This is a genomic window from Pseudarthrobacter sp. NCCP-2145 (genome assembly GCF_023708005.1).
Taxonomy (GTDB): Bacteria; Actinomycetota; Actinomycetes; order Actinomycetales; family Micrococcaceae; genus Arthrobacter; species Arthrobacter oxydans.
The window spans coordinates 1-56,783 of the sequence record NZ_BRCG01000020.1 but is presented as its reverse complement, the minus strand read 5'-3'; the positions used below and the strand labels follow the sequence as shown (position 1 = coordinate 56,783).

Here is a 56,783-nt window from a genome sequence, read left to right as displayed (position 1 = left end):
CAGCACGGCAATCAGTGCCAGGGCAAGCATGGCGAAGCACAGCACCACGAAGGGTGCCCGGCGCTTCCGGGGCACGGTGCGCACCACAGACAGCGGAGTGCGGGCCCTCCGTCCGTCACCGGAAGTGCGGGCGGGAAGATTCCTGCCGGCTGCCGAGCTGCCTGAAACGGCGGGAAAGTTCTTGACGGCAGCGGTGCTCATGCAGCTCTCCTGGCTCTGATTCGTTCCGCCGCGCGCAGTCTTGCAGAGGCAGCACGCGGGTTTTCGGCGATTTCGACGGCGGTGGGCACCTCGGTGCCCTTGGTGAGGGTTTTCAGTTCGGCCTTGTGTTCTTCCAGCTCCACCGGGAATCCGAGCGGAGCCGAGGATTTGGAACGTGCCTGCAGGACGCTCTTGACGATTTTGTCCTCCAGGGAGTGGTAGGACATGACGACAATCCGCCCGCCCATCGCCAGGGAGTCGACCGCAGCAGGAACAGCACGCTCCAGGACGTCGAGTTCTTCGTTGACCTCGATCCGGAGAGCCTGGAACGTCCGCTTGGCAGGGTGGCCGCCGGATTTCGCTGCGGATGCCGGCACCACCGAGCGGATCTGTTCCACAAGTTCTCCGGTTGTTGCGAAGGGCTTGGTGGCCCGCGCTGCAACGATCCTGTTCGCGATTCGGCCCGCGAACTTTTCCTCGCCCCACTTGCGGATGATCCTGACGAGTTCCTCTTCGGAGTAGTTGTTCACAACATCCGCCGCCGTCTGGCCGCGGCTGGTGTCCATCCGCATGTCCAGCGGGGCGTCGAAGGAGTAGGCGAAGCCGCGTTCGCGTTCATCGAGCTGGAGCGAGGAGACGCCGAGGTCCATCAGGATCCCGTGGACCTCGGAAACGCCGAGGTCAGCCAGGACGTCCCGGATCTCGTCATAGACGGCGTGCACCAGGTCCGTGCGTGCGGCGAACGGGGCCAGCCGCTCGCCGGCGAGGGCCAGGGCTTCTTCATCACGGTCGATGCCGATGAGGTGTACGTCGGGAAAACGCTGAAGCATGGCCTCGGAGTGGCCGCCCATGCCCAGGGTCGCGTCAACGGCCACCGGGGTTTCTCCGCGCAGCCTGGCAGCCTCGAATCCAGGTGCCAACAAATTGATGCACCGGTCCCGAAGGACCGGCACATGGCGTTCGGACGTGGGCTTCGGGTGTTCGTTCATGCCTCGTCCTTTCTCGCCGTAGGGTGTTGCCTTTGGTGCTTCTGGGATCAGATCCCCATCCGCGCCTATCGTCCGCCAGCCTGGCTCCGGGGAAGTGAGCCAGGATGGCCAGCCGATGGGCGGCTGGAGATCTCATCCAAGAAACTGCCTGCTGCCCCCGGTCAGAGAATGCCCGGAATGGGGTCATCAGTTTCAGAGAAGGCCGTCTCCTTCTCCGCGAGGTATTCAGTCCAGGCCTGGGCGTCCCAAATCTCGGCGCGGGAACCGGCGCCGATCACGGCAAGCTCCCTGCCGAGGCCTGCGTACTCCCGGAGCGCCGGTGGAATGGTTACGCGCCCCTGCTTGTCAGGTACCTCGTCCGAGGCTCCAGAGAGAAAGACGCGGATGTAGTCCCGCGCCTGTTTCGAGGAGATTGGCGCCTCCCGCATTTGCTCGTGGACCCGCGCAAATTCCTTCTCGCTGAAGACGTAGATGCAACGTTCCTGGCCCCTTGTGAGCACCAGCCCGCTGGCAAGTTCCTCGCGGAACTTGGCGGGGAGGATAATCCGTCCCTTTTCATCCAGACGCGGCGAGTGAGTGCCAAGAAACACTGGCCCACCGCCTGTCCGATGTCAGGAACTGCACATCCCCTATGTTGCAACTACCCTCTTATGCCCTCCACATTACTCCACTTTCCCCCACAGTCAACGCAAACAGGGCTTCCTGGCCTCCACTTTCTGGGAAAAGCAGGCTGAATTGGCGCGGATTTCGCCCCGGTGGCGGAAAGTGGAGGGAAATGTGTCACCGGGCGGTTCCCGGCCAGGAAGGAGGGCACGGACAAGGGACCCTATCCAGTGGCCTTCCGGCCGGGTCCGGGCGAAGGAGGAACATATCGGCCACTGCCGGCTTAAACGCCAAGAGACCCGCCCAAAGGCGGGTCTCTTCGCGTTTATCCCCCTAGGGGGGAGGGAAGTGGAGTTGCCGTCGCGGGCAGCACCTGGAGGTTTAGGGTTCTCCCCTGCGCCTTTCGTCCCAGCGCTCCTCGAGGCTGCTCATGAAGGAGTTCTTCGGCCTGCCGGGCTTTCGGCCGGCGGCCTTGGATCCCGGCTTCGCTCCCGCACTGCTGCGCATGGTGGCGAAGTAGACGCCGCCGCCCATGACTATGAAGCCCAGTACTCCGACGAAGATATTTTGGAGAGTGACGCCCACGAGCAACAGGAAGACGCCAGCCAAGGCGCAGAGGACGCCAATCACCACATGCCTCGTGGACCATGAACGCCCTGGGTCTGACCCCATGGAATTTGCGAACTTCGGGTCGTCCTCGTGAAGCTGCTTCTCCAGCTGCTCAAGCAGCTTCTGTTCGTGCTCCGACAGCGGCATCACGACCTCCTTTTGTAGGCCAACGTCCGGGCTGATCCCAGCCACTACTTCTGCACCGTTAACGGCTGTTGTGCCTAAGAGGTTCCCGCCCTGCCCACAATGGCAAAAGTCGGTAACCAGGCACGCCGTCGCAGGAGCGGGAGCATGTCCAAGAGGGTCCGGCAGTAAGTCCAGTCACTCAAAAACTATGTACATCTAAGGATAGTTTGTTGAGGGCTGTTCTGAAAGACGGCAATGACTTATCCGGGACCTCCCGGCTGCCGCAACCGGCGTGTTATCCAGGGCCGGCTCCTGGCTCCATCAGGCGGGCCGGAAGGACGGATTTGCTGCCGAACTTGCGCGCCACTTCGTCGAGGACCTGTTCGGCCGCACGCCAGTTCTCGTCCCGCCGGTCGATGCTCAGCTGCAGCGAGGTGCGGGCCGCTTCCTCCAGTTGTTCGGCCCTGACGCCCACGAGCCGCACCGTCATGGTCCTGTCCCCCACCGATTCCAGCAACTGGAGCGCCACGGCATAGATCAGCTGGGCACTGTCCACCGGCGTCTGGACCGTCCGGCTGCGGGTGATGGTGGAGAAATCGGCGAAGCGCAACTTCAGGGCAATGGTCCGGGCCACCATCCCGGAACTCCGCAGGCGTGAGGCCGTCCGGTGGGAGAGCCGCAGGAGTTCACGGTGGAGCAGTGCGTCGTCACCCGTGTCGACGGCAAAGGTCTCTTCCGCACCGATGCTCTTCTCAAGCCGGATTGGAGTCACCGCACGGTGGTCAATGCCCCACGACAGCTGGTGGACATGCTCCCCCGTAGCACCCAGCATCCTCTTGAGGGTGGACACCGGCGTTGCCGCCACGTCCGCAACCGTCCTGATGCCCATCCTTGCCAGGACATCCGCGGTCTTGGCACCCACGCCCCACAGCGCACCAACCGGCAGGCTGTGGAGGTAAGGCACCGTTTCGTCCGGACCGATCAGGAGCAGTCCATCCGGCTTGCAGCGGGTTGACGCGATCTTGGCCACGAACTTGGATTCCGCGATCCCTACGGACGCAGTAATGCCCAGTTCCGAAGCTACTCTGCGCCGGATCATTTCCCCGATGCCCCGCGGCGCCCCCAGGCGGCGTATGGCGCCCGTGACGTCGAGGAACGCTTCGTCGACGCTGAGTGGTTCCACGAGTTCGGTGACGGACCCAAAAATGGCCATCAGCTGGGCGGACACCTCGTAGTACAGCTTGTGGCGCGGTTCGATGATGACCGCCTGCGGGCACATCCTGGACGCCACGGCCATCGGCATGGCAGATTTCACGCCGAATGCACGGGCTTCGTAGGAGGCAGAGAGGACCACGGAGCGGTCCGCGGGGAAGCCAACAATGACAGGCCTGCCGCGGAGCTCAGGGCGCGTCCGCAGCTCGACAGAGACGTAGAAGGCATCCATGTCCACGTGCATGATGCACTTGCGCCGCTGTCCCGGAAGCACCGCTCCGGGTGGCTGGTTCATACCTTCGGGCCCCACGGCTGCAATCCTAGCTCTTTTGTACTGACTAAACTGGAGGCTGAATCCGGCATCAACACCAGGAGGAAAGTCCCTGTGACGGTCTTTGGAAACCTCAAGCCAGCGGGCGCTGCAGTCCTAGCTGCCGGCGCAGCCATGGCACTTGCAGCCTGCAGTCCAACCCCGTCAGCAAGCCCGGACCCTTCCGCCTCCGCATCGGCGCCGGCAACTGCCGCCTCCACCGTCACGGCTTCCCCCAGCCCTTCCGCTTCGCCCAATACCTCCGCCACGGTAGGGGCGCTGGTGGACGGCTTCCCCCAGCAACTCCTTCCCCTCATGCCGGGCGCCACAGTGGTATCGAGCAGTTTCGACAAAGCGTCGGCCCCCGCCACTGCCGCCCTGGTGGGCACGGTGGCGGCCCCCACCGCCGCAGTCCTCGATTTCTACGTCAAGGCGCTGGAAGGCCAGGGCTTCAAGGCCGTGCCCGGCGAAGCCGTGGGGGCCGTGGCTTCCAGGGACTTTCTCCGGGGGGACAGCGAGACCGTCAATGTCTCGGTCGTTGAAGCAGCCGGAGTTTCCACCTTTACCATCGGCGCCAACGTGCCAGCTGAGTCAGCCAAGTGACGGCGGCCGAGCAGCTCAGGCATGAACAGGCCGACTTCGTGGCGGCGGTGGCCGGCGAACTGACGGGGTTCCTGGCCTCGCGCCAATCAGTCATGTCCGCCATTTCGCCGGACATTGATCCGATCATGGGGTCAATCTCCAACCTTGTCACCGGCGGCAAGCGCCTGCGCGCGCTGATGTGCTACTGGGGCTGGCGGGGTGCCGGTGGAGAACCTGCGGCCCAGCAGGTAGTGACGGCAGGCGCAGCCCTTGAGTTGTTCCAGGCCGCCGCGCTGATCCACGACGACATCATCGACCGGTCTGACACCAGGCGGGGCGGACCGAGTGTCCACCGGCGGTTCAGCGACCTGCACGGCTCACAGGGCTGGGCGCTGGACAGCGAACGCTTCGGCCAGGCAGCTGCCATTCTGGCGGGAGACCTGTGCCTCTCCTTCAGCGAGGAAGCCTTCACGGACATCGGCGAGCGGGCCGCAGCGGGCAGCAGGGCAAGGCTGATCTTCAACCTCATGCGGGCCGAAGTGATGGCGGGCCAGTACCTGGACATCCTGGAAGAGGTTGCCGGGCCCGCCAGGGACCGCGCAGGCGCTGTCTCGCGGGCCCAGTCCATCATCCGCTTCAAGTCCGCCAAGTACTCCACAGAACATCCGCTGGCGCTGGGAGGCGCACTCGCTGGGGCCTCGGATGACCTGCTCCGCGGATACTCGGCGTTTGCGCTGCCTCTGGGGGAAGCGTTCCAGCTCCGGGACGACGTGCTCGGTGTCTTCGGCGATCCGCTGACAACCGGCAAGCCGGCCGGCGACGACCTGCGGGAAGGTAAACGCACTGTGCTGGTCGCCCTGGCCATGGACCAGGCAACGGCTGAAGAGGCGGCCTTCATCGACTCCAGGCTCGGAAGCCCGGACCTCTCGGAGGAAGACGTCGACGAGCTCCGGCGGATTATCGAGGAGTCCGGGGCGCTGGCGGCCACCGAGGTCCTCATCAGTGAATTCGGCGCCGCGGCCTTCGAGGCCCTGGAGGCACTTCCCCTGGTCGAATTGCCCAAGACTGCCCTTCGCCGGCTGGCTGAAGCGACTGTCAGCCGGGCCTCCTAGCGGTCCAGTGCGTCCAGGCGAAGCGCCGGGCCGGGAACTACCAGGCGAGGGTCTGTGCCCTGCGCCGTATTTCTGTTTTCCGGCCCTCACGAAGAGCGTCGATGGGCCGTCCTCGCAGTGACTCATCCGGGGTAAAGAGCCAGACGATCAGGTCCTCGTCCGAATACCCTGCGTCAGACAGGACAACGATGGTTCCCTTGAGGCTGTCCACCACCTGGCCGTCCTGGATAAACCCTGCAGGCACCGACCTGATTTTCCGCTCACCAACCCGCAGCGCCGCCAGCGCACGTTCATCAAGCAGGCTGTGCACCTTGGTGATGGAAACATCCAATAAACGGGCGACGTCGGGCAGGGGCAACCAGTCGCCCACAAGGTTTTCTACATTACTCACGGATCAAGGTTGCCACGGCGTGCGCCCTGGCGCCTAGTTGATGCACTCCGGGGAACCCATTGACGTGCGGACACTCCCAAAATTCTTCCTTGCAGCTGTTCCCGGAATTCTTGTGCTAATCCCCAATCCGTGAGAGATTCTCATTGACCACATTTGTAACAGTATCAACAGCAGTAACAGTAGTATCGGAATCAGCGGCATCCCCGCCCGCGCCCGCAGTTGAGAAGAGGATTCTTTCCATGACGATGTCCCGCTCGCACAAGCAGCCCCCCAAGCCGAGCCTGCCTATGCTCGCCGCAACGACGGCAGCGCTGCCAGCGGTCGTATTGTCATCCTTGGCGCTGGCCCAGCCAGCAGCTGCAGAGCAGCCGGTCCGCGCCATTCCGGGGACGCTTGCAGCGGCCATGAAAGCCCAGGCCGCGACGGCCACAGCGGCAGTCATCCCCGCGGCGTCGGTGTCGACGGCGATCCCCTCAGCCTTCAGGCCGGCACAGCCGCAGGCCCCGGCGGAGTACACGATTGCCCGCGGCGACACCATCAGCGCCATTGCAGGCAAATTCGGGCTCAACACGGCCGAGGTCCTGAAGCTGAACAACCTGCAGGCGAACACGATCATCTACCCCGGCCAGAAGATCAAGCTTTCCGGTTCGGCCGCTGCACCGGCAGCGCCCTCCGCCGCGCCCGCTCCTGCCGCACCTGCCGCCGCCCCCGCGGGCGGGGCCACGTACACGGTCAAACCGGGTGACACGCTGGGTGCCATCGCGGCCCGCCACAACGTGGGCCTGGCGGATGTGTTCTCGTGGAACAACCTCAACATGCGCTCGGTTATCTACCCCGGGCAGAAGATCAAGGTGGGCGCCGGTGACGGGGCTCCCGCGCCCGCCGCGGCTCCTGCCTCAAGCGGGCTGGCCTCAACATCGGCTCCCGCTGCGCCTGCGGCCCCGGCCTCCGGCTCCTACACCGTTAAAGCCGGAGACACGCTCTCCGCGATCGCGTCCCGGCACGGCGTCAAGCTTTCCGAGCTGCTGTCCGCCAACCGCCTGGGCATGACCAGTGTCATTTACCCGGGCAACAAGCTGGCCATCCCCGGCGCCAACGGGCAGCCGGCCGCTCCGCAGCCGGCTGCCTCGGTAACGCCTCTGGTCCCAAGCTCATTCCTGGGCTTCAGCTACCCTGCTGCAGTGGTCAGCTCGGCCAACGAGAACAAGGCGTTGCTGAACGCCTCCCCAGTGCCCTCCCGAGCTGAAATGCGGAACATCGTGGCAGATACCGCGCGCAGGATGGGAGTGGAACCCTCCCTGGCCCTCGCCTTCGCGCACCAGGAATCAGGGTTCGACCAGCGGGCAGTTTCCCCGGCCAACGCCATCGGAACCATGCAGGTCATCCCCACTTCCGGCCAGTGGGCTTCGGATCTGGTGGGACGCAAGCTGAACCTGCTGGACCCTTACGACAATGCCACGGCCGGGGTGGCAATCATCCGCCAGCTCCTGGCCACCAGCAAGGACAGGGACACGGCCATCGCCGGCTACTACCAGGGCCAGTACTCCGTGAGCAAGTACGGCATGTACGACGACACCAAGGCCTATGTGGCGGCCATCAAGGCACACCAGAAAAACTTCGGCTGAGCTGCTGCTGCCGCCCGCACACTGTGGGGCAGTGAATTTTGAACGGGTCCGGACCGGTAAAGGTTCGGGCCCGTTCCGTTGCGGGGATTAGGATCGTAGGGTGCAGGAACACGTGTCAGACCCTCTTGTAGGAACGCTGGTGGACAACCGGTACGCCGTACGGTCAAAGCTCGCGCGCGGCGGCATGTCCACGGTTTACCTTGCCACGGACCAACGGCTGGAACGGGACGTGGCGCTGAAGGTGCTGCACCCCCACCTCTCCTCTGACGACAACTTCCTGGGCCGGCTCGGCCGGGAGGCAAAGGCGGCTGCAAGGTTGTCCCATCCCCACGTGGTGGGGGTCCTCGACCAGGGGAACGACGGCCGCACGGCCTACCTGGTCATGGAATACATCAAAGGCCACACCCTCCGTGACCTGATTAACGAGAAAGGCGCATTGCCGCCCCGTCTGGCACTGGCACTGATCGACCCGGTTGTTGAAGGGCTCGGTGCCGCGCATGCCGCCGGCTTCATCCACCGTGACGTCAAGCCTGAAAACGTGCTGATCTCGGACGACGGACGGATCAAGATCGGGGATTTCGGCCTGGCCCGCGCTGTCACCACCTCTACCAGCACCGGTGCCCTGATCGGCACGGTCGCCTACCTCTCCCCTGAACTTGTCCTGGGCAGGCCGGCTGACGCGCGCAGCGACATCTACTCCCTGGGCATCATGCTGTACGAAATGCTCACCGGACAGCAGCCGTTCGACGGCGAGGTCCCCATCCAGGTGGCGTACCAGCACGTCAACGGGACGGTCGGACCGCCTTCGGCCCTGGTCCCGGGCCTGGCCGCGGAAGTGGACGAACTCGTGCAGTGGTGCACCGCCAACGACCCCGAGAACCGTCCGGTGGACGGCAACGCCCTGCTCCAGGAACTGCGGCACATCCGGACCAACCTCACAGATGCTGAACTGGACCTTCGTCCGCCGGCGGCTGCTGCGGGGGGCACCGTGACCGCGCCGCAGCAGGTTGCCCCGCTGCGGATTCATTCCCCGCCCGGGGGTCCTCCGCCATCCCGTGAACCTGACAACACCGGGCTCGTCCAGCATCCCACCGAGGTCATCGGCCGCACTAGCAATCCCACAACGGTGATGCCGTACGGACAGCCGGCCGGACCCGCCTACCAGCCGACGCCGGGCCAGTCCCGTTCTGCCATGCAGCCTTCAGGTCCGGCACCTGGTGCTGCCAGGCGGACACTGTCACCACCTGACGACGACCAGGAGTGGGCTCCCCCTCCTCCGGTGCTGGGCAAACGTGCCCAGCGCAAAGCGGACAGGGAGGATGAGAAGGCACGGGCCCGTGCCGCAGCCACCCCCGCACGGACCCTTCGGGAAGGGAATCCCCGGCGCCGTGGCGTCCTGTGGGTGATAGTGCTGGTGGTGGCCGCCCTCCTGGCGACAGGCGCGGGCTGGTTTTTCGGTATGGGCCCCGGCGCAGCCGCGTCCATTCCTTCCGTCGCCAACAAGACCGTGGCGCAGGCGCAGCAGCTGCTCAGCGAGGCCGGGTTCCGGTCCACCACCAGGGACGTCTTCGACGACGAGGTGCCGTCCGGCCTGGTGGTGGGCAGCAAGCCGGCCGAGGGCACGGAAATCCGCAAGTTCCAGCCAGTGTCCCTCTTTGTTTCCAAGGGCCCCCAGCTTTTTCCGCTGCCAGTGCTGGCCGGCGGCACCCTGGACGAAGCCAAGAACGGCCTCAATGCGGCCGAGATGGTACTGGGTCCCGTGACGGAGCAGTTCGATGAGCAGGCGCCCGCGGGTACAGTCCTGTCCCAGGACCCCGCTGCGGGTACGGAGGTCCGGCGCGGCACGCCCGTCGGCCTGGTGGTTTCCAAGGGGCCCGAGCCCATCCCGGTGCCGCTGGTGGTGGGCCAGGACGAGGACGATGCCGTTGATGCCATCACGGCAGCCGGACTCCAGGCGGATGTGGCCGGCGAGGAAGTCTTTAGCCGGGATATTCCCAAGGGCGCTGTGGTCAGCCAGGCGCCGGCGGAAGGAACGCTCACCCGCGGCGGCAGCGTAACCCTGACGATCTCCAAGGGACCCCGGATGGTGGGAGTCCCCAGTTACATCGGCAAGCAGGCCAGAGAGGCCGAACAGGCATTGCGCCAGCTCGGCTTCGAGGTGAAAGTGAATAACATCCTCGGCGGTTTCTTCGGAACCGTCAGGGACCAGGATCCGGTGAACAAAGAGGTTCCGGAAGGATCGGTCATCACCCTGACGGTGGTGTAGCCGGACCTGCCGGCCACACCACTGTCAGGTCATGAGTGTGCGGCGCCTAGTGCTTTGCCAGGGCTCCGGCCACCAGGAAGGCCATTTCGAGGGACTGCATGTGGTTCAGGCGCGGGTCGCAGACTGATTCGTAACGGTCCAGGAAGGCGTCCTGGTCCACGGGATCGGCCCCGCCGAGGCACTCTGCGACGTCGTCGCCGGTCATTTCCACGTGCAGGCCGCCGGGGACGGTCCCCAGGGCGTGGTGCACCTCGAAGAAGCCGCGCACTTCGTCAATGACGTCGTCGAAATTGCGGGTCTTGTAGCCGTTGGGGGACGTTACGGTGTTCCCGTGCATGGGGTCGGTGACCCACAGCACCTGCGCGCCTGACGCGGTGACTTTTTCGACGACGGCGGGCAGCTTCTCGCGGATGTTGCCGGCCCCCATGCGGGTGATGAACGTCAGCCGGCCCGGCTCCCGGTCCGGGTCCAGCTTGTCGATCAGGCGAAGGGCGTCGTCGCCGGTGGTGGACGGGCCCAGCTTCACGCCGATGGGGTTCCGCACCCGTGAAAGGAAGTCGACGTGGGCGTGGTCCAGTTCGCGGGTCCTCTCGCCGATCCAGAGGAAGTGGGCAGACGTGTCGTACGGGAACCCGGTACGTGAATCGATCCGGGTCAGGGCCCGCTCGTAGTCCAGCAGCAGTGCTTCGTGGCTGGCAAAGAATTCGACCCGCTTCAGTGCTTCGAAGTCGGCGCCGCAGGAGGCCATGAACTTGATGGCGCGGTCGATGTCGCGGGCCAGGGACTCATAGCGTGCGTGTGCCGGGTTCTCGGTGAAGCCCTTGTTCCACTGGTGCACCGAACGGAGGTCGGCAAAACCGCCCTGCGTGAAGGCGCGGATCAGGTTCAGCGTGGAAGCGGACGTGTGGTAGGCGCGGAGCATCCGGGAAGCGTCGTGGCCCCGGGACTCCGGAGTGAACTCGTAGCCGTTCACGATGTCGCCCCGGTATGCGGGCAGGGTAACGCCGCCGCGGGTTTCGTCATTGGAAGAACGGGGCTTGGCGAACTGACCGGCCATGCGGCCCATTTTGATGACGGGCATGGCGGCACCGTAGGTGAGCACCACGGCCATCTGGAGGATGGTCTTGACCCGGGCGCTGATCTTGTCTGCCGTGGCGGCCTCGAAGGTTTCGGCGCAGTCACCGCCCTGCAGCAGGAAGGCCTTGCCCTGGGCAGCAGCGGCCAGCCGCTCGCGGAGGACATCCACCTCACCCGCAAAAACCAGCGGGGGAAGGACGGAGAGTTCCTTCACCGAGGCGTTGAACACGTCCCTGTCCTGCCAGCTGGGCTGCTGGGAAATGGGAAGGTCCCGCCAGTTATCAAGTCCGGGATAGTCGGCTGCTCCGCTCTGGGCGGTGCTGGACAGCGAAAAGGCGGGTTTTGCAGATAGCTCAGTCACCATCTAAGACTAGCGGTCGCGCAGGTCCCCGGGACACCGCACTGTCACGCTTCGGGCCCGCCGCGTCACAACCCGCTCAGCCCGCGGCAGCACCGCCGTCGTCCGCTGTTCGTGTGTCACCCGAAGAACCGCCGTTGCCGGCACCGGAAGTGGGCTCGCTCGTACTGCCGGATGCAGGTGCGGGCGGTGCCAGGAGTTCGGCTGCGGCCGCCGGTTCGACGGCCTTGCCGGCCAGCCGCAGCTTGACTACGGCGGCGTACTCGTCCACGTATTCCTGCCCGGAGAGACGCATCAGTTCGAACATGATCTGGTCGGTGACTTTACGCTGGATGTCGCGGTCCTCGGCCTGGTCCCGGTAGTGGCTGAAGTCCAGCGGCTCCCCAAAGATCATGCCGATCCTGCGGATGTTCGGCAGCCGCTTTCCAATGGGCTGGACCTTGTCCGTGCCGATCATCGCGACAGGTATCACCGGGACCCCGGCCTGCAGCGCAAGCCTGGCCACGCCAACCTTGCCCCTGTAGAGCCTGGAATCCGGGCTCCGCGTGCCCTCGGGATAGATGCCCAGCAGTCCGCCATGCGTGAGGACCTCCATGCCGGCGGTCAATGAGGCTGCCGAGGCAGCTCCCCCGGACCGGTCCATGGGCAGCTGGTTGGTCAGCCGGAAGAACAGGGCAGTCAGCCTGCCCTTGATTCCGGTGCCGGTGAAGTACTCCGACTTGGCCAGGAAAACCACCGGCCGGCGGACCATCAGCGGCATGAAGATCGAATCGGAAAAGGAGAGGTGGTTGGACGCAATAATCGCCGGGCCTTCAGCCGGAATATTGTCCAGTCCCTTGACCCAGGGGCGGAAAAGGAGCTTCAACACAGGACCAAGGAAGATCCGCTTCATGACCCAATAGAACACGTGAGAAACCTCTCCGGAAGGCGGCCTGCAGGCCCCGCGTCGGGCCTGGCCAGCAGTTCAATGCAACCCTACTCTAGTGAGATTTGTCCGGAACAGTGACACGATGGAGCCATGAGCGAAAGCAGCATCCCGTCCCCTCCTGCCGCTTTCAGCTATCCCGGACACGGGCCCAATGCGCGGATCGGCATCGCCATCTGCCACGGCTTCACGGGAAGCCCCCTCAGTGTCCTGCCGTGGGCCGAGCACCTCGCCTCACAGGGTTACGCCGTCACCGTCCCCCTGTTGCCCGGTCATGGGACTGACTGGCGCCACCTGGCAAGGACGCGGTGGACCGACTGGTACCGCAGCTTCGAGGCCGCCTACCTGGAGCTCGCGCGGAACACAGAAACGTGCTTTGTGGCCGGGCTCTCCATGGGCGGGGCCATTGCGCTGCTGACGGCCTCCCGGCACACCGTTGCCGGGGTGTCCGTGGTCAACCCGGGGCTGAGCTTCTACGACCGGCGGGTCCGGGTGATCGGAGTGCTGAAGTACTTCCAGCGGACAACACTCCCCATAGAGGAGGAACAGGCGACGGCGGCAGTCACCAACGACGGGGACTACTCGCGCACTCCCCTGGCGGCGGTGCACGAGCTGAAGAAGCTCTTTCGTGCCGCGGCCCGCGGCCTGTCAAAGGTCACGGCGCCTGTCCAGGTCTTCAAGTCCCGCACCGATGCCGTGGTACCGCCGACGTCCCTGGCGCTGCTCCGGAAAGGCCTCGGCAGCCGCCTCGCCGAAGTGGTGGATCTCCACAGCAGCGGACATGTGGCTACGCTGGACGTGGACGCACCGGAGATCTTTGCAAAATCCAGTGCTTTCGTCCACGCCCTCGCCCGCCAGAACACCGCATTGGAGACTCCATGACCTCCAGCCTGGACCACAGCCCCTTCAGCAGCGGCTGCACCGGCGGGGGGCCCCGCATCGGCGTGGTCCTCTCCCACGGGTTTACCGGCAGCCCGCACGGGCTGCGTGCCTGGGCCCAGGCACTGGCCGGCGCCGGCTTCGCGGTGCGCATGCCCCTGCTGCCCGGACATGGCACCAGCTGGCAGGAACTCGCCCGCACGCGGTGGCAGCAGTGGCACGGCGCCCTGGACGACGCATACCTGGAGCTGGACGCCAGCTGCGATTACGTCTTTTCAGCAGGATTGAGCATGGGTGGAGCGCTGGCCCTGCGGATCGCTGCCACCCGGCCCGTGGCCGGGGTGGTCCTTGTCAACCCGGGGCTGGTCATTGACGATCCGCGCGCGCCCCTCGCCGGCATCCTGAAGCTGGTCATGAAAAGTACGCCTGCCATCGGGAACGACATCCTTAAAGAAGGCATGGACGAGGGCGCCTATTCGCGGACCCCGGTAGCTGCCGCGCATGAGCTCAACAAGCTGTTCAAGGACACCATCAGGATCCTGCCCAGGGTCACCGCCCCCGTCCGGGTCTACCGGTCCACCATTGACCACGTGGTATCCGACTCCAGCATCCATGCCCTCCGCCGGGGATTGACCCACGCACCCCTGGATCTGGTCCGTCTTGAAAACAGCTACCACGTGGCCACCCTGGACAACGACGCCGACCAGATTTTCCAGGGCTCCGTGGAGTTCATCCGGGCGGTGGTTTCCGGCGTAAATCCGGAACGGCCAACGGCAAGCGCAGCATCGACCCTGGAGGCCACGCCCCATGAACAAGCCTGACCCCGGACCCCAGGACCAGGGAGCGAACCCGGACGACGCCGTCTGGCTGGACCTGGTGGCCCGCCTTGAATCCGGAGCCCCTGATGCAGGCACGGGCGGCGCTACCGGCACGGGAATTTCCGGCGATCCCGCGACGGACGCGGCGCCGCGCCCGGACGCTGCAGCCCAGGGGGGACGACCGCCCGTGTTCCGGGATTTTGACCCGCTGGGCCTTGCGGGCGCAGTCCCCGCGGAATTGTCCGCGGCGGAGCGGCAGGCCTCGGCTGAAACGCCGGGCCCCGGCGTCGAGGCAGGCTTCCCTTCCGGCCCCCGCGACTACGACGTGGACCCGGATGACGGTGAATTCGTCCCGGAGGAACCGCCCAGCCTGGCCGGAACAGATCCGTTGACCATGCTTGCGTGGCTCGCCGCGGTGGGTGGGCCAGTCGCCCTCCTGCTGTCCGTGATGTTCTGGCGCTCCGCCCCGCTCCTGGCCATCGTGGCTATTGTGGCTGCGTTCGTCCTCGGAACGGTCTACCTGATCATGAAGCTTCCGCAGGAAAAGGACGAGAACGACGACGGCGCACGCGTCTAGCGTGGCCTGCTCCCCCGGGCTGCGCTGTTCCCGTGCTCAACACCGGAGGAGTGCGCGTTCCGTCAGCGGCGCGCCCGGCTGCTGACGCGGGACAGGTCGGCGGCTCCGATGAGTCCGGCGCTCGGCCCGAGGGCAGCCAGTTGAATGCCGGCGGCCGGCCGGAAACCACGCCCCGTCAGGTTGCGGGCGAAGGCCTTCCGTGCGGGCTCCACCAGCAGGTCGCCTGCTGAGCACAGGCCACCGCCGATGACAAAAAGTCCCGGATCCAGCGCCGCAGCCAGATTGGCCAGCCCCAGCCCGAGCCATTCCCCCACTTCCTCAAGCAGCTCCCGGCACGCCGGGTCACCGGCAAGTGCCAGCTCCGTGACGATCGCGCCCGTGATTGCATCCGTCCGCCCGCCGACGGCCGCGAGCAGGTCCTGCGCCACCGGAGAGTTTGCCCGCGCCAGGATCCGGGCTTCGCGCCCCAACGCGTTCCCGGACGCATACTGTTCCCAGCAGCCGCGGTTTCCGCATTCACACCGGTGACCGCCCGGCATGATGATCTGGTGGCCGAACTCGCCTGCCACGCCGAACCGCCCGCGCTCCACCCTGCCGTCCATCACCATGGCACCGCCAATACCGGTGCCAAGGGTGATGCAGACCAGCCGGTCTTCCCCCTGCCCCGCCCCAAAGCGCCATTCCGCCCATGCGGCGGCATCGGCGTCGTTGGTCAGGAGCACGGGCCTGCGGAGGAGCTGCTGCAGGTTGGCCCGGAGCGGCTCATTGCGCCAGGCCAGGTGGGGGCTGAAAAGCACCGTGCCGCCGTCGAGGTCCATCCACCCGGCGGCGCCGATGCCCACTGACCAGATCCGGTGCCCCTTGCCCAGTTCCTCGACCAGCTCCACGATGACCTGCTCCACGGCCCGGGGGTCGCTGCCGGGCGTGGCACGGCGCGCTTCGCGGAGGATGCGGCCGTCGGCATCCACGACGCCGGCCGCCACCTTGGTGCCGCCGATGTCGATTCCAATGGCGAGGCCCTTGCGGCCGAGGCGCAAATGCTCACGGAAGCCCCCGCCGTCGTGCCGTGTCCCTGCCCCGCGCGAGGTGGGCCGCGCCCTCCAGGGGGCAGGTCTGCTCAGAGGCCCGGGCTGCTTGCCGGGGGGCGGTGCATACATAGTTCCCCATTCTAGGTGGGCACATTCCACGTCCGTGCGCGGACAGGCGGAGCTGCCGCGGACATGTCCGCCAGGCAGCATTGACGGCAAAGTTACCGGCCAGTAACTTTAGTTACTGCATGGTCCCGCATGGGCGTACTAGTCTTTAGGCATACCCCTGCGCGGGACCTCGGATATCAAAGGAGCTATAGTGCGCGAATTCAGTGTTCCGCCTCTTGTTGTTGTCCCACCGGAGACCAACATCACCGACCTTGTGCTGCGGCAGGCAGCGAAGGCCAGCAACCCGGCACTCTTTTCGCGGCTCGATGCCTCCGGAACCTGGCAGGACATTTCCGCCACCGATTTCCTGGCAGACGTCCGGACGCTTGCCAAAGGACTGATGGCCAGCGGCGTGGGAGCGGGCGACCGCGTGGGCATCATGTCCCGCACCCGGTACGAGTGGTCACTGGTGGACTTTGCCATCTGGTTCGCGGGAGCGGTCTCGGTCCCCATCTACGAAACGTCCTCACCTTCCCAGGTTGCGTGGAACCTCGGTGACTCCGGCGCCGTGGCCGCCTTCGGCGAGGCAGCCCACCATGAGGACATCATCCGCCAGGCCGTGACGGCGGAAGCACTCACTTCGCTCCAGCATGTCTGGCAGCTGGAAGGAAACGGTCTCGATGCCCTCCGCGAAGCCGGCCGCGACGTCAGCGATGACGACCTTGAGGCCCGCCGGAAGACCGCCGGACTGCGCGATACCGCCACCATCATTTACACCTCCGGGACCACCGGCAGGCCCAAAGGCTGCGAACTCACGCATGGCAACTTCGTTGAGCTGTCGGACAACGCGCTGGCCATTATTGGCGAAATCGTCCATGAAAACGCGAAGACCATCATGTTCCTCCCCCTGGCACACGTCTTCGCCCGCTTTATCTCCGTCCTTGCGATGGCTGCCGGCACCACGGTGGCCCATACCCCGGACATCAAGAACCTCCTGGCGGACCTCCAGAGCTACGAACCCACGTTCATCCTCGCGGTGCCGCGCGTTTTCGAGAAGGTCTACAACTCGGCCCTGACCAAGGCGGAGGACGGCGGGAAGGGAGCGATCTTCCACAAGGCGGCCGATACTGCCATCGCGTATTCCAAGGCACGGCAGGACGGCCGCATCGGCCTGGGCCTGAAGCTCCGCCATGCCCTGTTCGACAAGCTCGTCTATGGGAAGCTGCGGGCGGCCATGGGCGGGCACGTTGCCCACGCAGTCTCCGGCGGCGGTCCCCTGGGCGAACGCCTGGGCCACTTCTTCCAGGGCATCGGGCTGCAGGTCCTTGAGGGATACGGTCTGACCGAAACCACCGCCCCCATTTCCGTGAACACACCGTCAAGGATCAAGATCGGCTCCGTCGGGAAGCCCCTGCCCGGGAACTCGGTCAAGATCGCCGAGGACGGGGAGATCCTTGCGAAGGGTGTCTGCGTCATGCGGGGCTACTACCAGCGGCCGGACCTCACCAACGAGACGTTCGACGACGGCTGGCTGCGCACCGGAGACATCGGCCGCCTGGATGAGGACGGCTTCGTCTGGATCACGGGACGCAAAAAGGAAATCATTGTCACCGCCGGCGGGAAGAACGTCATCCCGGCCCTGCTGGAGGACCAGATCCGGGCTGATGCGCTCGTCTCGCAGGTGCTGGTGGTGGGTGACAACCGGCCGTTCATCGGTGCGCTGGTCACCCTGGACCAGGAAGCCCTCCCCGGCTGGCTGCAGCGCCACAACCTCCCCGCGGACACCTCCCTTGCGGACGCCGCGAACAACCCGGTGGTCAAGGCAGCCGTCCAGGACCTGATCACCGCAGCCAACACCTCCGTCTCTCAGGCCGAAGCGATCAAGTCCTTCCGCATCGTGCCCGCCGACTTCACCGAGGCCTCCGGCCACCTGACCCCTTCCATGAAGGTCAAGCGGGCCCAGGTGATGAAGGACTTCGAAACGGTCATCGAGGAGATGTACGCCGCACCGCGTTCCTGACTGTTCGCCGGGGTCCGGCGGCCCCGGTCCTCTGCGTGCTATTCCCCGCGCCCCGCTGAGGCCGCTGCGCGGCGAGCCGGGGCGCAGGGCCCCTTTTACGCACGCTGCCGGACCGGGGGCCGCCTGTATCCGTTGCCTGGTCCGGAAGCGCGGCCGTTTGGAAAGGGAAAGGTCCTCCCACTGGTGTTCAGTGGGAGGACCCTTTTCGTTGTCTTACCGTGCGGCCGGGATTACTGCTCGACGACCAGCAGGAGGTCCCCGCCCTCAACCTGTTCCACGGATGAGATGGCTAGCCGTGAGACTTTGCCTGCCACCGGCGTCGTAATGGATGCTTCCATCTTCATGGCCTCAATGGTGGCTACCGTGTCGCCGGCCTTGACCTCGTCGCCCGGCTTGACCGTCACCGTGACGGCACCGGCGAACGGTGCGGCCACGTGGCCGGGCTGGGCCGGGTCTGCCTTCTCCGCTGCCTTGACGTTGCTGACCACGGACCTGTCCCGCACAACAACCGGCCGGGACTGGCCGTTGAGGGTGCACATGACGGTGCGCATGCCCTTCTCGTCCGGCTCCGACACCGCTTCCAGGGAAGCGATCAGTCGTACGCCCTTCTCCAGCTGGATTTCGTGCTCCGCGCCGCGCTGCAGGCCATAGAGGTAGTCGCGGGTGTCCAGGACGGAGAGGTTGCCGTAGGTCTCCACGCTCTTGAGGTAGTCCTTGGTGGGACCGTCGAAGAGCAGCCGGTTGAGCGTGTGCTGCCGGGTCTTGGAGTCGGATTTCAGGGCCGCGCTGTCCTCGGCGCTGAGTTCCACGTCCCGGACCTTCACGCTGCGGCCCTGCAGGGCCTTGGTGCGGAACGGCTCCGGCCATCCTCCCGGGGGGTCGCCGAGCTCGCCGGACAGGAACCCGATGACCGAATCGGGAATGTCGTAGTTCTGCGGGTTCTCGTTGAAGTCGGCCGGGTCCGCGTTCAGGCCCACCAGGTGAAGGGCAAGGTCACCGACAACCTTCGACGACGGCGTGACCTTGACCAGGCGGCCAAGGATGCGGTCGGCGGCGGTATACATGTCCTCAATGGCTTCGAACCGTTCGCCCAGGCCCAGCGCCATGGCTTGCTGGCGGAGGTTGGACAGCTGGCCACCCGGAATCTCGTGCTGGTAGACGCGGCCGGTGGGGCCCGGCAGTCCGGACTCGAAGGGCGCGTAGACCCGGCGGACTGCTTCCCAGTAGGGCTCGAGGGAGCTCACCGCTGCCAGGCTCAGGCCGGTGTCGCGGGGTGTGTGGGCCAGTGCCGCAACCAGTGCCGAGGCCGACGGCTGGCTGGTGGTTCCGGCCAGCGATGCCGAGGCAACGTCGACGGCGTCCACACCGGCGTCCACGGCAGCCAGGAGGGTGGCCAGCTGGCCGCCCGCGGTGTCGTGGGTGTGCAGGTGGACCGGCAGGTCGAACCGTTCCCGCAGGGCCGCAACGAGCTTCGCGGCAGCGGCGGGCCGGAGCAGGCCTGCCATGTCCTTGATCGCCAGGATGTGGGCTCCGGCGTCCACGATCTTCTGTGCCAGCTCCAGGTAGTAGTCCAGCGTGTAGAGCTTTTCCTCCGGATCCAGCATGTCGGCCGTGTAGCACAGGGCCACTTCGGCCACAGCGGTGCCCGTTGCCCGGACTGCCCGGATGGCAGGAGCCATCTGGCTGACGTCGTTCAGGGCGTCGAAGATCCGGAAGATGTCGATGCCGGTTGCTGCGGCCTCGTTGACGAAGGCCTCGGTGACCTCTTCCGGGTAGGGCGTGTAGCCCACGGTGTTGCGTCCGCGGAGGAGCATCTGCAGGCACACGTTCGGGAGGGCCTGGCGGAGGGCAGCGAGCCGGTCCCAGGGGTCTTCGCCCAGGAACCTGAGGGCCACATCGTAGGTTGCGCCGCCCCAGGCCTCAACGGACAGCAGCTCCGGCAGCAGTGCCGTGACCGCGGGGCCGGCCGCCACCAGGTCGCGGGTGCGCACCCGGGTGGCGAGCAGCGACTGGTGGGCGTCACGGAAGGTGGTGTCCGTGACTGCAACCGGGTTCTGTTCGCGCAGGGCGTTGGCAAAACCCTCGGGTCCCAGTTCAAGCAGCTTCTGGCGGGAGCCGGGTGCAGCCTGCTTGTCCTTGACCGACGGCAGCTTGCTGGCCGGGTTGGAGTGGACGGTCAGTTCGCCGTTGGGCTTGTTGACGGTGACTTCGGCCAGCCAGGTGAGGAGCTTGGTGCCGCGGTCGGCGGAGACGCGGGCCTTGAGCAGCTGAGGACGCTCGTCGATGAAGGAGGTAGCGACGTCGCCTGCGATGAAATCGGGGTCGTCAAGTACTGCCTGCAGGAACGAGATGTTCGTCGAGACGCCGCGGATGCGGAACTCCGCCAGCGCACGGCGGGCGCGGGCGACGGCGGACGGGTAGTCCCTGCCCCGGCAGGTCAGCTTCACCAGCATGGAATCGAAGTGCGGGCTGATCTCGGCGCCCGAGTAAACCGTGCCGCCGTCGAGCCGTACTCCGGCGCCGCCGGCGGAGCGGTAACCCGTGATCTTTCCGACGTCGGGACGGAAGCCGTTCGCGGGGTCCTCCGTGGTGATGCGGCTCTGCAGCGCTGCGCCCTTGAGGTGCACCGTCTCCTGCGAGAGGCCCAGGTCAGCCAGCGTCTCGCCGGAAGCGATGCGCATCTGCGCCTGGACCAGGTCGACGTCGGTGACCTCCTCCGTGACCGTGTGCTCCACCTGGATGCGGGGGTTCATTTCGATGAAGACGTGCTGGCCGGCGCGCTCACCGACGGTGTCCACCAGGAACTCCACGGTGCCGGCGTTGACGTAGTTCAGTGCCTTGGCGAACTTGACGGCGTCCCGGTAGAGCGCCTGGCGGATGCCTTCGTCCAGGTTGGGGGCCGGCGCGATTTCGATGACCTTCTGGTGGCGGCGCTGGATGGAGCAGTCGCGTTCGAAGAGGTGCATGACGTTGCCCTCGGCGTCGGCCAGGATCTGCACCTCAATGTGGCGCGGGCGGAGGACAGCCTGCTCCAGGAACATGGTGGGATCGCCGAACGCCGCATCGGCTTCGCGCATTGCTGACTGCAGGGCCTCCGGCAAGGCTTCCCGGGTATCCACCCGGCGCATGCCGCGGCCACCGCCGCCGGCGACGGCCTTGGCGAAGATGGGGAATCCGATGTCGTCGGCGGCCGCAATGAGTTCGTCCAGGTCCTTGGACGGCGCGCTGGACTTCAGGACCGGCACGCCGGCGTCGCGGGCAGCCTTCAGCGCTGCCACCTTGTTGCCTGCCAGTTCCAGGACTTCAGCGGGCGGCCCAACGAACGTGATGCCCGCAGCCTTGGCTGCCCGGGCGAGGTCCGGGTTCTCGGAAAGGAAGCCGTAGCCCGGGTAGATTGCGTCCGCTCCGGATTCCTTGGCTACCCGCACTACTTCGTCAACGTCCAGGTATGCCCGGACGGGGTGGCCCTCTTCGCCAATCAGGTAGGCCTCGTCCGCTTTTTGGCGGTGGATCGAGTTCCTGTCCTCATGGGGGAATACGGCAACGGTCTTGGCGCCCAGCTCGTAGCCGGCGCGGAAGGCCCTGATCGCGATTTCGCCGCGGTTGGCCACCAGAACTTTGGAAAACATACTTCTCCTGCATCATTGCGGGTGGATCGGTGAGTGGTCACAGTGTCTAGGACCTACAAGGACAAACACAAATCTTTGTGGCCACCATCACAGATTTCCCCGTCATGTCCCGAACCCTTTTGCCGCCGCGGGCGGAAACCGCCCCCGCAGCACAGTCGGTGCCATGCCGACGCCCGATAAAGCAGGATTCGCCGACGCATCAACATATGATGAGTAGGGCGGCAGGACCGTCCGGCTTCGGCACTGCCGGAGCAAACATTACCCCCAACACGGCATCCGGCGTTAGGTTTTGGTTTCTCAAGTGCAAGTAGTCAGCATCAGCAGCCTCAAGGGTGGAGTCGGCAAGACTTCCGTCACCACAGGATTGGCGTCCGCGGCGCTGGCCGCAGGCATCAGCACGCTGGTGGTGGACCTTGATCCGCATGCAGATGCCACCACTGCGTTGGGCGTGCAGCCCGGCGACCAGCTGGATATTGGCCGGATGCTTAAAAGCCCCCGCCGCGCCAACCTGGCCGAAAACGTGGTCCGCAGCAGCTGGACGGCGCGGACCCAGGCCAACGGCTCCGGCCCCGCAGTGCTTGACGTGGCCGTCGGATCCGCCTACACGGGCATCTACGACCGTCCGGACCTCCGCCGCCGGGACCTCCGCAGGCTCTCCTCGGTGCTGGCCACCGGCGGCGATTACCAGCTTGTCCTGGTGGACTGCCCGCCGTCGCTCAACGGCCTGACCCGGATGGCGTGGACTGCCAGCGACAAGGTGGCACTGGTAGCCGAGCCCGGCCTGTTCTCGGTGGCGGGGACCGAACGGACCATGCGGGCCATCCAGCTTTTCCGGCAGGAGTTCGCCCCCAATCTCTCCCCCGCAGGCATCGTGGCAAACCGGGTGCGGTCAGGGTCCTCCGAACACACCTACCGGCTCGCGGAAATGGAATCCATGTTCGGCGACCTCCTCCTGAGCCCCCGGATCCCCGAGCAAGCCAACTGGCAGCAGATCCAGGGCGCCGCCCACCCCGTGCACCATTGGCCCGGCGACTCCGCAAAGTCCGCGGCGGCACTCTTCGATGACCTGCTGGCAAACCTGATGGCACTGGGAAGCGGCCTGCGCAGCCGCGCCCGCTAAGGCAGCGAGCCCCCACACCCGGTTTAAAAGATAAGGGGCCGCCCTCCATATGGAGGGCGGCCCCTTATCCGTTGAACATCAGCTGATTTTGCGGGCTGCGCGGCGCTTGCTCAGTTCGTCGTCCGGAAAGGACTGTTCGGCGGCGTGCTCACTGGGAAGTGATGCCAGGCTGCCTTCCACTTCACGCCAGACGCGGCCCACTGCGATTCCGAAGACGCCCTGACCGCCCTGGACAAGATCAATGACTTCATCGGCGGAGGTGCACTCGTAGACGCTCGCGCCATCGCTCATCAGCGTGATCTGGGCAAGGTCCTCGACACCGCGTTCCCGCAGGTGCTCCACGGCGCTGCGGATCTGCTGCAAGGAAACCCCCGTGTCCAGGAGGCGTTTGACCACTTTGAGGACAAGGATGTCACGGAAGCCGTAGAGGCGCTGGGATCCGGACCCGGCAGCGCCGCGGACCGCAGGCTCCACCAGGCCGGTGCGGGCCCAATAGTCGAGTTGGCGGTAGGTGATGCCGGCAGCCTTGCATGCGGTGGGTCCCCGGTAACCGGCGTCCTCGTCCAGTACGGGAAGGTCCTCGGTAAACAGGAGGCCCTGGGCACCGCTCGCGGGCACAGCAACACCAGCCGTGGGCTGCTTTAGCCCGCCTGCTTCGCCTTTGGGACTCACCTGGATCCTCCTTGTCATGCGCTCCCGGGTAACTACTGCAGCAGCGGTGCATGAAGACCATGCATGTAATTTTCGCGGGGCGCACTTTCCAGTGTGACTTGCGAGGCTGCCGTAAGCAATGGGAACTTGATACTTCGACGTTAGGCCCGGCGGCCTGCAAGGTCAAAGACCCTGAGGGGTTTCACGAGGCGTGTCGAAAGTTTCATCCTCAACTTTAACCTTAACGTGACCTTAGCCGTCGAAATCCTCGGGTTCCACATCGTCCAGGAACTCGCGGAACCGGCGCAGTTCGCGCTCTTCGTCAACGGTGGGGCCGGGCTCGGTGTCCTCGCCCTCATCGTGCTCTGTGATGCGCACGCCGGCCTCATCCATGACGGAATCGGCGCACCAGATCCGGCACTTCGCGCGAAGCGCCACGGCCAGCGCGTCCGAAGCCCGGGAACTCACCGTGGTGCCGTTCTCGAACTGGAGCTGGCCGTAGAAGATGTTGTCCTCCACTGCCACGATGTTGACGCTGACCACCGAGTGCCCCAGCGCTTCCACCACATCCACCAGGAGATCGTGGGTCATGGGACGGGGCGGCACGACGCCCTGCTGGGCCAGGGCGATGGCACTGGCTTCGGGCGTGCCGATCCAGATGGGAACGTGCCGCTCACCGTGCATCTCCCGAAGCAGGACCAGCGGCTGGTTGGAAGGCAGTTCGATGCGAACGCCTACAATCTCGACTTCAATCATCAGATGTCCATGCGTGAGATATGGTCCTGCACCAGAGCCCGGTGCAGGGTGAGGCAGAGGTCGCTGATTTCGCGGGCGGCCTCGGCCGCGCGAGCCTGGGATGCTGCGTCCTTGCGGGACGCCAGCGGCGCCACGACGCGTTCCACGAGGCCGAACTCCCGCTCGGCAGCCGCCTGGAAGGGGCGCAGGTGGCGGGGTTCAAGGCCGTGGCTCTCCAGCTGGACACAGGCACGGGCCACCTGGAGTGCGTGCTCGTCGAACTGCCCGTTGGTGTGGCTGATCAGGCCGAAGCTCAGGAGGGACTGCAGCAGCGGCACGCTTGCGCCGGACTCAGTGCGGAGCTGTTCCTCGGTGAGCTTGCGCCCCCGGCTCTGCAGTTCCGCCGCGAGCTCGTCGGAGACGACGCGGGGGGAAACAACGACGCCGGGCGGCAGGTTCTCCGGGCGTTCGCCCCTGTCGATCGCGTCAAGGTAGTCCTTGATGACTTTCAGGGGAAGGTACTGGTCCCGCTGCAGGGCCAGCACGAAGCGCAGCCGCTCGACGTCGCCGTCGGAGTACTGCCGGTACCCGGCAGGCGTCCGGCGGGGGTTGATCAGCCCTTTTTCCTCAAGGAACCTGATTTTGGACGCAGTCATGCCGGGAAAGTCCCCGCTGAGCTGTGCGAGGACTTCCCCGATGTTGAGGACCTGGGGTCCCCGGCGTTCCGGTTGTGCCATTGCCACAGGCAGTGGTCCCCGGTTCAGCCGCGGCCTGCAGCGGTGGCAGGGCTCAGGTAGAAGGTGAGGCGGAACTTGCCGATCTGGACTTCGCTGCCGGACTTGAGCTCCACGCTGTCCACGCGGTCGTGGTTGACATAGGTGCCGTTCAGGCTGTTCTTGTCCACCACTTCAAAGCTGCGTGCCGTGCGGCGGAACTCGACGTGGCGGCGGGAGACTGTGACATCGTCCAGGAAGATATCGGCGTCCGGGTGCCGGCCTGCCGTGGTGACATCGGAGTCGAGGAGGAACCGGGCGCCGGCATTGGGGCCGCTGTGGGCGACAAGCAGAGCCGACCCGGCCGGCAGTGCCTCCACGGAGCTGCGCTCCTCGGACGAGAGCTTGGGTGCGATTGTGGGCTCATCCCTCACCGGGGTGAGATGGATGGAGGTGGTCTCCGACTCCCTGGCCGCACCCGCGCCGTATTCCCCGTCGGCAGGGTTCTGTGTGTGGCCAGCCATGGACTCCTCCTCTTTCCGCTGCGGCCGTCAGGCCTGCAACCAACATATGTCCTCCGGGCCTGCCGCGCAGATCCGGAACCGGCTGCCGATCCGGCCGCTGACGTGCGAAGACATTCTGGCTTCGCCCCGGGCCGGACCGGAAATTCCGGTTAGCTTTAGCCTACCTGCTGTTCGTACTCCGATGCACTGAGCAATGAGTCGACGGCGTCAGCTTCGGCAAGCTTGATCTCGATCAGCCATCCGTCCCCATAGGGATCGGTGTTGATCAGGGCGGAATCGGTGTCCAGGGACTCGTTCCGGCCCACAACTTCGCCGCTGACGGGGGCGTAGATGTCGCTGACGCTCTTGGTGGACTCCACCTCGCCGACAACTTCGTTTGCCGTAATCTTGGTGCCGACTTCCGGCATCTGGGCGTAGACAACATCCCCGAGTGCGTCCTGGGCAAAGTCGGTGATGCCTACCCGGACTACGCCGTCGGCATTGGGGGCGGTGACCCACTCGTGCTCGGCGGTGTAGGACAGATCTTCGGGAATGTTGCTCATCAGGGGCCTTTCATCGGGTCGAACACCAGAGTCAACGCGGCCCGGGAAACGGGCTGCGTTGAAAGTATAGGCACAACTGCCGGAGCGTTCGCCGGGGTTTCTGACAAGATGGGACGCATGAGCGCATGCATCGTCCGCGGCCACGCCAGGAACGGCGGGTGACGGATGCCTGAGCTCCCCGAGGTTTCCGGCCTGGCAGGCTACCTGGACGACCATCTGCAGGGAACCGTTGTATCCAAGGTGCAGATCGTGTCCTTTGCCGTACTCAAGACAGCCGATCCCCCCTTCACTGCCCTTGAGGGCAGGACTGTCACCGGCGTCCGGCGCTTTGGAAAGTTCATCAGCATTGACACCGGCGGCATTTCCTTTGTCTTCCACCTGGCCAGGGCGGGCTGGGTCCGCTTCACGGACTCCCCCACCGACGCCCAGCTGAAAATGGGCAAGGGGCACATCGCCGCCCGCCTTGCCTTCACCGGCCCCGGGGGGCCGCGCGGCTTCGACCTTACCGAGGCGGGCACCAAGAAGAGCCTGGCGGTTTATGTGGTGAGGGATCCCCAGGAGGTCCCGGGCATCGCCACGCTGGGCCCGGACCCGTTCAGTGAAGCGTTCGACGCCGACATGCTGGCTGGGATCCTTGGCTCCAGCTCCCAGCAGGTCAAGGGGCTCCTGCGAAGCCAGGGTGTGATCGCCGGGATCGGCAACGCCTACAGCGACGAGATCCTGCATGCCGCCCGTATCTCGCCGTTCGCCACGGCCAAATCCCTGGACCGCGCAACAGTCCAGGTGCTGTACGACGCCATCCATGACGTCCTGGGCACTGCACTGGCGGAGGCAAGCGGCAAGCCGCCAAAGGATCTCAAGGACGTGAAACGGAGCCACATGCGCGTCCATGCCAGGACGGGCCAGCCCTGCCCGGTGTGCGGAGACACTGTTCGTGAGGTTTCCTTTGCCGACACCTCGCTGCAGTACTGCCCCACCTGCCAGACGAAGGGCAAGATCCTGGCCGACCGCAGGACGTCGAAGTTCCTGAAGTAGGAAGGCTCACGGTCCCGGCACGGGTTCCGTGCGGAAGGGTCCAAGGACGGTCAAGCAGGTTAAACAGCAGGGGCCGCTTCCGGATTTCTCCGGAAGCGGCCCCTGCTGTTTGTGGTCGGGCTGACAGGATTTGAACCTGCGACCCCTTGACCCCCAGTCAAGTGCGCTACCAAGCTGCGCTACAGCCCGCTGGTTCTGCCGTTCTCCGCTGAGCTTCATCCCTGAATCACTTCGAGGATTTCCACCAGCAGTCCGGCCGAACCACCTAGAAGAGCTTACACGATCCCGGAGGGTGCCAGTGACACTTTCCCGGAATCAGCCCTGTGGTGTGTCGGAGACAACACCGGAATTAACGCTTCTTGCCGCGCTTTTCCCGCACGCGCATGCTGACCTCGATGGGTGTGCCCTCGAAGCCGAACGTTTCCCGCAGCCGGCGGGTGATGAAGCGCCGGTATCCGGGGTCCAGGAAACCGGTGGTGAACAGGACGAACTTCGGCGGGCGGCTGGAGGCCTGGGTGCCGAAGAGGATGCGCGGCTGCTTGCCGCCGCGGACCGGGTGCGGGTGGGCGGCAACAAGCTCGCCCAGGAACGCGTTGAGGCGGCCGGTGGCAATACGCTTGTCCCAGTTCTCCAGGGCCAGGTCCAGGGCAGGAACCAGGCGGTCCTTGTGCCACCCGGTCTTGGCCGAGATGTTCACGCGGGGCGCCCAGTCCACGTGGGCCAGGTCCTGCTCGATTTCACGTTCGAGGTAGCGCCGGCGTTCGTCGTCGAGCAGGTCCCACTTGTTGAAGGCCAGCACCAGGGCGCGGCCCGACTCAATGGCGAGCTGCAGGATCCGCACGTCCTGCTCGCTGAGGACCTCGTCCACGGCAAGGAGCACGACGGCGACCTCCGCCTTTTCGAGCGCGGCCTGCGTGCGGAGGGAAGCGTAGTAGTCCGCGCCCTGCGCCATGTGCTGGCGGCGGCGGATGCCTGCCGTGTCCACGAAGCGCCAGGTCCGGCCACCGAGTTCGATGAACTCGTCCACCGGATCGCGGGTGGTGCCGGCGGTGTTGTCCACCACCACCCGTTCAGTGCCGGCCAGCTTGTTCAGCAGGGAGGACTTGCCCACGTTGGGGCGGCCGATCAAGGCGATGCGGCGGGGTCCGCCGGAGCGTTCCAGGCCCTCGATGGTGGAGAATTCCGGAAGCACATCCATCACGTGGTCCAGCAGGTCGGCCACGCCGCGGCCGTGCAGCGCCGAGACCGGGTAGGGCTCGCCAAAGCCCAGGCCCCACAGGGTGGCGGAGTCCGCCTCCTGGGCAAAGTCGTCAACCTTGTTGGCCACCATGATGACCGGCTTCTTGCTGCGGCGCAGCATCTTCATGACGCCCTCGTCGGTGGCGGTTGCCCCGACGGCGGAGTCCACCACGAAGAGCACTGCGTCCGCGAGCTCAACGGCCATTTCTGCCTGCTCGGCCACGCGGGCATGGATGCCGCGGGCGTCGTGTTCCCAGCCGCCGGTGTCCACCAGGGTGAAGTTGCGCCCGTTCCAGTTGGCGGAATACATGACGCGGTCGCGGGTGACGCCGGGGGTGTCCTCCACCACGGCCTCGCGGCGCCCAAGGATGCGGTTCACCAGCGTGGACTTACCCACGTTGGGCCGGCCGATGATGGCCAGGACGGGATCGAGCTTGACGGGGCCGTCGAAGTCCTCGTCCCCGTATTCGCCGCTGAGCAGTGCGGCATCTTCCTCGTCGAGGTCATAGTCCTCCAGGCCCGCCCGGAGGGACGCGGCGCGAAGCTCTGCCTCGTCGTCGTCAATGGCAGCCAGCCGTTCCGCCACCTGGTCCGTGCCCGTGGGCGTGTATTCGTCTTCGCCGGCGCCGAAGTGGCCGGGAGTTTGAGTCGTATCGCTCATTGCACTGTCCTTAGTGGTCATCTGCCGGCGTCCCGGCTACTGCTGTTAAGTCTTGGCGGGCATCTGCGAAAGGCAGTGGCTGCCCGCTGAGTTGAATGGAGTCCTGGACGTGCCCTGCCAGCGCGGCGCGGATTTCCAGCGCCGCCCTGTCCATTGAAGCACGCCCGCTTTCCCCTGCCCGGCGGGCAAGGGTGAGGGCATTTCCGAAGCTGACGTGGAAGCGCCTGCCCGGCCGGGGCACGGAATCGAGGTGCTCCGCACCCGTGCGGGTGCCCAGGATGGCCACGGGGACCACCGGGGCTCCGGAGTTCAGCGCGAGCCAGGCGACGCCGCCGTTGATGTCCGCCGCTGCCCCGCTCCCCCTGGTTCCTTCGGGAAGGATGCCGACGCACCGGCCGGCGTCGAGCACTTCCTTGCACCGCTGCAGCGCGGTCCGGTCGCCGCGCCTGTCCACCGGCAGCTGGCCCGAAGCGGTCAGCACCTGGCCGAGGAAGCCCTTGAACATCTCCTGTTTGACCAGGATGTGCATGGGGCGAGGTGACGCGCCGAACATGACCGGCCCGTCCAGGAAGCTGATGTGGTTGCCCGCGAAGATCACGGGTCCGCCGGTGGGCACATTCTCCCTGCCCTTGACGGTGGTCCGGTACACCACGTGGTCGAGGACCCAGCCCACCGGCCTGCTCCACGCCATGGTCAGTCCGGAGGGAACGCCGGGCCTGCGGTCAGTCACGGTTGAGGACCTTTGTGACGATCACCAGGGCAGCGGCCACCGTCTGGTCGAAGTCGAGGTCCGACGAATCCAGCGTCACGACGCCGGAGGCGGCTTTGGTGAAGTTCACGACGGAGGAGTCCTTGGCATCGCGGTGGGTCACCTGCGCCGCCAGCTGCTCGGCGTTCTGGGTGCCGCCAAGCTGGATTCCACGCCGGCGCAGCCGCGCCTCCTCACTGGCGGTAAGCAGCATCCGCACTTCCGCTCCGGGCGCGACGACGGTGGTGATGTCCCTGCCTTCCACCACCATGCGGCGGTGGTGCTTTTCGATCAGTTCCCGCTGCCGGCGGATAAGCTCAGTCCGGGCCCCCAGGGTGGTGGCCACGGCGCTGACGGCAGAGGAAATGGCAGGCTCGCGGATGGCGTCGGTGACGTCAACACCGTCCACCCGCACGTACTCCTCCAGCGGGCTGGTGCTCAGTTCCAGGACCAGGTCGCGTGCGGCCTGCTCCACTGCTGCGGCGTCGTCGAGGTCGATGCCCTCGTTGACGCAGAACCAGGTGAGGGCCCGGTACATCGCGCCCGTGTCCAGGTACGCAAGCCTGAGCCTGCGGGCCACTTCCTTGCTGACGCTGGATTTGCCGGACCCGGACGGGCCGTCAATGGCCACCACCAGCGGCCGGCCGATGCGCAGCGCAGGCATGGTATCGAGAAGTTCCTGTGTCATTACTGGAGTACCCGCCATCCGCGGTCGTTGAGTGCTTCGATCAGGTGGTCATGCTTGTTCGGCAACACGGAGATTTCCACCATACCTACGTTTTGCCCTGACGAGTGGTCCAGGCGGAGGTCCTCCAGGTTGACGCCGATCTCGCCGATTTCCGTGAGGAGCCGTGCGATCTGCCCGGGTTTGTCGTCTACCAGGACGGTCAGCCAGGAGTACGCCTGCGGCGGCCCCCCATGCTTGCCCGGAATACGTGCCTGGCCGGCGTTGCCTTCGCTCATGAGCTGCGCGAGGTCCAGCCGTGCGCCCGGAGCCGTGGGGTCCTCGAGCGTTCCGATCAGGCGGTTCAGGTCATCCCGGACGCCGTAGAGGATTTCCACGACTTTCGCAGCGTTGCCGCCGAGGATCTGGACCCACAAGGACGGGTCGCTCGCCGCTATCCGCGTGACGTCCCGGAGTCCGTTGCCGGCCAGGGACAGGGCATGCAGCGGCGTGCCCTGGAGCCGGCTCGCCAGCAGCGAGGACATGACCTGGGGCAGGTGGGATACCAGGGCAACGGCTTCGTCATGCTCATCCGCCGTGAACTGGGATACAACTGCGCCCAGGTCCGAGGCCAGGGAACGGGCGGCCTGCAGGGCGGCGCCAGAGGTTTCCTCTGAGGGGCACACCACCCACGGCATCGAGGTGAACAGCTCGCCCCGGGCAGCCACGGGGCCTGACTTTTCCCGCCCGGCCATGGGGTGGGTGCCCACGTACCGGGAGAGGTCGACGCCGCGACGCCGCAGGCTTTCCAGGATGCCCGCCTTGACGCTGGCTATATCCACCACAACTGAGCGGGGAAAATCCGAGAGGGCGTTTTCCACGACGTCGGCCGTAACGTCCGGCGGCGCAGCAACCACCACCAGCTGCGGGACAGCGCTGCCCAGTTCCGGCAGCGGCCGGCCTGCGCCGATGTCCACGGCCACCGCCTGGTTCGTGGGCGAGGGGTCGGACAGGAACACCGGAACGCCCCGTCCGCGCAGGCCCAGGCCAATGCTGGCGCCGAGCAGGCCGGTCCCGAGGACCACCACCGGACCATCCAGGTGCCCGCGGCCCTGGCTGTGGAAGGCGGACATGCCTCAGAGCCCTACGGATGCCAGCAGATGCCCGACTTCCTGCTTGCCGAGGTTGCGGATGCTGCCCTGGCGCTGGTCGCCCAGGCCGATGGGGCCCACCTTGACGCGCACCAGCCGAAGCACCGGGAAGCCGACGGCGTCGAAGAGGCGGCGGACAATACGGTTCTTGCCCGAGTGCAGCACAACTTCGATCAGCACGTGGCCGGGGGTTGAGTCAACCAGCCGGAAGGAGTCGACGGAGGCAAAGCCGTCCTCCAGTTCCACGCCTTCCTTGAGCTGCGCGCCAATACCCTGGGGGAAGGGACCGCGGACCTGTACCAGGTACGTCTTGGGCACTTCGTAGGAAGGGTGCGTCAGGCGGTTGGCCAGCTCGCCGTCGTTCGTCAGCAGGAGCAGCCCCTCGGTGGCGACGTCGAGGCGCCCCACGTGGAAGAGACGTTCGCCGGTGTTCTTGTTGCTCTTGAGGAAATCGCTGATGCAGGGCCGGCCCTCGGGGTCCTCCATGGTGGAGACAACGCCCTTCGGCTTGTTGAAGACCATGTAGACGAGGTTCTCATCCAGCTGGATGCGCAGGCCGTCCACGTGGATGACGGAAGTCTTGGGATCAACCCGGACACCGAGCTCGGTGACGACCTGTCCGTCCACTTCCACCCGGCCCTCGGCAATCATCTCCTCGCAGACGCGGCGCGATGCGACGCCGGCCGAGGCCATGACCTTCTGCAGGCGCACGCCGTCGGCGTCGTGCAGTTCCGACTGGGGAACGTCGCCGCGCGGGCCCTTCTTCCGTGACGGCCTGCGCACTGGCCCCAGGTTCTGGCCGAAGCGTTCGCTGCCGAACGCACGGGAGGCTGCGGCACCGGGTGCCCCGGTGCGCGGCTTCGGCTTGAGGGCGCCTGGAGTGCCCGGCGCCTTCTTGGCTCCGGGCTTGCGCGCTGCAGGCTTCCGAGAGGAAGGCCTGGCGGCCTTCGGATCTGCGGCGCCACGGCCCTGCTGGGGGCCGTCCGACGCCAGATCCGGATCGATGAAGCGTTCCTCGCGCGGCTTGGGTGCGCGCTGCGGGCGGTCGCTGCCGAACCCGCCGCCCCGCTTCGGGGCACCGCCGCGGAACGCGCCCGCTGACTTGCCACCCTGGGAGGTGTTGCGCTGGGGATTGTTGCGTCCCGAGCTGTTACGTGGTGAACCCTGGCGTCCCGCCTGTGTCATGACCCGTCCTTCAATTGTTTGGCCGGAAAGGTGTCCAGAGACAACCCTAACCAGCCGTGCAGAAATAATCTGCCCTGATAAATATCCTTGCCCAGGCAGCTCGAAACTGCCTAGATCCCTTCGGCGTCGTAGTACTCCGCTATGCCGTCCAGGCCCGGAAGATGGGGAGACAACTGCGGCAGCTCGGCCACAGAACCGATGCCCATCCGTTCCAGGAAATACGATGTGGTCCGGTACAGCATGGCCCCGGATTCCGGATCCGTTCCCGAATCCTCGATCAACCCGCGCTGGGCGAGTGTCCGCACCACAGAGTCAACATTGACGCCCCGAATTGCGGAAACCCTGGCCCTGGAGACGGGCTGACGGTACGCGATGACCGCGAGCGTTTCCAGGGCTGCCTGGGTAAGCCTGGCTGTCTGGCCTTCCAGCACATACTTGCCCACAATGTCGGCGAAGTCCGTGCGGGAGTAGATCCGCCAGCCACCGGCGATGTTCCGCAATTCAAAACCCCGGGGGCTGGAGCCGAAACCAGCGTGGCTGGCTTGATCCATATCCGGGGCTTTAACAGTATAGCCGCTATACTCGCGCTGCAGTTCAGCCAGCAGCCCGCTCACCTTTTCAACGGTCAGGCCAAGGCCGGCGGCCAGTTCCTCTTCCGTGGCCGGCTGGTCGATGACCATCAGCACAGCCTCAACGGCAGCTTTGGCCCCGCCCGGGAGGTTTTCGAGGTCCTCCTCCCCCGGTTGCGTGCCTTCCGGTGCTTCCCTGGTCACAGCTGCTCCTCGAACTCTTCACTTAGGTTGTCTGCGGACCACTGCCGGCCGCCGGCGGTCCAGTGGACGGCAAGGTCCGCCAGCGGCGACAGCTGGTCGAAGGACACCGCTTTGTCCCGGAACAGCTCCAGCAGCGCCAGGAACCTCGCAACCACCACAAGGGTGGATTCGGCGTCGGCGATCATGGCCCGGAAGGTGAGCGGCGATTCCCGCTGGAGCCGCAGCCCTATGATTTCGGCCTGCTCCTTGACGCTGACGTTGCCGCCGTGGAGATGGGCCAGCCCCACTTCGGTGGGTTTCGGCGCCTTGGGCCGCAGCGCAGTTTCCGCCAGCGCGGCAAACTGTTCCGGGGTGTGCTTCCACACGAGTTCCGGGAGCATCGCCGCGAAATGCTCCTCCAGGGCAACCTGGCGGGGAAAGCGCATGGCTTCCTGGTGCAGTGATTCACCCAGGAGGCCGGCCACATGTTTGAAGGCCTTGTACTGCAGGAGCCGGGCGAAGAGGAGGTCCCTGGCCTCAAGCAGCGCCATGTCCTCGTCGTCTTCCACCTCGCCGGCAGGAAGGAGCCTGGCAGCCTTGATGTCCAGGAGCGTCGCGGCAATCACCAGGAACTCACTGGCTTCATCCAGTGCCCATTCCCCGCCCAGTTTCTGCAGGTTGCGGATGTACTTGATGAATTCGTCCGTCACCGTGGCGAGGGCCACCTCGGTAATGTCCAGCTGGTGCTTGGCGATCAGTCCCAGCAGGAGGTCGAAGGGACCCGTGAAGTTGGCCAGCCGCACCTCAAAGCCGGGCTTGGATTCGGCCACGTCCTGGCTAGGGTGCGCCGCCGCGCGAAATCAGTTCTTTGGCCAGGCGCCGGTAGGCGTCCGCACCGATGTGGTTGCCGGCGTAGCTGGTGATCGGCTCCGCGGCCACCGTGGCGTCCGCGAACTTGATGGAACGCTTGATGACGGTCTCGAAGACCTTGTCCCCGAAGGCTTCCACCAGCCGGGTGATGACTTCACGGCTGTGGAGGGTCCGGGCGTCATACATTGTGGCGAGCACCCCGTCCACCTGCAGGCGCGGGTTGAGGCGGTCCTGCACCTTGTCGATGGTTTCCACCAGCAGGGCCACCGCACGGAGGGCGAAGAACTCGCAGATCAGCGGGATGATCACGCCGTGCGCCGCGGTGAGGGCGTTGACGGTCAGCAGGCCCAGCGAGGGCTGGCAGTCGATGAGGACGACATCGTAATCGTCCTCCACCTTCTTCAGGGCCCGGTCCAGGACCTGCTCGCGTGCCACTTCATTGACGAGCTGGACTTCGGCAGCGGAGAGGTCGATGTTGGCCGGCAGCAGGTCGACGTTCTCGACGCCGGTCTGGTGGATGGCGTCACGGATGTTGACCTTGCGGTCCATCAGCACGTTGTAGACCGTAAGGTCCAGTTCGTGGGGGTTCACGCCGAGGCCTGCCGACAGCGCACCCTGGGGATCGAAATCGACCAGGAGTACCCGGCGCCCGTACTCCGCCAGAGCTGCCGCGAGGTTGATGGTGGAGGTGGTCTTGCCGACGCCGCCCTTTTGGTTCACCATGGCGATCACACGCGCCGGACCGTGGGAGGACAGCGGTGCCGGTTCCGGGAACTCCCGGTATGGGCGTCCCGTGGGGCCCATCACCGCGTTGTCCAGGTCAAATTCCGTGCCCTCCAGAGTTGCCGAACCCTGTTCGCTGCTCACGTATCTATCCACACTTTCGATGACGGTGATTTCCTGCCGCTGGGTGCCAGCGCCGTTCCTTCTTCTTCCCAAGGTTACAGCGACCGACACGGTATTCGGCGGAACTTGACTTTCCCCCCATGTTGAGCCTTGACCCTCTAGCTGAGGTCGAAGGTTGGTTTTGACGGGGCACGCAGCAGCCCCCGCGGCCGGGGCTGCGGGGGCTGCTGCGTTGATACTGTATGCGCGTGGCCCGGTGCCTAGACGGCGGCCGGAACGCGGGGCGCGTCGGTATCCGTGGCTGCCGGTTCGGCGTGGCCGGTGTGGCCGGCGATCATGGTCTGCTCGTCGAAGGGCAGTTCGCCGGAGAGGACGCTGTTGACCTGGCCGCCGTCGATCTCCTTGACCCACGTGCCAATCAGGACGGTGGCTACGGCGTTGCCGGTGAAGTTGGTCAGGGCGCGGGCTTCGGACATGAACCGGTCGATGCCCACGATCATGCCCACGCCGCCCAGGAGTTCAGGCTTGTGTGCCTGCAGGCCTGCAGCCAGTGTGGCGAGGCCGGCGCCGGTGACACCGGCGGCACCCTTGGAGGCGATGATCATGAAGACCAGCAGGGAGATCTGGGCTCCCAGGTCCAGCGGCGTTCCCATGGCGTTGGCTACGAAGAGTGACGCCATGGTCAGGTAGATGGCGGTGCCGTCCAGGTTGAACGAGTAGCCGGTGGGTACCGTGACGCCAACCACAGGCTTGGAGACGCCGAGGTGCTCCATCTTTGCGATCAGGCGGGGCAGGGCAGCTTCGGAAGAGGACGTGGAGAAGATCAGCAGGTATTCACGGCCCAGGTACTTCATGAGCTTGAAGATGTTGACCCCGGACACAACCTTCAGCAGACCGCCCAGGATGATGACGATGAACAGTGCGCAGGTGATGTAGAAGGCGGCCATCAGGGTGAACATGCTGACGATGGCCTGGAAGCCGGTGGCTCCCACGACGGCGGCGATGGCACCGAATGCGCCCACCGGGGCAAGCCACATGATCATGATGAGGATGCGGAACACGACGGCCTGGCCATGGCCGATGGCCTTGAGTACCGGGGCACCCTGCGGGCCCATCTTCTGCAGGGCGAAACCTACGAGGAGTGCGGCGAAGAGCGTCGGAAGGACCGGAATGTCTCCCGGGATGATCCCGAGGAGGAAGGCGACGGTGCTGTCGACTTCGGCCTTCTTGGAGGGATCGTACGGCGCCAGCTTCAGGCCCTCGCCCGGGTGGATCAGGTTTCCAACAACCAGGCCGATGGCGAGCGCGAAGGTGGACATGAGCACGAAGTATCCCAGCGCCAGGCCACCGACCTTGCCCACCGTGGCGGCCTTTGCGATGGAGCCGATGCCCAGGACGATGGTGCAGAAGATGATGGGCGCAATCATCATCTTGATCAGCTTGATGAACCCGTCACCCAGCGGCTTCAGGGACTTGCCGACCTCGGGGAACATCAGGCCCACCACGGCACCGAGGATAACGGCGGCGATGACGGCAATGTAGAGGTAATGCGATTTGTCGATGCCCTTGCGCCGCGTCTTCACGGTGTCAAGCGACTCTCCTCGTTGAGAAGCCATGATGTGTCTCCTTATATGGATAATCTGATAGACGCTGCGGCACATTCTCTGGGCTCAACGCGTCCTCCGGTGTGATATCCATCATTGGGCACGCCGTGACCCAGCTCACCGTTGCGTTCATATTGGTCGCGGCGCACATGGTTTCTACGGATGGCGTCCGGAACGGCGCGGGAGGCACACGTGATCCACCCCTGGAGTATCGCCCGCCGGCTCTTCGTGGCGAACCTGCTGATTGTGGTGGTGTTCCTCGCCGTCGTCGGTTCGGCCACCTTTGTTGATGCCCGTGACCGCACCTACGACGAGGCCGGCCAGCGGATGGCGGGGATCGCCGCTGCCATCGCGGCCAGCCCGCTGGTGCTGGAGGCGGCCTCAAGCCCGGACCCGACCGCGACGCTGCAGCCCTACGCCAGGGACGTCATGGCAGGGGCCGACGTCGACTTCGTCACCATCATGGCGCCGGACCGCACCCGGTGGACCCATCCGCGGGACGAGGAAATCGGCCGGCCGTATATCGGCTCCATCGACGCTGCATTGCAGGGTGGGCAGCTCACCGAAGTGACGGCGGGGACACTGGGCCCGTCAGTGCGGACCATTGTCCCGGTCAAGGATGAAGCGGGTGAGGTAAAGGCGCTGGTGGCGGTGGGCGTCACGGTCCGCACGGTGGATGTTGCGTTCGCAGGACGCCTGCCCGCCCTGCTGTCGATTGGCCTTGCCCTGCTGGTGGGCGGTTCACTGGCGTCCTGGCTCCTGGGCCGGTACCTTCGCCGGGTGACCCGGGGCTGGGGTCCCGAGCAGCTATCGCAGCTGTTCGCCTACTACGAATCCGTCCTGCACTCGGTGCGCGAAGGCCTGATCCTGATTGACACGAAGGGCCGCGTGGTGATGTACAACGACCAGGCGGCAGAACTGCTGGGCCTCGAAGGTGCCGGGAGCAAGGACCCCACCAGGCCGCCGTCGCTGGGGGAACTGCCGCTTGAGGAGGAGCTCCGGGACCTCTTCGAGTCCGGCCGGCCGGCCAATGACGAGATCATCCTTACCGGTTCCCGGGTGCTGGTGGTCAACCAGGGGCCGGCCAGGGCGCCCGATTCCCCGGGAACCCGGGGCAGGACGCCCGTGTACGGTACGGTGGCCACGCTGCGGGACCGTACCGAAATTGAGGCCCTGGGCAACGAACTCGAAACCATGCGGACCCTCTCCGGTGCCCTCCGCGCCCAGACCCATGAACACGCCAACAGGCTCCACACCATGGTCTCGCTCCTGGAGCTGGGCCGGACGCAGGAAGCACTGGACTTCGCCACCCGGGACCTGGAACTCAGCCAGCAGCTGACGGATGACATGGTCAGCTCCGTTGATGAACCTGTCCTGGGTGCGCTGGTGATGGGCAAGGTGGCTGAAGCCCACGAACGCGGGGTCCAGCTCGATGTTGCCACGCTGGGTTCCGGTACGGTGGCGGGAGTGGCTGTGCAGGACCTGGTGACTATCCTGGGAAACCTGCTGGATAACGCCATCGATGCGGCTGCGGACGCTCCCCCGCCCCGGCGGGTGGAGCTGACAGTGGAGTCGGATGAGGAGGGGCTGGACATCGCCGTCCACGATTCCGGCGCCGCCCTGGACGCGCAGGCCGCGGACAGCATCTTCCGCCACGGCTTCAGTACCAAGCCTTCCGGGCCCGGCGGCCGGGGCATCGGGCTGGCCCTGGTCCGGCAGGCAGTGCAGCGGCTGGGCGGTACCCTGACCATTAACGGACGGCGCGGAGCGAAATTCGAAGTATTCCTTCCCGCAGCAGCGTCCCCGCAAAAGGAGCACACACCGTGAGCAACATCCGGGTCCTCGTCGTTGAGGACGAGGCCATCGCGTCGGCGGCACACGCAGCCTACATCGGGCGGCTGCCGGGTTTTGAGCTGGCCGGAAGCGCGCCGGACGGCCAGTCCGCCCTTCGGCTGCTCGGTGAGCTCTCGGCGGCGGGCAACCCGGTGGAACTCGTCCTCCTGGACATGAACCTGCCGGACCTCCACGGCCTGGATATCGCCAGGCGGATGCGGGCGGCGGGCATCCTCGCGGACATCATCGCCATCACAGCGGTCCGGGAGCTGGCGATCGTGCGGAGCGCCGTGGCCATTGGCGTGGTTCAGTACCTGATCAAGCCGTTTACGTTCGCCACGTTCGCCGACAAGCTGGAAAGCTACCGGCAGTTCCGGCAGCAGCTCGCAGGCCCGAACGCCGGCTCCGGAAAGGCCGGAGCGTCCCAAAGCGAAGTGGACCAGGCCTTCGCAAGCCTGCGGGCGCCGTCGGAACTTCCCCTGCCCAAAGGCCTCTCCGCTTCCACGCTGGGCTCAGTGCAGGAGTTCGTCAGGCAACAGAGCGACGCCGTATCCGCCACGGAAGTCATGGACGCACTCGGCATGTCCCGCGTCACCGCACGCCGTTACCTCGAGTACCTGGCGGACGCCGGCACCGTCTCCAGGACTGCCCGCTACGGAACACCGGGCCGGCCGGAAAACGAGTACCGCTGGAGCGGGCGCTAACCCGGCCGCTGACTCGGGCCACTGGCTCCGTCCGCTGCTAGTCTCCGCTCCCGCCGGGACGGAGGCTCCCGATCAGCTGGTCAATCACCCCGGCGTCTTCGATCGTGGACGGCACCGTGTACTCCTCGCCGTCGGCAATCTGGCGCATCGTCTTGCGGAGGATCTTCCCGGACCGGGTCTTGGGCAGGGCATCAACAACCGTCACGTGCTTGAAGTCCGCAACAGCGCCGATGTCCCGGCGGACCATCGCCACCAGGTCCTTTGCCAGGACGTCCTCGGACACCTCCACCCCGGACTTGAGCACAACGTAGCCGCTGGGGCGCTGGCCCTTCAGCGGATCAGCCAGGCCGATCACCGCGCATTCGGCAACGGCCGGATGCTGTCCGATCACCTGCTCCATGGCGCCGGTGGACAGCCGGTGCCCCGCGACATTGATGATGTCGTCCGTCCGCCCCATCACGAACACGTAGCCGTCCGCGTCCCGGTAGCCGGAATCCCCGGTGGCGTAGAACCCCTCGAAAGCCTGCAGGTAGGAGGAGATGTACCGTTCGTCGTTGCCCCAGAGCGTGGCCAGGGTCCCGGGCGGCAGTGGAAGCCCGAGCACGATGTTGCCTTCCGTGCCGGGTGCCACTTCCACGCCAAGGTCGTCCACGATGCTGAGCCTGAATCCCGGCATAGGGACGCTGGGCGAACCTGCCTTGATGGGCAGTTCTTCCAAGCCGCGGGGATTGGCGCAGATGGCCCAGCCCGTCTCTGTCTGCCACCAGTGGTCCACCACAGGAACGCCAACCGACCGGGAGGCCCAGTGGAAGGTGTCCGTGTCCAGCCGCTCCCCCGCCGTGAAGAGCGTGCGCAGGCTGGACATGTCATAGTCCCGCAGCAGGGCCGCCTCGGGGTCGGCCTTCCGGATGGCCCGCAGCGCCGTGGGGGCGGTGAACAGGACGTTGACTCCGTGCTCCCGGATCACGCGCCAAAACGCCCCGGCATCAGGCGTTCCAACCGGTTTGCCCTCGTAGAGGACCGTGGTGGCACCGGCAAGCAGCGGGCCGTAGACGATGTAGGAGTGCCCTACCACCCAGCCGACATCGGACGCGGTCCACATGACGTCCCCCGGACCAGCGCCGTAGATGTTTTCCATGGTCCAGGTGAGAGCGACGGCGTGGCCCCCGTTGTCCCGCACCACGCCTTTGGGCGTCCCGGTGGTGCCTGAGGTGTAGAGGATGTACAGCGGATCGGTGGCCGCGACGTCCACGGGTGCGGCAGGTTCCGCAGCGGCCATTTCCGAGTCCCAGTCCTGCCAGCCATGGTCCGCCGCTGTGGCTGCGAAGCCCTCCCGGGCCCGGACGATGACGGGGAGGTCCGGCACTCCCGCCAGGTGGAGGGCTTCCTCGACGGCGGGGAGGTATTCAATGCGGCGGGTGGGCTCGATTCCCCCGGAGGCGGTGACCACTACGGCGGCGGCGGCGTCGCGGATGCGCGCCGCGAGTTCTTTCGGGGCAAACCCTCCGAAGACCACTGAGTGGACGGCTCCGAGGCGCGCTGTTGCCAGCATGGCGATGGCTGCCTCGGGAATCATCGGCATGTAGATCACGACGCGGTCCCCCTTGCCCACCCCGCGGCGGCGGAGGGCACCGGCAAAGCGTGCCACCAGCCCGGTGAGTTCCGCATAGCTGAAGCGCCGGCGGGTGCCGAGCATGGCCGAATCGTAGATGAGTGCGTCCTGGTCACCCCGGCCGGCCTCCACGTGGCGGTCCAGGGCGTTGTAGGAGGTGTTGAGGACCCCGTCCGGAAACCAGGTGTAGAGCGGGGCCCGGCTTGCGTCCAGCGCGTGCCGGGGCGGCGCCGACCAGGAAACCTTTGCGGCTGCATTGAGCCAAAACTCCCCGGGATTACCAAGGCTTTCTTCGTACGTTTGCCGATAGCTGCTGGTGACCATGAAAGTGCTTCCCATCCACGACGTTGTGTAGACGCCATGTTAGCCGGGAGCCCGACGGCGAACAAGGGTTTTTGTATACATGAATGTGGCTATTCCACGTTTTAGCTGCCGTTCATTGGCAAATTGGAGCCCCATGTATACACTGGGAGGAGTCCAAGACCGAAGGAGGCAACGATGCGCGCCAGTGACCGGGCCTACGCCGCCCTCCGCGAAGACATCACCGAGTGGCGCCTCCTGCCGGGCACGGTGCTTGCTGAGGTGGAACAGTCCGAACGGCTTGGTGTCTCGCGCACTCCACTGCGGGAGGCGCTGAGCCGGCTCACCGCCGAAGGGCTGACGACGACGGCCGGCAGCCGCGGCGTCGTCGTCACCGACGTTTCGCTCGATGACATCGACGAACTCTTCGAGCTCCGCGAAACCCTCGAAAGCAAAGCCGCGGCGCTGGCAGCCGAACGCGGTGATCCCGGTGTTTTCCTCCAGCTCCACAAGGAGCTCCTCGAAGCCCCCGCCCTCATTGACGGCAGCGACCCCGGCAGGCATGCCTACTACGATCTGGCCGGACGCCTCGACGCCGCCATCGATGCCGCCGTCTCCAACTCCTACCTGGCGCAGGCCATGCGCGGCCTGCGGGTGCACCTGGTGCGCGTACGCCGCCTGGCAGCCGACGATGCGCAGCGGCTCACGGCCGCAGCAGCAGAGCACGCAGCCATCGCCGAAGCGATCGCCGCCCGCAACCCCCGGCTGGCCGAAGCCGCCACCATCCTCCACCTGCACCGAAGCCTTACGCACGTCAAGAACACGCATACACCCCACCACAAGGAGCACCATGGTTAAGGAACACCACGTCCGGGTTTACAGGAGCGAGGAAAACCTGCCCCGCGAGGAACAGCTCGCCTACAAGATCGCCAAGGTTGCCACCGACCCCGTCGCGGTAACGCCCGAGGTGGCCGACATGGTGGTCAACCGTGTCATCGACAACGCCTCGGTGGCCATCGCCTCCCTGAACCGCGGGCCGATTGTGGCTGCCCGCGCCCAGGCCCTGGCGCACGGCCCCAGCACCGGTGGCCAGGGCGCCAAGGTTTTCGGCATCGGCGAGCGCGTGTCACCGGAATGGGCGGCGTGGGCCAACGGGGTTGCCGTGCGGGAACTGGATTACCACGACACGTTCCTGGCCGCCGACTACTCGCATCCGGGCGACAACATCCCGCCCATCCTTGCCGTTGCCCAGCACACCGGTGCCAGCGGACAGGACCTCATCCGCGGCATCACCACCGGGTACGAAATCCAGGTGAACCTGGTCAAGGCAATCTGCCTGCACAAGCACAAGATCGACCACGTGGCGCACCTTGGCCCGTCGGCAGCCGCAGGCATCGGCACACTCCTGGGTCTCGACGTCGAGACCATTTTCCAGTCCGTCGGCCAGGCCCTGCACACCACCACGGCAACCAGGCAGTCCCGCAAGGGCGAGATCTCCACCTGGAAGGCGCACGCCCCGGCGTTCGCCGGAAAGATGGCCGTCGAGGCCGCAGACCGGGCCATGCGCGGACAGACCTCTCCGGTGCCCATCTACGAAGGTGAAGACGGCGTCATCGCCTGGATGCTGGACGGCCCGGATGCCTCCTACATGGTGCCGCTGCCGGAGGCCGGGGAAGCAAAGCGCGCCATCCTGGACACCTACACCAAGGAACACTCCGCCGAGTACCAGGCGCAGGCCTGGATTGACCTGGCCCGGAAACTGAACCGTGAACATCCCGAAGCCACGGACCCGGCCAACGTGAAGTCCGTCCTGATCAGGACGAGCCACCACACGCACTACGTCATCGGCTCCGGCGCCAACGATCCGCAGAAGTACGATCCCAAGGCCAGCCGGGAGACGCTGGACCACTCCATCCCCTACATCTTCACGGTGGCCCTGCAGGATGGCGCCTGGCACCACGTGGACTCCTACTCCCCCGAACGTGCCGGACGGCCGGACACGGTGGACCTGTGGCAGAAGGTCAGCACCGAGGAAGACCCTGAGTGGACCCGCCGCTACCACTCCCTCAACATTGCAGAGAAGGCCTTCGGCGGTTCCGTTGAGATCACCCTGACGGACGGATCGGTCATCAAGGACGACATTGCCGTGGCTGATGCCCACCCGCTGGGCGCCAGGCCGTTCGGACGGGACCAGTACGTCAACAAGTTCCGCACCCTCGCCGCGGGGCTGGTGGAGGAAGCCGAGATTGAACGGTTCCTGGCCGCCGCCGAGCGGCTGCCGGAACTTTCCGCCGGTGAGCTGGACCAGCTGAACATCACCGCTGCCCCCGGCGTTATCGACTTCGCCGCCGCACCCAAGGGACTGTTCTGATGCTGTATTCCAGGACCACGCCGGAGCAGAAGCGGATCCGGTTCCGGGAGCTCCTGGCCTCCGGAACCATCCAGCAGTTCCCCGGCGCGTTCAACCCCCTTTCCGCCCGGCTGATCGAGGAGAAGGGCTTCGCCGGGGTTTATATCTCCGGTGCAGTGCTGGCCAACGACCTCGGCCTGCCGGACATCGGACTGACCACCCTCACCGAAGTGGCCACCCGCGCAGGACAGATCGCCCGCATGACGGACCTGCCCGCCATCGTGGATGCGGACACCGGCTTCGGCGAACCAATGAACGTTGCCCGCACCGTGCAGGAACTCGAGAACGCCGGCCTCGCCGGACTGCACATCGAAGACCAGTTCAACCCCAAGCGCTGCGGCCACCTCGACGGCAAGAACGTCGTGGACCTGGACACCGCCACCAAACGCATCCGCGCTGCTGCGGACGCCCGCCGCGACCCCAACTTCCTGATCATGGCCCGCACCGACATCCGCGCCACGGATGGACTGGCGGCGGCACAGGACCGGGCAAAAGCACTCGTGGACGCCGGCGCAGACGCTGTTTTCCCGGAAGCCATGGCCACCCTGGACGAGTTCCAGGCCATCCGCGATGCCGTGGACGTGCCCATCCTGGCCAACATGACGGAGTTTGGAAAGAGCGACCTCTTCACGGTGGACCAGCTGGCAGCTGTGGGCGTGAACATGGTGATTTATCCGGTCACCCTGCTCCGTAGTGCCATGGGCGCTGCTGAGCGTACGCTGGACTCGATCAAGGCTGAGGGAACGCAGGAGGCACAGGTCGGCAGCATGCTGACCCGGGCGCGGCTGTACGACCTCGTGGACTACGAGGCCTACAACCGTTTTGACACCGGGGTCTTCAATTTCCAGGTCCCCGGAAAGCACTAAAGGACCACCGCCGGCCGCGGCCGGCATCCGAAAGGCGACAGGAACAAGGGAGTTTCAGCATGGCTGAACAGGACATCAAAAAAGGTCTCGCCGGCGTCGTAGTGGACTACACGTCCGTCTCGAAGGTCAACCCGGACACCAACTCGCTGCTGTACCGTGGCTACCCGGTCCAGGAGCTCGCGGCGCGGTGCAGCTTTGAGGAAGTCGCGTACCTGCTCTGGAACGGGGAGCTGCCCACCGCGGACCAGCTGGCCGAATTCACAGCGCGGGAGCGGGCCGGGCGGGCTTTGGACCCAGTGGTCAAGCAGGTAGTCGATGCCCTGCCCACCAGCGCCCACCCCATGGATGTCTGCCGGACGGCAGCCTCTGTGATGGGTGCCAGGCATCCGCTGACCGGTGATTCGTCGCGGGAAGCCAACATGGCAAAGGCCGTGGACCTGTTCGCAGCGATGCCGGCCGTGGTGGCCTACGACCAGCGCCGGCGGCACGCGGCGGGACGCCCCGTTGAACCGGTAGCGCCCCGGGACGACCTGGGCTACTCGGCCAACTTCCTGTGGATGGCCTTCGGTGAGGAACAGGTGCCGGAAGTGGTGGAGGCCTTCAACGTTTCCATGATCCTTTACGCCGAACACAGCTTTAACGCCTCGACCTTCACGGCACGGGTCATCACCTCCACGCTCTCGGACCTGCATTCAGCGGTCACGGGCGCCATCGGGGCCCTGAAAGGCCCGCTGCATGGCGGCGCGAACGAGGCCGTCATGCACACCTTCGATGAGATCGGCATCCGGCCGGAGGAATCGCTGGAAGAAGCGGCAGCGCGCGCCAAAGCCTGGATGGAGGACGCCCTGGCCCACAAGAAGAAGGTGATGGGGTTCGGACACCGGGTGTACAAGCACGGCGATTCCCGGGTGCCCACCATGAAGGCGGCCCTGGACAAGATGATCGCGCACTACGGCCGGCCTGAACTCCTGGGCCTGTACCAGGGCCTCGAGACTGCCATGGACGAGGCCAAGGCCATCAAGCCCAACCTCGACTATCCGGCGGGGCCCACCTACCACCTCATGGGCTTTGACACCGAGACGTTCACTCCCCTGTTCGTCGCCAGCCGGATCACGGGCTGGACGGCGCACATCATGGAGCAGCTGGACTCCAACTCGCTGATCCGTCCGCTGAGCGAATACGTCGGCCCGGAGGAGCGGCACCTGTCCTAAGGCTGGTGCGGGGCAGGGCGCCCCAGCCGGAAGGCGCGACGGCGGCCAGGTCACCTTGCGGGCCCGGCCGCCGTCGTTTTCCCGAAGTTTTCAGAAGAGGAGGCTCTCGGAGGAGGCAACGGCCTCATTGTCGTAGTCCATGGTCACAACGATGTTGACCTTCCCGCCTTCCAGCACCACCGGCAGCCAGTGGTCGGCATCCTGCCACATCCGCTCAACGGGCAGGGCTGCGGTCTCAAACCAGGCCGGGGCGATCTCAAGGCTTTCGGTGGGCTCGCCGTCCCAGCGCACCGCTGTGAACAGCCTCGTGCGCATGTCCCATTCCGGCTTGGCAGGGAACACGAACCGGATGACCCCGGCGTCCCGAAGGTCCTCGTGGCGGAGCCCGACGTCCGCTTCCTCCCGCACCTCGCGGATCGCTGCCTCCGCGTCGCTCTCGCCCGGTTCCACGTGGCCGCCGATGCCCACGATCTTTCCGCGCCCAAACCCTGTCTTCTTCAGCCCCAGCAGCACCTGGGATACGCCGTCAACCTCGCGGAGCAGGAAGCACAGGGAAACCGCAGCAGCCATGCTCAGCCCAGCGCCCGGGGATGCGCGGCGGCGTAGATCTCCCGCAGGGTTTCGGCAGTGACCAGGGTGTACACCTGCGTGGTGGTCACCGAGGCGTGGCCCAGCAGCTCCTGGACCACGCGGACGTCCGCGCCGCCTTCGAGCAGGTGGGTGGCAAAGGAGTGCCGGAGGGTGTGGGGGGAAACGTCCTTGGTGATGTTCGCCTTTTCGGCCGCCGCCTTCAGGATGGTCCAGGCGCTCTGCCGGCTGATCCGGCCGCCGCGGGCGTTCAGGAACAGCGCCGGGGTGCCTTTTCCCTTGGCTGCCAGCAGCGGACGGCCCCGCACCAGGTATGCTTCCAGGGCCCTGGCACCGTAGGAGCCGAGGGGCACGAGCCGCTCCTTGGAACCCTTGCCGAAGAGCCGCACGATGGCCGGGCCGGACGCCTCAGCATCCAGCGAGATGTCGTCAACGTCCAGGCCTACGGCCTCGCTGATCCTTGCTCCGGTGGAGTACAGGAACTCAAGGAGGGCGCGGTCGCGCAGCCCTGTTGCTGTGTCCGTTCCCGCCGCTTCGAGGATCCGTGTGACTTCATCCACGCTGATGGCTTTCGGCAGCCGCTTCCCGGGCATGGGCGGGTGGACTTCGCTGGCGGGGTCCGTGGGCGTGAAGCCTTCCAAAGCCCAGAACTTGTGGAGTCCGCGGACGGCCACCACGGTCCGGGCGGCGGACCTGACGCCCAGGGTGGAACCGCCGTCGGACCCGTCAGCCAGTGCCCGGACGTATCCCGTGACGTGGTGGCGGGTGATGTCCTCCGGGCGCGCGCAGCCCGCCGCCGAGAGGTAGCGGGCATAGCGGGTGAGGTCCCGCCGGTAGGCGGAGAGGGTGTTGGCCGCCAGGCCGCGCTCCACTCCCATGTGCTGCAGGTAGTCGGTGATGCCGCGGTCGATGGCCGTGGGCGGGGCGGGCGGGGCGGCATCCCTGGCCGGCTCTGCACGGGCTGCCTCGGCGGGGACCGGGTCTGCGGAGGCCAGTTCGGTGGAGGGAGGCGGAACCATCAGCGCTGGCTGGGGTGCGCCGGCCAGGGTGCATCGGCCGGCCGAAGCCCCTGGTACCCTCCGGCGCGTGCGGCAGCGGCGGCCAGGATTCCGACGACGGCGGACGGGTTGTGGAGCCGGCCGGCCAGGACGGAGTCCACGGCGTCGTCCAGGCTGATCCAGTGGAACTCGATCTCGGCTTCCTCATCCGTCCGCTCGTGGCGTTCGTGATGGGGTATGTCTGCCAGGTCCCGGGCCAGGTAGATCCTGATGGCCTCGCTGGAGGAGCCCGGGGAATTGAAGAAATCCGCCAGGACGTTCCAGGTACCCGCGGCGAGGTCCGCTTCCTCGGCCATTTCCCGGGCGGCCCCCACCACGAAGTCCTCACCCTCAACGTCCAGCAGGCCGGCGGGGATCTCCCAAAGATCCATGCCCACCGGATGGCGGTACTGCCTGAGGAGGAGGATCTCCCCGGCGGCGTTCATGGGCAGGACGGCCACCGCGCCGGGGTGGTCGATGTAGTCGCGGGTAAGTGCTTCTCCGGTTTCCTGCAGCTGGAAGCTGTCGCTGACCACGTCCCAGATCCGGCCTTTGTAGACCTTCTCGGTAGACAAAAGACGGCGCGGGCTCGGTTCATCCGAAACCTGCTTCGCAGCAGGGGTGGCTTCAGGTGTACCGGGCATCGCGCCGTCCTTTTCTGTTGGAACTACTTAGCGGCTACCGTACCGGACTGCAGGGCGTCGGCAGCGCCGGCATCCGCGGTGGCAGCCGTGTCGGGGCCCCCCTGGTGCTTCAGGGCTGCCTTGACCAGGCCGGCGAACAGCGGGTGCGGCCGGGTGGGGCGTGAGCTCAGCTCGGGGTGAGCCTGGGTGGCCACGTAGTACGGGTGGACGTCCGCAGGCAGTTCGACGAATTCAACGAGCTTGCCGTCCGGGGACGTGCCGGAGAACACCAGGCCTTCGGCTGCGATCTGGTCGCGGTACTTGTTGTTGACCTCGTAGCGGTGGCGGTGGCGTTCGCTGACGGTGGTCTTGCCGTACGTCTCAGCGATGACGGATCCGGGGTCGAGCTTTGCTTCGTAGAGGCCCAGGCGCATGGTGCCGCCGAGGTCGCCGCGGCCTTCGACGAACTCCAGCTGCTCTTCCATGGTGGCAATGACCGGGTACTTGGAGTCGGGCTCGAATTCGCTGGACGAGGCACCTTCGAGCCCCACCACGTTGCGGGCGTATTCGATGACCATGCACTGCAGGCCCAGGCAGAGTCCCAGGACCGGCAGCTTGGTTTCGCGGGCGAACTTCAGGGCGCCGAGCTTGCCTTCAAGTCCGCGGATGCCGAAGCCGCCCGGAACGCAGATGGCGTCGACGCCGTCGAGCGCCTTGACGGCGCCCTCGCGGGTTTCGCACTCGTCCGAGGGAACCCAGCGGATCTTGACCTTGGTGTCGTTGGCAAAGCCGCCGGCACGCAGGGCCTCGGTCACCGACAGGTAGGCGTCGGGAAGGTCGATGTACTTGCCCACCAGCGCGATCTCGACCTCGTGCTTGGGGTTGTGCACGGCCTCGAGGAGCTTGTCCCAGCTTGTCCAGTCCACGTCCTTGAAGGGCAGGTCCAGGGCACGCACGATGTAGGAGTCCAGGCCCTGCGTGTGGAGGGTCTTGGGGATGTCGTAGATGCTGGGGGCATCGGCGGCGTTCACCACGGCATCGATATCGACGTCGCACATCCGGCCGATCTTTTCCCGCATGGCTTCGGGCACTTCGCGGTCCGAGCGGATAACGATCGCCTCAGGCTGGATACCGATGGACCGCAGGGCTGCCACGGAGTGCTGGGTTGGCTTGGTCTTCAGCTCCTGGGACGGCCCGATGTAGGGGACCAGGGAGACGTGGAGGAAGAACACGTTAGTGCGGCCGATGTCCTGGCGCACCTGGCGGGCCGATTCGAGGAACGGCTGGGATTCGATGTCGCCCACGGTGCCGCCAATTTCGGTGATGATAACGTCCGGGGCATTCTTGCCCTCGGCCGGCAGGCGCATGCGGCGCTTGATCTCATCGGTGATGTGCGGGATGACCTGGACGGTGTCGCCGAGGTACTCGCCGCGGCGTTCCTTCGCGATGACAGTTGAGTACACCTGCCCCGTGGTCACATTCGCTGAACCTTCCAGGTTTTCGTCCAGGAAGCGCTCGTAGTGTCCGATATCCAGGTCCGTCTCGGCGCCGTCGTCGGTGACGAAGACCTCGCCGTGCTGGAAGGGGTTCATGGTGCCCGGATCCACGTTCAGGTACGGATCGAGCTTCTGCATGGTCACAGACAGGCCGCGTGCGCGCAGGAGGTGACCAAGGCTGGATGCCGTCAGTCCCTTACCGAGCGAGGACGCCACACCACCGGTTACGAAGATGTGTTTGGTCGTCTTGGATGAGCCCGGGAACCGGGAATTTACACGGGAATTTGATCGCTGCACCACGGAATTCGAGCCTATCATCATTTGAGCCTTCCACGGATCGCCGGCACTCTTCCCCAAACGTCCAAGTTTGCCCCTGTGCCGGCCGCCGATCAAGGGGCGGCCCGCCCGCGGAGCCCCGGCCGAACCCGCCCTCAGGCCCCCTGGGGCAGGAGTTTTGCGTCGTCCAGCAGTTCCTGGGCGTGCGCCTGCGCCGACTCCGAATCCTCCTGGCCGGCCAGCATGCGGGCCAGTTCGCGGACCCTTTTGGGGCCGTCGAGGAGGCGGACATCACTGGATGTGAACCCGGTGGCGGTTCCGCCGTCGGCTCCCCGGACGGAAGTCTTGGTGACGGTGATGTGCTGGTCCGCGAAAGCGGCCACCTGCGGCAGGTGGGTGACTACCAGCACCTGGACGTGGCGGGCCAGCATGGCGAGCCTGCGGCCGATTTCGACGGCGGCGCGGCCGCCCACGCCGGCGTCCACCTCGTCGAAGACGAACGTCGGGACCGGGTCCACGGCTGCCAGCACCACTTCGATGGCGAGCATGACGCGGGACAGTTCACCGCCGGAGGCGCCCTTGCCGAGGGGCCGGGCGGGGGCCCCGGAGTGCGGCTGCAGCAGGAAGCTGATCTCGTCCGCGCCGTGCGGCCCGAGCTGGCCACCGGGCTCGAGGTTGATGACCAGCGTGGCATCAGCCATGGCCAGCGCCTTAAGCTCCGCGCTGACCCGGGCCGAGAGGTCCTTCGCTGCCTTGGCCCTGATCCTGCTGATGGCCGCGGCCAGCTTCTTCAGGTCTGCCTCCGCCTGGACCACTTCGGCGTCCAGCTTTTCGATCCGGGTGGAATCGTCCTGCAGTTCATCGAAGCGCACGCGGGCGTTCTCCGCCCAGACCAACACCTCGTCGATGGTGGGAGCGTATTTGCGGACCAGTTTGGCCAGCACGGCACGGCGGTCCTCGATCTCCGCGAGCCGTTCGGGTCCTTCCGTGTCCAGCCCAGCCTGGTAGCTGGCCAGCTCGGTGGCGATGTCGTTCAGCAGGAAGCCCACCTCGGCCAGCCGCGAGGCGGCGGACCCCAGCTCGGCGTCGTGCTCGGCCACGTGTTCCAGCGTCCGCTTGGCAGCGTCAACGAGGGTGGTGGCGTCCCCCTCTTCACCGAAGTCCTCGGCGATGAGCGCCTGGTGGGCCGTGCTCGCGGCGATGCGAAGCTCCTCGACGTTGGCAAGTTTCACCGCTTCGGCTTTGAGGACTTCGTCCTCCCCCGGCTGCGGATCAACCTCATCGATTTCGGCGAGGGCGCTTTGCAGGGATTCGGCCTCACGCAGCCTGTCACGCGCAGCGCTGCGGAGGCCGTCCAGCTCGGCCTGGCTGGACTTCCAGTGGTTGTAGAGCTCCTGGTAGGCGGCCAGCGGACCGGCCAGTGCTTCACCGGCGAACTTGTCCAGGGCGCCCCGCTGGGCGGCCGCTCCCTTGAGCCGGATCTGGTCCGACTGGCCGTGGACCACCACCAGGGTCTCGCCGATTTCGGCCAGGACACCCACCGGCGCGGCCCTGCCGCCCAGGAAGGCACGGCTGCGGCCGTCGGAGCCAAGGCGACGGGCAAGGATCAGCTCCGCGCCGCCATCGACCTCTTCCGTATCCGCCCCCGCCTCCAATGCCCTGGCAATCGCGGGGTGGCCGGCGTCGAGCTTCAGCACGGCCTCGGCCGTGGCGCTCTTTGCGCCGCTCCTGACGGCTCCGGCATCGGAACGCGCGCCCAGGAGCAGGCCGACGGCGGTGACCACCATGGTCTTGCCGGCGCCGGTCTCGCCGGTCACCACGCTCAGGCCCGGCCCCAGCGGCAGCGTTGCGTCAGTGATGACGCCAAGATCGCGGATTCTCAGTTCTTCAAGCATGGCTTCACTTTGCGGTGGACGGATCGGAGTCAATGTCGGGCTGGCCGGCCGGCGGCACCTGGAGCGGCGGCATGGGCCGCGGTGTCCGGACGACGGGTATGGGGCCGGTGTGGATGGCGTCCGCCTTGGGCACAGGTCCCCGCCAGCCGTGGATCGGAAGCTCGAACTTGCGGACCAGGCGGGCCGAAAACGGCGTCTGGTGGGTGCGGGCGAGCCTCACGGGGGTTGCTGATTTGGTGACTTCCACCCTGGCACCGGGCGGCAGGTCCACGGACCGCCTGCCATCACACCACAGGACGCCCTGGGCATCCGTCCGGCCCAGGACCTCAACAGCCAGCCTGGAACGCGGCGAGACCACCAGCGGTTTGGCGAAGAGTGCGTGGGCGCTGATGGGGACGATGACCAGTGCCTCCACTTCGGGCCACACCACGGGCCCGCCGGCCGAAAAACCATAGGCCGTGGAGCCGGTGGGGGTGGCCAGGACGATGCCGTCGCAGCCAAAGGAGGTGAGGGGACGTTCGTCCACTTCGGTCACGACCTCAAGCATGCGTTCGCGGTTGGCCTTCTCGATGGCCGCTTCGTTCAGCGCCCACGTGTGCCAGATCTTCTGGCCGCGGACCCACACCTGGACGTCAATGGTCATCCGCTCTTCCACCGTGTACTCGCGGCTGGCGATCCACTCGACGGTCTGGGCAAGGTCCGCCCGCTCGCTTTCGGCAAGGAAGCCCACATGGCCAAGGTTGACGCCCAGCAGCGGCACGTCCACCTCCCGGACCAGTTCAGCTGCGCGCAGGATGGTGCCGTCGCCGCCAAGGATCATCACCAGTTCAACATCCGGCAGCTGGACATGGTCGTGGAGGACCTCCACGGGCTGGGCCAGGTGTCCGAAGAACCGTTCCATGTCTGCAAGTTCGGATTCCTGCATGACCGGCACGATGCCCGAGGCGTGCAGGAGGGCGCACGCCTCCCAGGCGGCCTTCAGCGAGTCCTCGCGGCCGGTATGGGCGAGGACCAGTACACGCCTGCTCATCAGGTTCCGCTCTCTAGTGGTTCGGCCAGATTCGTCCGAGCAAGGCAGCAGCCGCTGCCTCCCGCTCTTCGATCTTAGGCAAGTCTTGGCTGATCCTGCGTTTTATCCACAGGAAGTATTCAACGTTTCCGTCCTGGCCCGGCAGCGGACTGACCGCCAGGCCGCAGAGGTCCAGCCCGGCGTCGAGCGCTGCCCTGGCCACTTTCTCCACCGCCAGGCGGCGTTCCCGCTCGGAGGTGACGACCCCTGTCCGTCCCAGCCGGTCCTTGCCGATCTCGAACTGCGGCTTCACCATCAGCACCAGGTCCCCGCCGGGTTCGGTGCACAGTGCCAGCGGCTGGACCACCAGGGTGAGGGAGATGAAGGACAGGTCTGCCACGGTGAGTTCCGCGGCGCCCCCGATGTCCGCGGGCGACATGTACCTGACGTTCAATCCCTCGTGGACGTCCACGCGGGGATCTTCCCGCAGCCGCTGCACCAGCTGGCCGTGCCCGACGTCGACCGCCACCACGTGCGCCGCACCGCGCCGCAGCAGGACGTCGGTGAAGCCGCCGGTGGAGGCACCGGCGTCGAGGCACCTTTTGCCGTCCGGTGTGATGCCGGGAAAAGCGTCAAGCGCGCCGGCAAGTTTATGTCCGGCCCGGCTCACGTAGGTGTCCCGCTCGTCATGTTCGACGTCCAGGGGCCTGTCCTCGTCCACCTGGAGGGACGCCTTGGCCAGGACCTGTCCTGCTGACGTGACTTTGCCTTCGGCAATCAAGGCGGCTGCGTGCGTCCGGGACCTTGCAAGCCCCCGGGCCACCAAAGCCTGGTCGAGGCGTACCGGCATCAGGCGGCACCGTCCGTCGGATCCGCGCTCGTGGGCGCGCTGTTGCCGGGAACGCTGTTCAGCGCGGCCAGCAGTTCGTCGTGGAGTTCGTTGTAGACGTTTTCGTGGTCGGACACCGGGACCTGCGGCAGTGCCTCCAGCCGGGCCAGCGCCTGTGCCACCACGGGGTCCGTCACTCCCGCATCGCTGATGCCGGGCCAGTCCGGGGTTGGCTGGGCTGCTGCGGATTCCGGTTCGGTCAGCTCAGTCATTCCACCAGTCTAGTGATCCAGCCACACCAGCTCGGGAGCCTGCGGGGTGGAGGCGTCTGGCGTCGCCGCCCACCACGCTGCGCACGCGGCGCGCCAGGAGTCCAGGTTGTCCTGGCTGCCAATGATGCCCACCGCACCGTTCGCCACCCGCGCTGTGGCTGTGCCGCAGGCGTACGTGCCGTCGTGGTGCGTCACGTCAGGGTACGGCCGGTGCAGGTCCGCCAGGTTGCTGATGATGTAGTCCGGGCGTTCGGCGGCGCGGGCGGCCAGGATGGTCTGGCGGGTGTCGACGCCGGTCAGTACCGCCACGGTGGCGAAGCCGGCGTTGTTTCCGCCCAGGATGTCGGTGTCCAGCCGGTCCCCCACCACCAGCGGGCGTTCTGCCCCGAGCCGCTTGGCTGCGGAGTGGAAGAGCGGCGCTTCGGGTTTGCCGGCCACGCGGGGTGTCTGCCCTGTTGCGGCTGCCACCGCCGAGACCAGTGTGCCGTTTCCGGGCGCGATGCCGCGGGCCTGCGGTATGGACATGTCCGTGTTGGTGGCCACCCACAAGGCTCCGGCGTTCACCACGTACGTGGCTTCGGCAAGGTCTTTCCATCCGATCTCGGGGTTGAAGCCCTGGACAACCGCCACCGGCCCCTCGTCCTGGCTGTACACGGGGGCAAGCCCGACGAGTTCGATTTCGGCGGCGAGGGCAGGGCTTCCCGTGATGAGCACCCGGGAGCCGGGAGCCAGCAGGGACGCGAGCAGGTCCGCGGCGGCCTGTGAGGAGCTCACCACCTGGTTGTCTTCAGCGGGCGCCCCGAGCTCGCGGAGGTGGGCAGCAACCTGGCCCGGGGAGCGCGACGCGTTGTTGGTCACGTATCCCAGGCCTACGCCGATGCCGGAGAGCTGCTTCAGCGACTCAATGGCACCCGGAATGGCGTGCGGACCGGCGTAAACCACGCCGTCCAGGTCTGCCAGGAGGGCATCGAACAGGGAAATCAGGGGAACGTCGGCCATTCGTCAGTCTTCCCGGCGGTCCTGCTGGTCCTGGTACCCCGCAGCGGACGAATCGTCGTGTTCGTCGGCAGCGCCGCTTTCCGGGGCTTCAGCGGACTCCAGCTCGTCCCGTTCCACCGAATCCTCGTCCGACTCGGCGTCGTCGGAAACGAAGTAGTCAGCTTCCTGGTCGTCGATGCTGGCGTCCTGCGGCTCGGCGGCGTGCAGTTCGGCGGCGTGCAGGTCTGCAGCGGGGGCGGTTGCGGCGCCGGCGCTGGATGCGGTTTTGGGGGCAGCCTCGGATGCCTGTGATGCGCGGTCGAGAAGGCGGCGGCGCTCTGCTTCCTCCTTTGCCTCTTCCTCCTCATCCCAGCCGAGGTCAATGATGTCGGGCTCTTCGTCTACGCCCTGGCCCAGCGCGTTTTCGGCAACCACGGCCTGCTTCCGCCACTTCTCGGCTTCATCGTCGCGGCCCACGCCGGCGAGGGCGTCAGCGTACGCACGGAACAGCCGGGGGCTGTAGGAGAACGCCCGGTTGATGTCCAGCTGCGGGATTTCCAGTTCGGCTACCGCCGCATCCAGCTGCCCCAGGTCGGTCCTGGCACCTGCTGCCACAATGGCGAGTTCTGCTTTACCGGGAGCGTCCAGGTCCTGGGCTTCCTCGGACCTGGCTACGTCAAGGGCGCGGTCAGGGCGCCCCAGTCCACGCTCGCAGTCAGCCATGACCGGAAGGTGGACGTTGGAACCGCTGATACGCCGGTAGGTGCGGAATTCGCGGAGGGCTTCGCCGTAATGGCCAGCTGCGTAAGCGGTCAGGCCCACGGCTTCGCGGACGGCCGCCAGCCTGCCGCCGCGGCGGCTTGCAGCGAGGGCGTGCTGGAAGGCGAGTTCCGGTTCTTCATCGATAAGCCGGCCGGCCATCACAAGGTGGCGGGCGACCCATTCCGCGCTCTTTGCTTCAAGCGTTTTGATCTGGTGCTGGGTGGCGCGGTCGAGTTCCTTGCCCGTAACGTCCTCGTCGATCTGCGGGGACCTCTCCCGGTCCGGACGGTTCGCGCTGCGGAGGTCGCGGACGTTGGGTTCGCGGACGGGACGATCTTCCTGGCGGTCCCGGCCAAAGGTACGGGGACCTGCATCTCCCCGGCTGGGGCCACGATCGAAACTCCGCGGTGCGCGGTCCTGGCGGTCACCGCGGCCGGTACGGTCGCTGCGGTCACCGAACGGCTTCCTGTTCTCTCCCCCGCCGAAACCGCGACGGTCACCTTCACCGTCACGGCGCGGACGGTCACCGAAGGGCTTCTGGTCACGATCGCCATACGGCTTGCGGTCACGGTCGCCGAAGGGCTTCCGCTCACCACCACCGCTGAAGGGCTTGCGATCACGGTCGCCAAATGGCTTGCGCTCACCACCACTGAAACCACGACGATCCCCTTCGCCGTCACGACGCGGACGGTCACCGAAGGGCTTCTGGTCACGGTCACCGAACGGCTTCCGCTCACCACCACCGAAACCGCGACGGTCACCCTCGCCATCGCGACGCGGACGATCACCGAAGGGCTTCTGGTCACGATCGCCATACGGCTTGCGGTCACGGTCACCGAACGGCTTCCGCTCCCCGCCGCCGAAACCGCGACGGTCACCCTCGCCATCGCGACGCGGACGATCACCGAAGGGCTTGCGGTCTCGATCGCCAAACGGCTTTCGCTCGCCTCCACCGGAGGGACGTCCGGAGGACTCGCCGCCGTCGCGGTTGCCACGGGAGCGGAAACCCCTGGGGTCTCCGCCTGAATTGTTGTTGCCGCGGAATCCGCCGCGGTCATTTCCGCCGCGGTTGCCGCCGTTGTGCTCAGCCATGTGGATTCCTCCTGTTATGAGCCGACCACTGGCGCAACTGCAGCCGCTCGTATCCGTGTTTCGTTTCCTACGCAACCCGAAATCAAGCGCTTCGAAGTCCGTACATCTTCATCAATTCTAGAGGAGCCGCCCCGCAGAGCAGCACGGGTGAAGCCCAGCAGGCCGCATCGTGGGAATATTCACACGCTCGCTCACCTGATGTGGGGTTTCCCGGGACGCTCGCTCACCTGATGCGGGGTTTCCCGGGACGCTCGCTCACCTGATGTGGCTCTTCGCGGTTGATGGGGAATTGAGTTCGTGTCGTTGAAGACAAAGGGGCCCGTGGCCCTGTTGGGATGAGTGTGTCTAAGCATTCAACCTGGAACAGGACCACGAGCCTTGTACGAGCCTACCGGGGTCGCAGCCGATGCTGCCACCATCCTCTTCAACCTGCCCGACTACCGTGTCATCTCCACGACCATGTCCGCTGGCCGCCGTCAGGTCATCGTCGAAACTGACGCGCTAC

General features: G+C 66.2%; 52 protein-coding genes and 1 tRNA gene (1 of these 53 running past the window's edge). 17 read left to right on the top strand and 36 right to left on the bottom strand.

Going from position 1 to position 56,783, the window contains the following annotated elements:
- The 5 genes from NFU08_RS16370 to dinB form a co-directional block, all read right to left on the bottom strand.
- Nucleotides 1-201, bottom strand: the 5' end (the start) of a protein-coding gene (locus NFU08_RS16370; protein WP_251424685.1) for a hypothetical protein. It extends 570 nt beyond the left edge of the window; only the first 201 of its 771 coding nucleotides appear in the window; it begins with the start codon at nt 199-201; the stop codon falls past the left edge of the window.
- Nucleotides 198-1,190, bottom strand: a complete 993-nt coding sequence (gene rsmH / locus NFU08_RS16365; RefSeq protein WP_174176979.1) for a 16S rRNA (cytosine(1402)-N(4))-methyltransferase RsmH — start codon at nt 1,188-1,190, stop codon at nt 198-200. Before rsmH ends, NFU08_RS16370 begins: the two co-directional genes overlap by 4 nt.
- A gap of 161 nt (nt 1,191-1,351) precedes the next feature.
- On the bottom strand, nt 1,352-1,780 hold the full coding sequence (gene mraZ / locus NFU08_RS16360) for a division/cell wall cluster transcriptional repressor MraZ (protein WP_102977276.1): 429 nt from the start codon (nt 1,778-1,780) through the stop codon (nt 1,352-1,354).
- A gap of 394 nt (nt 1,781-2,174) precedes the next feature.
- Complete coding sequence (locus tag NFU08_RS16355; protein ID WP_251424682.1) at nt 2,175-2,549, bottom strand: DUF3040 domain-containing protein; 375 nt, start codon at nt 2,547-2,549, stop codon at nt 2,175-2,177.
- Between the two features lie 274 nt (nt 2,550-2,823).
- Complete coding sequence (gene dinB, locus NFU08_RS16350) at nt 2,824-4,035, bottom strand: DNA polymerase IV (protein ID WP_251424704.1); 1,212 nt, start codon at nt 4,033-4,035, stop codon at nt 2,824-2,826.
- 90 nt (nt 4,036-4,125) lie between these two features.
- Here dinB and NFU08_RS16345 point away from each other — a divergent pair, with 90 nt between their 5' ends.
- Both NFU08_RS16345 and NFU08_RS16340 read left to right on the top strand, forming a co-directional pair.
- Nucleotides 4,126-4,653 (top strand): hypothetical protein, encoded by a 528-nt coding sequence (locus NFU08_RS16345; RefSeq protein ID WP_174176975.1) that lies wholly within the window; start codon nt 4,126-4,128, stop codon nt 4,651-4,653.
- Nucleotides 4,650-5,744 carry a polyprenyl synthetase family protein gene (locus NFU08_RS16340; RefSeq protein WP_174176973.1) on the top strand — a complete coding sequence of 365 codons (1,095 nt, stop codon included), beginning with the start codon at nt 4,650-4,652 and terminating at the stop codon, nt 5,742-5,744. The genes NFU08_RS16345 and NFU08_RS16340 overlap by 4 nt, the downstream gene beginning before the upstream one ends.
- A 37-nt stretch (nt 5,745-5,781) precedes the next feature.
- Here NFU08_RS16340 and NFU08_RS16335 read toward each other — a convergent pair whose 3' ends face one another.
- Entirely contained in the window at nt 5,782-6,135 is a 354-nt protein-coding gene (locus NFU08_RS16335; protein ID WP_174176971.1) for an Rv2175c family DNA-binding protein, read from the bottom strand.
- Between the two features lie 239 nt (nt 6,136-6,374).
- Here NFU08_RS16335 and NFU08_RS16330 point away from each other — a divergent pair, with 239 nt between their 5' ends.
- Together NFU08_RS16330 and NFU08_RS16325 are read left to right on the top strand one after the other, a co-directional pair.
- Nucleotides 6,375-7,760 (top strand): lytic transglycosylase domain-containing protein, encoded by a 1,386-nt coding sequence (locus tag NFU08_RS16330; protein ID WP_251424680.1) that lies wholly within the window; start codon nt 6,375-6,377, stop codon nt 7,758-7,760.
- Nucleotides 7,761-7,860: 100 nt separating this feature from the next.
- Nucleotides 7,861-10,026 carry a Stk1 family PASTA domain-containing Ser/Thr kinase gene (locus NFU08_RS16325; RefSeq protein ID WP_251424678.1) on the top strand — a complete coding sequence of 722 codons (2,166 nt, stop codon included), beginning with the start codon at nt 7,861-7,863 and terminating at the stop codon, nt 10,024-10,026.
- A 46-nt stretch (nt 10,027-10,072) separates the two neighbouring features.
- On the opposite strand, the gene NFU08_RS16320 is transcribed toward NFU08_RS16325, so the two are convergent.
- Together NFU08_RS16320 and NFU08_RS16315 are read right to left on the bottom strand one after the other, a co-directional pair.
- Complete coding sequence (locus NFU08_RS16320; RefSeq protein ID WP_251424676.1) at nt 10,073-11,467, bottom strand: class II 3-deoxy-7-phosphoheptulonate synthase; 1,395 nt, start codon at nt 11,465-11,467, stop codon at nt 10,073-10,075.
- 73 nt (nt 11,468-11,540) lie between these two features.
- Nucleotides 11,541-12,368, bottom strand: coding sequence for a 1-acyl-sn-glycerol-3-phosphate acyltransferase (locus NFU08_RS16315; RefSeq protein WP_251424674.1), 828 nt, complete (start codon nt 12,366-12,368; stop codon nt 11,541-11,543).
- 111 nt (nt 12,369-12,479) lie between these two features.
- On the opposite strand from NFU08_RS16315, the gene NFU08_RS16310 reads away from it, so the two are divergent.
- The 3 genes from NFU08_RS16310 to NFU08_RS16300 are packed head-to-tail and all read left to right on the top strand — an operon-like array spanning nt 12,480 to nt 14,660.
- Nucleotides 12,480-13,268 (top strand): carboxylesterase, encoded by a 789-nt coding sequence (locus tag NFU08_RS16310; RefSeq protein ID WP_174176961.1) that lies wholly within the window; start codon nt 12,480-12,482, stop codon nt 13,266-13,268.
- Nucleotides 13,265-14,086 carry a carboxylesterase gene (locus NFU08_RS16305; RefSeq protein WP_174176958.1) on the top strand — a complete coding sequence of 274 codons (822 nt, stop codon included), beginning with the start codon at nt 13,265-13,267 and terminating at the stop codon, nt 14,084-14,086. The genes NFU08_RS16310 and NFU08_RS16305 overlap by 4 nt, the downstream gene beginning before the upstream one ends.
- Entirely contained in the window at nt 14,073-14,660 is a 588-nt protein-coding gene (locus tag NFU08_RS16300; protein WP_251424672.1) for a hypothetical protein, read from the top strand. The genes NFU08_RS16305 and NFU08_RS16300 overlap by 14 nt, the downstream gene beginning before the upstream one ends.
- A 62-nt stretch (nt 14,661-14,722) precedes the next feature.
- Here NFU08_RS16300 and NFU08_RS16295 read toward each other — a convergent pair whose 3' ends face one another.
- On the bottom strand, nt 14,723-15,817 hold the full coding sequence (locus tag NFU08_RS16295) for an ROK family glucokinase (RefSeq protein ID WP_251424670.1): 1,095 nt from the start codon (nt 15,815-15,817) through the stop codon (nt 14,723-14,725).
- Nucleotides 15,818-16,007: 190 nt separating this feature from the next.
- Between NFU08_RS16295 and NFU08_RS16290 the strand changes: the two genes are divergently transcribed.
- A complete protein-coding gene (locus tag NFU08_RS16290) occupies nt 16,008-17,816 on the top strand; it encodes a long-chain fatty acid--CoA ligase (RefSeq protein WP_251424668.1) in 1,809 nt (602 codons plus the stop codon).
- 230 nt (nt 17,817-18,046) lie between these two features.
- On the opposite strand, the gene NFU08_RS16285 is transcribed toward NFU08_RS16290, so the two are convergent.
- Nucleotides 18,047-21,445 carry a pyruvate carboxylase gene (locus NFU08_RS16285; RefSeq protein ID WP_251424666.1) on the bottom strand — a complete coding sequence of 1,133 codons (3,399 nt, stop codon included), beginning with the start codon at nt 21,443-21,445 and terminating at the stop codon, nt 18,047-18,049.
- 301 nt (nt 21,446-21,746) lie between these two features.
- On the opposite strand from NFU08_RS16285, the gene NFU08_RS16280 reads away from it, so the two are divergent.
- A complete protein-coding gene (locus NFU08_RS16280) occupies nt 21,747-22,565 on the top strand; it encodes a ParA family protein (protein ID WP_251424664.1) in 819 nt (272 codons plus the stop codon).
- A 78-nt stretch (nt 22,566-22,643) separates the two neighbouring features.
- Here NFU08_RS16280 and NFU08_RS16275 read toward each other — a convergent pair whose 3' ends face one another.
- The 5 genes from NFU08_RS16275 to gcvH all read right to left on the bottom strand — a co-directional run bounded on the left by NFU08_RS16275 (nt 22,644) and on the right by gcvH (nt 25,730).
- Nucleotides 22,644-23,237 (bottom strand): MerR family transcriptional regulator, encoded by a 594-nt coding sequence (locus NFU08_RS16275; protein ID WP_066275050.1) that lies wholly within the window; start codon nt 23,235-23,237, stop codon nt 22,644-22,646.
- A 231-nt stretch (nt 23,238-23,468) separates the two neighbouring features.
- Nucleotides 23,469-23,972, bottom strand: coding sequence for a bifunctional nuclease family protein (locus NFU08_RS16270; protein ID WP_009358600.1), 504 nt, complete (start codon nt 23,970-23,972; stop codon nt 23,469-23,471).
- Complete coding sequence (locus NFU08_RS16265; RefSeq protein WP_174176939.1) at nt 23,972-24,688, bottom strand: MerR family transcriptional regulator; 717 nt, start codon at nt 24,686-24,688, stop codon at nt 23,972-23,974. The genes NFU08_RS16270 and NFU08_RS16265 overlap by 1 nt, the downstream gene beginning before the upstream one ends.
- Nucleotides 24,689-24,711: 23 nt before the next feature.
- Nucleotides 24,712-25,188: an FHA domain-containing protein gene (locus tag NFU08_RS16260; RefSeq protein WP_174176937.1), complete on the bottom strand. Its 477-nt coding sequence runs from the start codon at nt 25,186-25,188 to the stop codon at nt 24,712-24,714.
- 155 nt (nt 25,189-25,343) lie between these two features.
- Nucleotides 25,344-25,730, bottom strand: coding sequence for a glycine cleavage system protein GcvH (gene gcvH, locus NFU08_RS16255; protein ID WP_104188752.1), 387 nt, complete (start codon nt 25,728-25,730; stop codon nt 25,344-25,346).
- Between the two features lie 165 nt (nt 25,731-25,895).
- On the opposite strand from gcvH, the gene NFU08_RS16250 reads away from it, so the two are divergent.
- Nucleotides 25,896-26,765 (top strand): Fpg/Nei family DNA glycosylase, encoded by an 870-nt coding sequence (locus NFU08_RS16250; protein ID WP_174176935.1) that lies wholly within the window; start codon nt 25,896-25,898, stop codon nt 26,763-26,765.
- Between the two features lie 112 nt (nt 26,766-26,877).
- On the opposite strand, the gene NFU08_RS16245 is transcribed toward NFU08_RS16250, so the two are convergent.
- The 10 genes from NFU08_RS16245 to NFU08_RS16200 form a co-directional block, all read right to left on the bottom strand.
- Nucleotides 26,878-26,954 (bottom strand) — tRNA-Pro (locus tag NFU08_RS16245).
- 160 nt (nt 26,955-27,114) lie between these two features.
- A complete protein-coding gene (gene der, locus NFU08_RS16240) occupies nt 27,115-28,665 on the bottom strand; it encodes a ribosome biogenesis GTPase Der (protein ID WP_066275036.1) in 1,551 nt (516 codons plus the stop codon).
- 10 nt (nt 28,666-28,675) lie between these two features.
- Nucleotides 28,676-29,356: a 1-acyl-sn-glycerol-3-phosphate acyltransferase gene (locus tag NFU08_RS16235; protein WP_251424702.1), complete on the bottom strand. Its 681-nt coding sequence runs from the start codon at nt 29,354-29,356 to the stop codon at nt 28,676-28,678.
- A gap of 31 nt (nt 29,357-29,387) precedes the next feature.
- Complete coding sequence (cmk, locus tag NFU08_RS16230; RefSeq protein ID WP_188813295.1) at nt 29,388-30,101, bottom strand: (d)CMP kinase; 714 nt, start codon at nt 30,099-30,101, stop codon at nt 29,388-29,390.
- A complete protein-coding gene (locus tag NFU08_RS16225) occupies nt 30,101-31,210 on the bottom strand; it encodes a prephenate dehydrogenase (protein WP_174176931.1) in 1,110 nt (369 codons plus the stop codon). Before NFU08_RS16225 ends, cmk begins: the two co-directional genes overlap by 1 nt.
- A gap of 3 nt (nt 31,211-31,213) precedes the next feature.
- Nucleotides 31,214-32,413: a pseudouridine synthase gene (locus NFU08_RS16220; RefSeq protein ID WP_174176929.1), complete on the bottom strand. Its 1,200-nt coding sequence runs from the start codon at nt 32,411-32,413 to the stop codon at nt 31,214-31,216.
- 110 nt (nt 32,414-32,523) lie between these two features.
- Complete coding sequence (locus NFU08_RS16215) at nt 32,524-33,186, bottom strand: SMC-Scp complex subunit ScpB (RefSeq protein WP_251424662.1); 663 nt, start codon at nt 33,184-33,186, stop codon at nt 32,524-32,526.
- Nucleotides 33,183-33,995 carry a ScpA family protein gene (locus tag NFU08_RS16210; RefSeq protein WP_174176925.1) on the bottom strand — a complete coding sequence of 271 codons (813 nt, stop codon included), beginning with the start codon at nt 33,993-33,995 and terminating at the stop codon, nt 33,183-33,185. The genes NFU08_RS16215 and NFU08_RS16210 overlap by 4 nt, the downstream gene beginning before the upstream one ends.
- Before the next feature lie 7 nt (nt 33,996-34,002).
- Entirely contained in the window at nt 34,003-34,902 is a 900-nt protein-coding gene (locus tag NFU08_RS16205) for a ParA family protein (RefSeq protein WP_104188770.1), read from the bottom strand.
- Between the two features lie 239 nt (nt 34,903-35,141).
- Nucleotides 35,142-36,497, bottom strand: coding sequence for a cation:dicarboxylate symporter family transporter (locus tag NFU08_RS16200; RefSeq protein WP_251424660.1), 1,356 nt, complete (start codon nt 36,495-36,497; stop codon nt 35,142-35,144).
- A gap of 180 nt (nt 36,498-36,677) precedes the next feature.
- On the opposite strand from NFU08_RS16200, the gene NFU08_RS16195 reads away from it, so the two are divergent.
- Both NFU08_RS16195 and NFU08_RS16190 read left to right on the top strand, forming a co-directional pair.
- Nucleotides 36,678-38,312 carry an ATP-binding protein gene (locus NFU08_RS16195; protein ID WP_251424700.1) on the top strand — a complete coding sequence of 545 codons (1,635 nt, stop codon included), beginning with the start codon at nt 36,678-36,680 and terminating at the stop codon, nt 38,310-38,312.
- Complete coding sequence (locus tag NFU08_RS16190; protein WP_174176921.1) at nt 38,309-39,022, top strand: response regulator; 714 nt, start codon at nt 38,309-38,311, stop codon at nt 39,020-39,022. The genes NFU08_RS16195 and NFU08_RS16190 overlap by 4 nt, the downstream gene beginning before the upstream one ends.
- Before the next feature lie 37 nt (nt 39,023-39,059).
- Here NFU08_RS16190 and NFU08_RS16185 read toward each other — a convergent pair whose 3' ends face one another.
- On the bottom strand, nt 39,060-40,958 hold the full coding sequence (locus tag NFU08_RS16185) for an AMP-binding protein (protein WP_251424698.1): 1,899 nt from the start codon (nt 40,956-40,958) through the stop codon (nt 39,060-39,062).
- A gap of 174 nt (nt 40,959-41,132) precedes the next feature.
- Between NFU08_RS16185 and NFU08_RS16180 the strand changes: the two genes are divergently transcribed.
- Genes NFU08_RS16180 through NFU08_RS16165 form a run of 4 tightly spaced genes read left to right on the top strand, consistent with a single transcriptional unit; the run spans nt 41,133 to nt 45,421 of the window.
- Nucleotides 41,133-41,792, top strand: coding sequence for a GntR family transcriptional regulator (locus NFU08_RS16180; protein WP_174176919.1), 660 nt, complete (start codon nt 41,133-41,135; stop codon nt 41,790-41,792).
- A complete protein-coding gene (locus tag NFU08_RS16175) occupies nt 41,785-43,305 on the top strand; it encodes an MmgE/PrpD family protein (protein ID WP_174176917.1) in 1,521 nt (506 codons plus the stop codon). Before NFU08_RS16180 ends, NFU08_RS16175 begins: the two co-directional genes overlap by 8 nt.
- Entirely contained in the window at nt 43,305-44,210 is a 906-nt protein-coding gene (gene prpB, locus NFU08_RS16170) for a methylisocitrate lyase (protein WP_174176915.1), read from the top strand. The genes NFU08_RS16175 and prpB overlap by 1 nt, the downstream gene beginning before the upstream one ends.
- A gap of 59 nt (nt 44,211-44,269) precedes the next feature.
- Nucleotides 44,270-45,421 (top strand): bifunctional 2-methylcitrate synthase/citrate synthase, encoded by a 1,152-nt coding sequence (locus tag NFU08_RS16165; protein ID WP_174176913.1) that lies wholly within the window; start codon nt 44,270-44,272, stop codon nt 45,419-45,421.
- Nucleotides 45,422-45,511: 90 nt separating this feature from the next.
- Here the strand turns inward: NFU08_RS16165 and NFU08_RS16160 are convergent, their stop codons facing one another.
- From NFU08_RS16160 to NFU08_RS16115, 10 genes are all read right to left on the bottom strand, one after another.
- Nucleotides 45,512-45,991 carry an 8-oxo-dGTP diphosphatase gene (locus NFU08_RS16160; protein WP_174176911.1) on the bottom strand — a complete coding sequence of 160 codons (480 nt, stop codon included), beginning with the start codon at nt 45,989-45,991 and terminating at the stop codon, nt 45,512-45,514.
- Nucleotides 45,992-45,993: 2 nt separating this feature from the next.
- Nucleotides 45,994-47,028, bottom strand: a complete 1,035-nt coding sequence (gene xerD, locus NFU08_RS16155; RefSeq protein ID WP_251424659.1) for a site-specific tyrosine recombinase XerD — start codon at nt 47,026-47,028, stop codon at nt 45,994-45,996.
- Complete coding sequence (locus NFU08_RS16150; protein WP_251424657.1) at nt 47,028-47,690, bottom strand: NUDIX hydrolase; 663 nt, start codon at nt 47,688-47,690, stop codon at nt 47,028-47,030. Before NFU08_RS16150 ends, xerD begins: the two co-directional genes overlap by 1 nt.
- A gap of 23 nt (nt 47,691-47,713) precedes the next feature.
- Nucleotides 47,714-49,483, bottom strand: coding sequence for a CTP synthase (locus tag NFU08_RS16145; RefSeq protein ID WP_217432310.1), 1,770 nt, complete (start codon nt 49,481-49,483; stop codon nt 47,714-47,716).
- Nucleotides 49,484-49,596: 113 nt separating this feature from the next.
- Complete coding sequence (gene recN, locus NFU08_RS16140) at nt 49,597-51,336, bottom strand: DNA repair protein RecN (RefSeq protein WP_251424655.1); 1,740 nt, start codon at nt 51,334-51,336, stop codon at nt 49,597-49,599.
- A 4-nt stretch (nt 51,337-51,340) separates the two neighbouring features.
- A complete protein-coding gene (locus NFU08_RS16135) occupies nt 51,341-52,366 on the bottom strand; it encodes an NAD kinase (protein ID WP_174176901.1) in 1,026 nt (341 codons plus the stop codon).
- Between the two features lie 13 nt (nt 52,367-52,379).
- Complete coding sequence (locus NFU08_RS16130; RefSeq protein WP_174176899.1) at nt 52,380-53,195, bottom strand: TlyA family RNA methyltransferase; 816 nt, start codon at nt 53,193-53,195, stop codon at nt 52,380-52,382.
- Nucleotides 53,195-53,446 (bottom strand): hypothetical protein, encoded by a 252-nt coding sequence (locus NFU08_RS16125; RefSeq protein ID WP_174176897.1) that lies wholly within the window; start codon nt 53,444-53,446, stop codon nt 53,195-53,197. The genes NFU08_RS16130 and NFU08_RS16125 overlap by 1 nt, the downstream gene beginning before the upstream one ends.
- Before the next feature lie 9 nt (nt 53,447-53,455).
- Nucleotides 53,456-54,445 (bottom strand): HAD-IIA family hydrolase, encoded by a 990-nt coding sequence (locus NFU08_RS16120; RefSeq protein WP_188732282.1) that lies wholly within the window; start codon nt 54,443-54,445, stop codon nt 53,456-53,458.
- A gap of 3 nt (nt 54,446-54,448) precedes the next feature.
- Nucleotides 54,449-55,345 (bottom strand): hypothetical protein, encoded by an 897-nt coding sequence (locus NFU08_RS16115; RefSeq protein ID WP_251424653.1) that lies wholly within the window; start codon nt 55,343-55,345, stop codon nt 54,449-54,451.
- A 6-nt stretch (nt 55,346-55,351) separates the two neighbouring features.
- On the opposite strand from NFU08_RS16115, the gene NFU08_RS16110 reads away from it, so the two are divergent.
- Nucleotides 55,352-56,212 carry a hypothetical protein gene (locus tag NFU08_RS16110; RefSeq protein WP_251424652.1) on the top strand — a complete coding sequence of 287 codons (861 nt, stop codon included), beginning with the start codon at nt 55,352-55,354 and terminating at the stop codon, nt 56,210-56,212.
- The last annotated feature ends 571 nt before the right edge of the window (nt 56,213-56,783 follow it).

Excerpts from the sequence above, each read along its gene's own strand:
- rsmH (WP_174176979.1), bottom strand. The coding sequence starts at position 1,190 with ATGAACGAACACCCGAAGCCCACGTCCGAACGCCATGTGCCGGTCCTT.
- NFU08_RS16355 (WP_251424682.1), bottom strand. The coding sequence starts at position 2,549 with ATGCCGCTGTCGGAGCACGAACAGAAGCTGCTTGAGCAGCTGGAGAAG.
- dinB (WP_251424704.1), bottom strand. The coding sequence starts at position 4,035 with ATGAACCAGCCACCCGGAGCGGTGCTTCCGGGACAGCGGCGCAAGTGC.
- NFU08_RS16330 (WP_251424680.1), top strand. The coding sequence starts at position 6,375 with ATGACGATGTCCCGCTCGCACAAGCAGCCCCCCAAGCCGAGCCTGCCT.
- NFU08_RS16320 (WP_251424676.1), bottom strand. The coding sequence starts at position 11,467 with ATGGTGACTGAGCTATCTGCAAAACCCGCCTTTTCGCTGTCCAGCACC.
- NFU08_RS16310 (WP_174176961.1), top strand. The coding sequence starts at position 12,480 with ATGAGCGAAAGCAGCATCCCGTCCCCTCCTGCCGCTTTCAGCTATCCC.
- NFU08_RS16305 (WP_174176958.1), top strand. The coding sequence starts at position 13,265 with ATGACCTCCAGCCTGGACCACAGCCCCTTCAGCAGCGGCTGCACCGGC.
- NFU08_RS16300 (WP_251424672.1), top strand. The coding sequence starts at position 14,073 with ATGAACAAGCCTGACCCCGGACCCCAGGACCAGGGAGCGAACCCGGAC.
- NFU08_RS16295 (WP_251424670.1), bottom strand. The coding sequence starts at position 15,817 with ATGTATGCACCGCCCCCCGGCAAGCAGCCCGGGCCTCTGAGCAGACCT.
- NFU08_RS16285 (WP_251424666.1), bottom strand. The coding sequence starts at position 21,445 with ATGTTTTCCAAAGTTCTGGTGGCCAACCGCGGCGAAATCGCGATCAGG.
- NFU08_RS16270 (WP_009358600.1), bottom strand. The coding sequence starts at position 23,972 with ATGATTGAAGTCGAGATTGTAGGCGTTCGCATCGAACTGCCTTCCAAC.
- NFU08_RS16265 (WP_174176939.1), bottom strand. The coding sequence starts at position 24,688 with ATGGCACAACCGGAACGCCGGGGACCCCAGGTCCTCAACATCGGGGAA.
- NFU08_RS16260 (WP_174176937.1), bottom strand. The coding sequence starts at position 25,188 with ATGGCTGGCCACACACAGAACCCTGCCGACGGGGAATACGGCGCGGGT.
- gcvH (WP_104188752.1), bottom strand. The coding sequence starts at position 25,730 with ATGAGCAACATTCCCGAAGATCTGTCCTACACCGCCGAGCACGAGTGG.
- NFU08_RS16250 (WP_174176935.1), top strand. The coding sequence starts at position 25,896 with ATGCCTGAGCTCCCCGAGGTTTCCGGCCTGGCAGGCTACCTGGACGAC.
- der (WP_066275036.1), bottom strand. The coding sequence starts at position 28,665 with ATGAGCGATACGACTCAAACTCCCGGCCACTTCGGCGCCGGCGAAGAC.
- NFU08_RS16235 (WP_251424702.1), bottom strand. The coding sequence starts at position 29,356 with ATGGCGTGGAGCAGGCCGGTGGGCTGGGTCCTCGACCACGTGGTGTAC.
- cmk (WP_188813295.1), bottom strand. The coding sequence starts at position 30,101 with ATGACACAGGAACTTCTCGATACCATGCCTGCGCTGCGCATCGGCCGG.
- NFU08_RS16225 (WP_174176931.1), bottom strand. The coding sequence starts at position 31,210 with ATGTCCGCCTTCCACAGCCAGGGCCGCGGGCACCTGGATGGTCCGGTG.
- NFU08_RS16220 (WP_174176929.1), bottom strand. The coding sequence starts at position 32,413 with ATGACACAGGCGGGACGCCAGGGTTCACCACGTAACAGCTCGGGACGC.
- NFU08_RS16200 (WP_251424660.1), bottom strand. The coding sequence starts at position 36,497 with ATGGCTTCTCAACGAGGAGAGTCGCTTGACACCGTGAAGACGCGGCGC.
- NFU08_RS16185 (WP_251424698.1), bottom strand. The coding sequence starts at position 40,958 with ATGGTCACCAGCAGCTATCGGCAAACGTACGAAGAAAGCCTTGGTAAT.
- NFU08_RS16180 (WP_174176919.1), top strand. The coding sequence starts at position 41,133 with ATGCGCGCCAGTGACCGGGCCTACGCCGCCCTCCGCGAAGACATCACC.
- NFU08_RS16175 (WP_174176917.1), top strand. The coding sequence starts at position 41,785 with ATGGTTAAGGAACACCACGTCCGGGTTTACAGGAGCGAGGAAAACCTG.
- prpB (WP_174176915.1), top strand. The coding sequence starts at position 43,305 with ATGCTGTATTCCAGGACCACGCCGGAGCAGAAGCGGATCCGGTTCCGG.
- NFU08_RS16165 (WP_174176913.1), top strand. The coding sequence starts at position 44,270 with ATGGCTGAACAGGACATCAAAAAAGGTCTCGCCGGCGTCGTAGTGGAC.
- NFU08_RS16160 (WP_174176911.1), bottom strand. The coding sequence starts at position 45,991 with ATGGCTGCTGCGGTTTCCCTGTGCTTCCTGCTCCGCGAGGTTGACGGC.
- xerD (WP_251424659.1), bottom strand. The coding sequence starts at position 47,028 with ATGGTTCCGCCTCCCTCCACCGAACTGGCCTCCGCAGACCCGGTCCCC.
- NFU08_RS16150 (WP_251424657.1), bottom strand. The coding sequence starts at position 47,690 with ATGCCCGGTACACCTGAAGCCACCCCTGCTGCGAAGCAGGTTTCGGAT.
- NFU08_RS16145 (WP_217432310.1), bottom strand. The coding sequence starts at position 49,483 with ATGATAGGCTCGAATTCCGTGGTGCAGCGATCAAATTCCCGTGTAAAT.
- recN (WP_251424655.1), bottom strand. The coding sequence starts at position 51,336 with ATGCTTGAAGAACTGAGAATCCGCGATCTTGGCGTCATCACTGACGCA.
- NFU08_RS16135 (WP_174176901.1), bottom strand. The coding sequence starts at position 52,366 with ATGAGCAGGCGTGTACTGGTCCTCGCCCATACCGGCCGCGAGGACTCG.
- NFU08_RS16130 (WP_174176899.1), bottom strand. The coding sequence starts at position 53,195 with ATGCCGGTACGCCTCGACCAGGCTTTGGTGGCCCGGGGGCTTGCAAGG.
- NFU08_RS16125 (WP_174176897.1), bottom strand. The coding sequence starts at position 53,446 with ATGACTGAGCTGACCGAACCGGAATCCGCAGCAGCCCAGCCAACCCCG.
- NFU08_RS16120 (WP_188732282.1), bottom strand. The coding sequence starts at position 54,445 with ATGGCCGACGTTCCCCTGATTTCCCTGTTCGATGCCCTCCTGGCAGAC.
- NFU08_RS16115 (WP_251424653.1), bottom strand. The coding sequence starts at position 55,345 with ATGGCCGGCCGGCTTATCGATGAAGAACCGGAACTCGCCTTCCAGCAC.